The sequence below is a fragment of the Moritella sp. genome (genome assembly GCF_013215705.1).
Taxonomy (GTDB): domain Bacteria; phylum Pseudomonadota; class Gammaproteobacteria; order Enterobacterales; family Moritellaceae; genus Moritella.
Genome location: NZ_JABSQR010000016.1, coordinates 1 through 57,671, shown reverse-complemented (window position 1 = coordinate 57,671; position 57,671 = coordinate 1). Strand labels below are relative to the sequence as shown.

At 40.6% G+C, this 57,671-nt stretch carries 54 protein-coding genes and 2 pseudogenes (1 of these 56 running past the window's edge); 26 read left to right on the top strand and 30 right to left on the bottom strand.

Features of this window, described 5'->3' with window-relative positions:
• From HRT96_RS12150 to HRT96_RS12120, 7 genes are all read right to left on the bottom strand, one after another.
• Window positions 1-473: the 5' portion of a hypothetical protein gene (locus tag HRT96_RS12150; protein WP_293156900.1), read on the bottom strand. The gene continues 355 nt to the left of window position 1, outside the view; only the first 473 of its 828 coding nucleotides appear in the window; the start codon lies at window positions 471-473; its stop codon lies beyond the left edge, outside the window.
• A gap of 2 nt (window positions 474-475) precedes the next feature.
• On the bottom strand, window positions 476-1,099 hold the full coding sequence (locus HRT96_RS12145) for a CpaD family pilus assembly lipoprotein (RefSeq protein ID WP_293156898.1): 624 nt from the start codon (window positions 1,097-1,099) through the stop codon (window positions 476-478).
• Window positions 1,100-1,106: 7 nt separating this feature from the next.
• Complete coding sequence (locus HRT96_RS12140) at window positions 1,107-2,513, bottom strand: type II and III secretion system protein family protein (protein ID WP_293156895.1); 1,407 nt, start codon at window positions 2,511-2,513, stop codon at window positions 1,107-1,109.
• Window positions 2,506-3,372, bottom strand: coding sequence for a Flp pilus assembly protein CpaB (cpaB, locus tag HRT96_RS12135; protein WP_293156892.1), 867 nt, complete (start codon window positions 3,370-3,372; stop codon window positions 2,506-2,508). The genes HRT96_RS12140 and cpaB overlap by 8 nt, the downstream gene beginning before the upstream one ends.
• Before the next feature lie 54 nt (window positions 3,373-3,426).
• Window positions 3,427-3,606, bottom strand: coding sequence for a Flp family type IVb pilin (locus tag HRT96_RS12130; protein WP_293156889.1), 180 nt, complete (start codon window positions 3,604-3,606; stop codon window positions 3,427-3,429).
• An 87-nt stretch (window positions 3,607-3,693) separates the two neighbouring features.
• Window positions 3,694-5,718: a hypothetical protein gene (locus tag HRT96_RS12125; protein ID WP_293156886.1), complete on the bottom strand. Its 2,025-nt coding sequence runs from the start codon at window positions 5,716-5,718 to the stop codon at window positions 3,694-3,696.
• Between the two features lie 57 nt (window positions 5,719-5,775).
• Window positions 5,776-6,879, bottom strand: coding sequence for a hypothetical protein (locus HRT96_RS12120; protein ID WP_293156883.1), 1,104 nt, complete (start codon window positions 6,877-6,879; stop codon window positions 5,776-5,778).
• A 203-nt stretch (window positions 6,880-7,082) separates the two neighbouring features.
• On the opposite strand from HRT96_RS12120, the gene HRT96_RS12115 reads away from it, so the two are divergent.
• On the top strand, window positions 7,083-8,744 hold the full coding sequence (locus tag HRT96_RS12115) for a hypothetical protein (protein WP_293156880.1): 1,662 nt from the start codon (window positions 7,083-7,085) through the stop codon (window positions 8,742-8,744).
• Between the two features lie 68 nt (window positions 8,745-8,812).
• Window positions 8,813-9,145: a hypothetical protein gene (locus HRT96_RS12110; RefSeq protein WP_293156877.1), complete on the top strand. Its 333-nt coding sequence runs from the start codon at window positions 8,813-8,815 to the stop codon at window positions 9,143-9,145.
• 116 nt (window positions 9,146-9,261) lie between these two features.
• On the opposite strand, the gene HRT96_RS12105 is transcribed toward HRT96_RS12110, so the two are convergent.
• The 5 genes from HRT96_RS12105 to HRT96_RS12085 all read right to left on the bottom strand — a co-directional run bounded on the left by HRT96_RS12105 (window position 9,262) and on the right by HRT96_RS12085 (window position 12,576).
• A complete protein-coding gene (locus HRT96_RS12105) occupies window positions 9,262-9,777 on the bottom strand; it encodes a hypothetical protein (protein WP_293157020.1) in 516 nt (171 codons plus the stop codon).
• 101 nt (window positions 9,778-9,878) lie between these two features.
• The gene (locus tag HRT96_RS12100) at window positions 9,879-10,283 is read right to left on the bottom strand and encodes a hypothetical protein (RefSeq protein ID WP_293156874.1); all 405 of its coding nucleotides are present in this window, start codon (window positions 10,281-10,283) and stop codon (window positions 9,879-9,881) included.
• A gap of 139 nt (window positions 10,284-10,422) precedes the next feature.
• Window positions 10,423-10,980: a hypothetical protein gene (locus HRT96_RS12095; RefSeq protein ID WP_293156871.1), complete on the bottom strand. Its 558-nt coding sequence runs from the start codon at window positions 10,978-10,980 to the stop codon at window positions 10,423-10,425.
• Between the two features lie 413 nt (window positions 10,981-11,393).
• Window positions 11,394-11,930, bottom strand: coding sequence for a hypothetical protein (locus tag HRT96_RS12090; protein WP_293156868.1), 537 nt, complete (start codon window positions 11,928-11,930; stop codon window positions 11,394-11,396).
• Window positions 11,931-12,051: 121 nt separating this feature from the next.
• A complete protein-coding gene (locus HRT96_RS12085; RefSeq protein WP_293156865.1) occupies window positions 12,052-12,576 on the bottom strand; it encodes an NADPH-dependent FMN reductase in 525 nt (174 codons plus the stop codon).
• A gap of 325 nt (window positions 12,577-12,901) precedes the next feature.
• On the opposite strand from HRT96_RS12085, the gene norR reads away from it, so the two are divergent.
• Both norR and hcp read left to right on the top strand, forming a co-directional pair.
• Window positions 12,902-14,467 (top strand): nitric oxide reductase transcriptional regulator NorR, encoded by a 1,566-nt coding sequence (norR, locus tag HRT96_RS12080; RefSeq protein WP_293156862.1) that lies wholly within the window; start codon window positions 12,902-12,904, stop codon window positions 14,465-14,467.
• Window positions 14,468-14,692: 225 nt separating this feature from the next.
• Window positions 14,693-16,357, top strand: a complete 1,665-nt coding sequence (gene hcp, locus HRT96_RS12075) for a hydroxylamine reductase (RefSeq protein WP_293156859.1) — start codon at window positions 14,693-14,695, stop codon at window positions 16,355-16,357.
• A gap of 105 nt (window positions 16,358-16,462) precedes the next feature.
• Here hcp and HRT96_RS12070 read toward each other — a convergent pair whose 3' ends face one another.
• Window positions 16,463-16,726, bottom strand: coding sequence for a hypothetical protein (locus HRT96_RS12070; RefSeq protein WP_293156857.1), 264 nt, complete (start codon window positions 16,724-16,726; stop codon window positions 16,463-16,465).
• Between the two features lie 49 nt (window positions 16,727-16,775).
• On the opposite strand from HRT96_RS12070, the gene HRT96_RS12065 reads away from it, so the two are divergent.
• The gene (locus tag HRT96_RS12065) at window positions 16,776-17,846 is read left to right on the top strand and encodes a hybrid-cluster NAD(P)-dependent oxidoreductase (RefSeq protein WP_293156854.1); all 1,071 of its coding nucleotides are present in this window, start codon (window positions 16,776-16,778) and stop codon (window positions 17,844-17,846) included.
• A gap of 96 nt (window positions 17,847-17,942) precedes the next feature.
• Here the strand turns inward: HRT96_RS12065 and HRT96_RS12060 are convergent, their stop codons facing one another.
• The gene (locus HRT96_RS12060; RefSeq protein WP_293156851.1) at window positions 17,943-18,812 is read right to left on the bottom strand and encodes a LysR family transcriptional regulator; all 870 of its coding nucleotides are present in this window, start codon (window positions 18,810-18,812) and stop codon (window positions 17,943-17,945) included.
• A 237-nt stretch (window positions 18,813-19,049) separates the two neighbouring features.
• Between HRT96_RS12060 and HRT96_RS12055 the strand changes: the two genes are divergently transcribed.
• The 3 genes from HRT96_RS12055 (at window position 19,050) to HRT96_RS12045 (ending at window position 20,335) form a co-directional block, all read left to right on the top strand.
• Entirely contained in the window at window positions 19,050-19,496 is a 447-nt protein-coding gene (locus HRT96_RS12055) for a rhodanese-like domain-containing protein (protein WP_293156848.1), read from the top strand.
• A 75-nt stretch (window positions 19,497-19,571) separates the two neighbouring features.
• Window positions 19,572-19,877 carry an NIPSNAP family protein gene (locus HRT96_RS12050; protein WP_293156845.1) on the top strand — a complete coding sequence of 102 codons (306 nt, stop codon included), beginning with the start codon at window positions 19,572-19,574 and terminating at the stop codon, window positions 19,875-19,877.
• Window positions 19,878-19,894: 17 nt separating this feature from the next.
• The gene (locus tag HRT96_RS12045) at window positions 19,895-20,335 is read left to right on the top strand and encodes a GNAT family N-acetyltransferase (protein WP_293156842.1); all 441 of its coding nucleotides are present in this window, start codon (window positions 19,895-19,897) and stop codon (window positions 20,333-20,335) included.
• Here the strand turns inward: HRT96_RS12045 and HRT96_RS21960 are convergent.
• Window positions 20,332-20,535, bottom strand: a complete 204-nt coding sequence (locus tag HRT96_RS21960) for a hypothetical protein (RefSeq protein ID WP_366931180.1) — start codon at window positions 20,533-20,535, stop codon at window positions 20,332-20,334. The genes HRT96_RS12045 and HRT96_RS21960 overlap by 4 nt on opposite strands.
• Before the next feature lie 139 nt (window positions 20,536-20,674).
• Here HRT96_RS21960 and HRT96_RS12040 point away from each other — a divergent pair, with 139 nt between their 5' ends.
• On the top strand, window positions 20,675-21,415 hold the full coding sequence (locus HRT96_RS12040; RefSeq protein WP_293156839.1) for a hypothetical protein: 741 nt from the start codon (window positions 20,675-20,677) through the stop codon (window positions 21,413-21,415).
• Between the two features lie 263 nt (window positions 21,416-21,678).
• Here the strand turns inward: HRT96_RS12040 and HRT96_RS12035 are convergent, their stop codons facing one another.
• Complete coding sequence (locus tag HRT96_RS12035) at window positions 21,679-21,873, bottom strand: hypothetical protein (protein ID WP_293156836.1); 195 nt, start codon at window positions 21,871-21,873, stop codon at window positions 21,679-21,681.
• Between the two features lie 388 nt (window positions 21,874-22,261).
• Here HRT96_RS12035 and HRT96_RS12030 point away from each other — a divergent pair.
• The 9 genes and pseudogenes from HRT96_RS12030 (at window position 22,262) to HRT96_RS11990 (ending at window position 33,121) form a co-directional block, all read left to right on the top strand.
• A pseudogene (locus HRT96_RS12030) lies at window positions 22,262-22,720 on the top strand (tyrosine-type recombinase/integrase).
• A gap of 460 nt (window positions 22,721-23,180) precedes the next feature.
• A complete protein-coding gene (locus HRT96_RS12025; RefSeq protein ID WP_293156833.1) occupies window positions 23,181-24,047 on the top strand; it encodes a hypothetical protein in 867 nt (288 codons plus the stop codon).
• A 362-nt stretch (window positions 24,048-24,409) separates the two neighbouring features.
• Window positions 24,410-25,114: a histidine utilization repressor gene (gene hutC, locus HRT96_RS12020; RefSeq protein WP_293156830.1), complete on the top strand. Its 705-nt coding sequence runs from the start codon at window positions 24,410-24,412 to the stop codon at window positions 25,112-25,114.
• A gap of 205 nt (window positions 25,115-25,319) precedes the next feature.
• Entirely contained in the window at window positions 25,320-26,531 is a 1,212-nt protein-coding gene (gene hutI, locus HRT96_RS12015; RefSeq protein WP_293156827.1) for an imidazolonepropionase, read from the top strand.
• The gene (gene hutG / locus HRT96_RS12010) at window positions 26,524-27,594 is read left to right on the top strand and encodes a formimidoylglutamase (protein ID WP_293156824.1); all 1,071 of its coding nucleotides are present in this window, start codon (window positions 26,524-26,526) and stop codon (window positions 27,592-27,594) included. Before hutI ends, hutG begins: the two co-directional genes overlap by 8 nt.
• Before the next feature lie 60 nt (window positions 27,595-27,654).
• Window positions 27,655-29,325 carry a urocanate hydratase gene (gene hutU, locus HRT96_RS12005; RefSeq protein WP_293156821.1) on the top strand — a complete coding sequence of 557 codons (1,671 nt, stop codon included), beginning with the start codon at window positions 27,655-27,657 and terminating at the stop codon, window positions 29,323-29,325.
• Window positions 29,326-29,339: 14 nt separating this feature from the next.
• Complete coding sequence (gene hutH / locus HRT96_RS12000) at window positions 29,340-30,872, top strand: histidine ammonia-lyase (protein WP_293156755.1); 1,533 nt, start codon at window positions 29,340-29,342, stop codon at window positions 30,870-30,872.
• 40 nt (window positions 30,873-30,912) lie between these two features.
• A complete protein-coding gene (locus tag HRT96_RS11995) occupies window positions 30,913-31,176 on the top strand; it encodes a helix-turn-helix domain-containing protein (RefSeq protein WP_366931179.1) in 264 nt (87 codons plus the stop codon).
• A gap of 352 nt (window positions 31,177-31,528) precedes the next feature.
• Window positions 31,529-33,121 carry a BCCT family transporter gene (locus HRT96_RS11990; protein WP_293156752.1) on the top strand — a complete coding sequence of 531 codons (1,593 nt, stop codon included), beginning with the start codon at window positions 31,529-31,531 and terminating at the stop codon, window positions 33,119-33,121.
• Window positions 33,122-33,219: 98 nt separating this feature from the next.
• Here the strand turns inward: HRT96_RS11990 and HRT96_RS11985 are convergent, their stop codons facing one another.
• The 5 genes from HRT96_RS11985 to HRT96_RS11965 all read right to left on the bottom strand — a co-directional run bounded on the left by HRT96_RS11985 (window position 33,220) and on the right by HRT96_RS11965 (window position 37,025).
• Complete coding sequence (locus HRT96_RS11985; RefSeq protein WP_293156749.1) at window positions 33,220-33,864, bottom strand: DsbA family protein; 645 nt, start codon at window positions 33,862-33,864, stop codon at window positions 33,220-33,222.
• A 12-nt stretch (window positions 33,865-33,876) separates the two neighbouring features.
• Window positions 33,877-34,215: a DUF1971 domain-containing protein gene (locus HRT96_RS11980; RefSeq protein WP_293138127.1), complete on the bottom strand. Its 339-nt coding sequence runs from the start codon at window positions 34,213-34,215 to the stop codon at window positions 33,877-33,879.
• A 110-nt stretch (window positions 34,216-34,325) separates the two neighbouring features.
• Window positions 34,326-35,717 carry a family 1 glycosylhydrolase gene (locus HRT96_RS11975; RefSeq protein ID WP_293156746.1) on the bottom strand — a complete coding sequence of 464 codons (1,392 nt, stop codon included), beginning with the start codon at window positions 35,715-35,717 and terminating at the stop codon, window positions 34,326-34,328.
• Between the two features lie 167 nt (window positions 35,718-35,884).
• The gene (locus HRT96_RS11970; protein WP_293156743.1) at window positions 35,885-36,427 is read right to left on the bottom strand and encodes an FMN-binding negative transcriptional regulator; all 543 of its coding nucleotides are present in this window, start codon (window positions 36,425-36,427) and stop codon (window positions 35,885-35,887) included.
• On the bottom strand, window positions 36,414-37,025 hold the full coding sequence (locus HRT96_RS11965; RefSeq protein WP_293156740.1) for a GNAT family protein: 612 nt from the start codon (window positions 37,023-37,025) through the stop codon (window positions 36,414-36,416). The genes HRT96_RS11970 and HRT96_RS11965 overlap by 14 nt, the downstream gene beginning before the upstream one ends.
• Window positions 37,026-37,192: 167 nt before the next feature.
• Here HRT96_RS11965 and HRT96_RS11960 point away from each other — a divergent pair, with 167 nt between their 5' ends.
• The 3 genes from HRT96_RS11960 to HRT96_RS11950 all read left to right on the top strand — a co-directional run bounded on the left by HRT96_RS11960 (window position 37,193) and on the right by HRT96_RS11950 (window position 39,886).
• Window positions 37,193-38,659 (top strand): PLP-dependent aminotransferase family protein, encoded by a 1,467-nt coding sequence (locus tag HRT96_RS11960; RefSeq protein WP_293157017.1) that lies wholly within the window; start codon window positions 37,193-37,195, stop codon window positions 38,657-38,659.
• A gap of 157 nt (window positions 38,660-38,816) precedes the next feature.
• Window positions 38,817-39,623 (top strand): RecX family transcriptional regulator, encoded by an 807-nt coding sequence (locus tag HRT96_RS11955; protein ID WP_293156737.1) that lies wholly within the window; start codon window positions 38,817-38,819, stop codon window positions 39,621-39,623.
• 98 nt (window positions 39,624-39,721) lie between these two features.
• A complete protein-coding gene (locus HRT96_RS11950; protein ID WP_293156734.1) occupies window positions 39,722-39,886 on the top strand; it encodes an SEC-C metal-binding domain-containing protein in 165 nt (54 codons plus the stop codon).
• Window positions 39,887-40,103: 217 nt separating this feature from the next.
• On the opposite strand, the gene HRT96_RS11945 is transcribed toward HRT96_RS11950, so the two are convergent.
• A complete protein-coding gene (locus HRT96_RS11945) occupies window positions 40,104-40,430 on the bottom strand; it encodes a hypothetical protein (protein WP_293156731.1) in 327 nt (108 codons plus the stop codon).
• Between the two features lie 385 nt (window positions 40,431-40,815).
• Between HRT96_RS11945 and HRT96_RS11940 the strand changes: the two genes are divergently transcribed.
• Both HRT96_RS11940 and HRT96_RS11935 read left to right on the top strand, forming a co-directional pair.
• Window positions 40,816-42,939 (top strand): methyl-accepting chemotaxis protein, encoded by a 2,124-nt coding sequence (locus HRT96_RS11940; RefSeq protein ID WP_293156728.1) that lies wholly within the window; start codon window positions 40,816-40,818, stop codon window positions 42,937-42,939.
• Window positions 42,940-43,239: 300 nt separating this feature from the next.
• Window positions 43,240-43,644 (top strand): hypothetical protein, encoded by a 405-nt coding sequence (locus HRT96_RS11935; RefSeq protein ID WP_293156725.1) that lies wholly within the window; start codon window positions 43,240-43,242, stop codon window positions 43,642-43,644.
• Window positions 43,645-43,728: 84 nt separating this feature from the next.
• On the opposite strand, the gene yghU is transcribed toward HRT96_RS11935, so the two are convergent.
• The 8 genes and pseudogenes from yghU to HRT96_RS11895 form a co-directional block, all read right to left on the bottom strand.
• Entirely contained in the window at window positions 43,729-44,586 is an 858-nt protein-coding gene (gene yghU, locus HRT96_RS11930; RefSeq protein WP_293156722.1) for a glutathione-dependent disulfide-bond oxidoreductase, read from the bottom strand.
• Window positions 44,587-44,857: 271 nt separating this feature from the next.
• A complete protein-coding gene (locus HRT96_RS11925) occupies window positions 44,858-45,394 on the bottom strand; it encodes a GNAT family protein (RefSeq protein ID WP_293156719.1) in 537 nt (178 codons plus the stop codon).
• Between the two features lie 157 nt (window positions 45,395-45,551).
• Window positions 45,552-46,931, bottom strand: a complete 1,380-nt coding sequence (locus HRT96_RS11920; RefSeq protein WP_293156716.1) for a lyase family protein — start codon at window positions 46,929-46,931, stop codon at window positions 45,552-45,554.
• 71 nt (window positions 46,932-47,002) lie between these two features.
• Complete coding sequence (locus tag HRT96_RS11915; protein ID WP_293156713.1) at window positions 47,003-47,398, bottom strand: hypothetical protein; 396 nt, start codon at window positions 47,396-47,398, stop codon at window positions 47,003-47,005.
• Window positions 47,399-47,505: 107 nt separating this feature from the next.
• Window positions 47,506-50,235, bottom strand: a complete 2,730-nt coding sequence (locus HRT96_RS11910; protein WP_293156710.1) for an EAL domain-containing protein — start codon at window positions 50,233-50,235, stop codon at window positions 47,506-47,508.
• A gap of 107 nt (window positions 50,236-50,342) precedes the next feature.
• A pseudogene (locus tag HRT96_RS11905) lies at window positions 50,343-51,009 on the bottom strand (amino acid ABC transporter ATP-binding protein).
• Between the two features lie 22 nt (window positions 51,010-51,031).
• A complete protein-coding gene (locus HRT96_RS11900; RefSeq protein WP_293156707.1) occupies window positions 51,032-51,919 on the bottom strand; it encodes an amino acid ABC transporter permease in 888 nt (295 codons plus the stop codon).
• Window positions 51,920-52,025: 106 nt separating this feature from the next.
• Window positions 52,026-53,963: a transglycosylase SLT domain-containing protein gene (locus HRT96_RS11895; RefSeq protein WP_293156704.1), complete on the bottom strand. Its 1,938-nt coding sequence runs from the start codon at window positions 53,961-53,963 to the stop codon at window positions 52,026-52,028.
• Window positions 53,964-54,367: 404 nt separating this feature from the next.
• Between HRT96_RS11895 and HRT96_RS11890 the strand changes: the two genes are divergently transcribed.
• From HRT96_RS11890 to yidZ, 3 genes are all read left to right on the top strand, one after another.
• Window positions 54,368-54,757, top strand: a complete 390-nt coding sequence (locus HRT96_RS11890) for a nuclear transport factor 2 family protein (protein WP_293156701.1) — start codon at window positions 54,368-54,370, stop codon at window positions 54,755-54,757.
• 485 nt (window positions 54,758-55,242) lie between these two features.
• The gene (locus HRT96_RS11885) at window positions 55,243-56,442 is read left to right on the top strand and encodes an MFS transporter (protein WP_293156698.1); all 1,200 of its coding nucleotides are present in this window, start codon (window positions 55,243-55,245) and stop codon (window positions 56,440-56,442) included.
• Window positions 56,417-57,376, top strand: coding sequence for an HTH-type transcriptional regulator YidZ (gene yidZ / locus HRT96_RS11880; RefSeq protein WP_293156696.1), 960 nt, complete (start codon window positions 56,417-56,419; stop codon window positions 57,374-57,376). Before HRT96_RS11885 ends, yidZ begins: the two co-directional genes overlap by 26 nt.
• Window positions 57,377-57,671: the final 295 nt, after the last annotated feature.

Below are 57,671 nucleotides of genomic sequence, written 5' to 3'. Positions count from 1 at the left end.
CTGCTGTTTAGTGTGTCGAAACCAACTTTATCGCGCAAACAAAACGCCGGCACATCCCATAATAAATATGTCGCTTGCTGCAGGCAGAAGCGAGACACTTTTTGCATACTAGCAACATCAGGCCAGAAGTTTTGTTCAAAGCCAGCTGCATAGGCTGTGAATACATATAAATCATCGTTAACTTTAATGCCGCTACGCTGATAAACCACAGGCTCTAAACGATCTGGAAACTGCAACATTTCTAATAATGCATTGTTCGTGCTCACACTAAATTGTAAATCAAGATCGCCAGTCATAAAATCAAGATCAGCGCAGGCAACCTGCGTCCCCTGCAGCTGTGATAAACCCCAAGCAATATTAGCTAATAACGAGGTTGTGCCTGCACCACCTTTAGCACTAACGACCGTGATTTTACGGCCACGAAGGTTACTATTCTCGATATGCTCATCAGCCATTTGGTTAGACATATTCATGATTATTGACCTCCCAAAGTAGCAGCGATGCTCTTACTTTTATCTTCTTGTTGGTTATTACTCGTAGCAGGCTGATAGTAAGCTTCAACAGTTGCCACCGCTTTACGCCCGTCAGTCGCATCAAGTGTACGTCCCACAATTAAATCTCTTGGTGTTGCTACCATTTGCGCTAAAGCGCTAGCATTTGCACAACCAAAATTAGGACTAGAGTTAAATGCATTCAAGACTTTGTGTCTCTCTTTACCTGCATGGCAATTTGGTACAATACTGCGATATGACTCTACGATCAGTGCAATATCAGCCGTTGATGACGACTCACTAAGTTGACTTGTTACCTGACTTGGATACACACCCGCATTTTTCAACAATGCAATTAATGCTGGCACTGCGTTAGTTCCTTTATCGCTATAACTATCAATGCGGATCCGTAACGCAGATAACTCCCCACGTTGATAAATAAACTCATTCAGTGCAATTTCATCACTTTTTGTCAGTGCTTCAGTATCCAGCTGTAACGCAATTTTATGGGTCACAGCTTCAACTTTGACTTGTGGTTGCCGCTGTACCGAATCGATCGTACAGGCACTTAACAAACCACACATTATTAATATCGAAAATATCCGCATAACTACCTCAGTAATAAAATCCATTATCGCCAAGCAGTCGCGGTTGGCGATTGTCTGTACGACTTTCATTGTCAGTTGCATTTGTAGCTTGCTTTGAAACTGGCCACGCTAATAGACGTTCAACATCACTCATCGGGATCAGCCCATCTGTAGGTAAGGGTAATGTGTCAGCTCTGGTTGGTTGTACCAGATACGCCGTTGCAATAATAATGAGTTCGGTTTCTTCGCGCTGGAATTCATTAGAGCGGAACAATGCTCCGAGTATCGGAATATCACCCAGTAATGGCATCTTTTGTAGTTGCTCAATGTCTTTTGATTGCAATAATCCACCCAAGGCAAAGCTTTGGCCACTGGCTAGTTCAATCGTCGTTGAAGCACGACGCGTCACAAAGGTCGGGAACGAAGAGCTACCTTGTGTGCCACCGATTTGAACATTCGTTTCTGAAGAAACTGTACTCACCTCTGTGGCCACTTTCAGGCTAATTCGATTGGCGCTTAATACCGTGGGTTTAAAATCTAATCGCACACCAAATGTCTTATATTCAACCGTCGCCGTATCGCTGTAAACCAAAGGGATGGGGATCTCACCGCCCACTAGAAACGACGCTTCTTCACCACTCATTGCGGTTAAATTGGGTTCAGCTAATACCGACATCATACCGTTGGTTGCCAATGCATCGACAATCACCGAAAGATCAGCCCAACTGGCCGGATTAATGCCTCCGAGCTTACCGCCATAATTGTCTAAAAAGGCAAACGTGCCTGTACCAAAACCTTGCGAGCCCCACTTAATACCCAACTTGTTAGAAACTTTACGTGATACTTCGGCAATACGAATACGTAAATTAACTTGATTAGGCATAGTTACCTGTAGTTGGTTAATTAGCTCATAGTTATCAACATTACTCGCTGCTGGTTGTGTTGGTTGTGTCGAACTTTGCGCATTACCACTTTGCTGGCTATCACTCGACTCAGTACTCGCTAACGTTGATACGTAACCTTCAGATAAACGAACTATCTTTTCCGCCATGCTCGGGGTCGGCACTTGCCCTTTTAAGAACAACTTACCCGCAGTCGATTCTGCGTTAAATATCGCATCAGGAAACTCTTTATGAATCAGATCATTAAGTTCTGTCACATTATGACTCACCTTAACGGTTGCAGAATAAATAACGTTTTCCTTCGCATCAAGCACATACAAGGATGTACTGCCCGTTTTCTTACCAAACACCATGATTTTGGTATTTGTTAAGGTCTGGTAATCCGCAATACTACTACTGGCAATAAAGATTGATTTCGCTGTTTTCGGTAATTCAATCAAGCGGGCTTTATTTAATACCACGTCTAACGTTTGTGCTTGCAACATGGTACTAAACAGTAATAACGACAATGCACTCACTAATTGTTTAATCATTTTCGTTTCCTGCATTATTCATCACTCGTTTATTCTTAGCTCGAAATTCGACTAAGCCAATGTCCGGTTGAACTTGTTTAATCGCGGGCAAAATATCATCCACGTTAACAGCAGGGATCACAGCACTGTCCGTTTCCTGACTGTTTTTACTGCGTAATACCATAGACAAAGTACCCAATTGGTTTGCCAAGGTAATTTGGTTTGCTTGTAGTGGTGAAACTTCTAATGTCACCGTACTGTTATCTGGAATCACGCCTTTATTATGCTTTTGCTTTTCCATATAACGCGTAAGCTGTAAGGCATCATTAAAGGCCAATACACGGACGTTCTGTGCAATGGTTTTCACATATAAGCTTTGTGTTTCATTGCCACGTGAGCGCAACTCTTGGGATTTTGATGCCAGTAGTAACACATCGACATGATCACCCGGACCGATTAATCCCGAGTTTGCAGTGACTTCATCAACAGGTATTGATACCGCTCGATAATTCGGACGTAACATCACGGATAAGAAACCGCCTTGTTCAGGCTTTAAGAAATCAGACGGACTTAATATTTGTCCCGTGACAAAATCACCCGCAGCCACCGAATTTTCTAAACGAACCGCAGAAAAAGTGGCTTTATCAATAAAATCGATGCGATCGCGAACACTGCTTTCATCTACTGTTTTCCAAGCAAATAACGACGCACTATAAGGGCGACCAATAACGACATCTTGTGTCGTCACTAGGACTTCATATGTTTTTACCGTGTCTTGTTTAGGGGTACTGTTTACTGCGGCTGACAAACTGAAAAACAGCCAAATCAACCCCAATAACGACATACAAACAGACAGGTAAACTAAACGTTTTGCATTCATAATTTTTGCTTCTATTAATACGATTTAAACCGTAATCACTTGAATTAAATAATTTTACTTACCGTCTTGAATCGTTTCAAGCTTCTGAATTACTGACTCATAAGTACCATTAATTGCTTTAGTCAAATCACCATCACTGCCTAAAAACTGCAACATAATAAGTGACATCGCCGCAGCTAAAATTGCATATTCAATTGCCGCAGCACCGCGCTGTTTTTGTTTGTTGTTTTTCATATTTTATCTCTATTATTTTTATAATTTGACGTGAAAATAGGCCATTAGCTGCAACCAACAGCCTATTTATTAACAATTAAAGGTTGATTAATCTGTAGAGATCAAACGGTATACGTATTGACCTGAATAAGAATCGGCTTTATTTACATTCGAGGTTGATTCAGTGCTCATGTTGTAACATTTTTGACGACCATATTGCGCGTCGTCAGCCGTCACATAACACAGTTTCGCACCGTACTTGTCTACATTGTTATGACGGAATACGCCATTATTAACAGGCAAGAGTAGTTCTAATTCAGCTAAACTTGGTACTCGCCAATTACTCTTATTACATAATTTTTCAGTCTTACGTTGCCTAGCCTCAGCTAATACAGTGTCGGCATCCGAACTCGACTGGCCATAATATTTAGCTCTTTTAGCGAGATCTCCATTATCAAATAATTGCCATGTTTTCTTTGTTTCCGGCTGATAAGCACATACAGCATCATCGATATTACTCGTCACTGCACCTGCACTATCAAGCAGTTGATATGACAATGTAATTTCACTTACTAATCGTCCAAGTACAACCTTATCCTCATCACCTTGTTTTGATGCAGAGTCGCTTGATGAAGAATTATTAGCCGTTCGATAATGATAAGTTTTCTGCTCATTAGTGTTACGTTCTTCAGCAGCCCAATACCAAAATTTTGTTTCAGGTAATGAACCAGAAAGCCATCTATTGGTGTCATATTTTGGATTAAGTGCTAGGTGATGCGGAAACACATTGACATCAATGGTGTCGCCGCCATTAACAGTCCCAGTATCAAGTGATGTTAATTGACCCTTGCTTGGTAACACCCAATCACTACGTCCACATAACTGCGTAGTATTCGTCGATTCAACTAAACCACCAGCGCCCATCACACTTGTAATACCAGCAGCTGAAGCATCAAATGCTAAATCATCAGCACCATTTGGTAGCCCATCTTTAAGCAGTGTCCAAATACGCTTATGCAATAGATCTCTGTTATCCATCACACAACGCCAGCCTTGTGCATATGTTGTCGCACTTGGTAAATAGCCACCATTGATGTCTAATTTAGCAAAGTGAGTACCAATGACAGCATCGGCAGCTGCAACGCTATAACCCACACTTAATGCGCGTTTTAATCCTGTAACAGCGTGTTCAGTAAGAGCATCCGCATCTGCAAATGTAGGTAAGTTATTAAACATGATAAGCAACTTATCCAGTGCTGAAATAAGCGCTGTATTCGTTGCTGTTGGTAGCTCATCGGTAGCCGAGTTCAGGTCTGCGGTAATCTTGATGTTCGCATTAATAAAGTCCGTGATTGCAGGCATCGCCGCGAATAAACTCAAACTTTTCGCGTGAATATCGGCACCGTCGGTTGCTGTTAATAATGCGTCTTTGGTGGTATTTGCTGCGGTACTCTCATCCGTCAACTTAATGAGTGCGGTTAACGCTGGCGTCACCTTTAATGCCGAATTAAATGAAGTGTGCAATGCGGTTAAATTAATAAACGCCACTTTCGTCGACGCTATATTGGCATTAATCGTTGCTTTCAATGCATCATCAACGCTTCTATTATTTTCCAACATCGCTGAATAGAGTGTGAATAGGTCGATCTTGGCTTGATATTCAACGAGTGCTAACGTCAATAGATCAAATGTGACTTTCGCTTCACCTTCCGCAGTTGTCACGTCAGATAATAATGGCATCAAAGGTTGATCCACTAACGTTTCAATTTTATTAATGACAGCAATTAAATCTGCCGAGGTCGTTTGCCAATTGCTATTTTGTAATGACACTAATGCCTTGATATCAGCGTCCGTTGATGCACTTTCTGTTACTATTTTTGCTGTATCTGGTAATGCCCAGTTTACGATAACTTTAGTGTCATATGATGCGGTAACTTCCTGACCAGACTTGATAACTTTCAACGTTTCGATATCATTCGCTACTTCTGAAGACCAATGTCTAGATGAATCACTGATTAAATAGCTACTAAACGTTCTTGAGATATAGCTTGAATCAACGAGGGTTTTAGCCATCATCTCTGCCGTACTGAGTAACGACCAATTTGGTATGTCACAGAACGATTTCCCTGACAATTCAGGTACATTATCTGCGCTAGAATTACCCCCAGCATAAGCCCATAATTGTGGATTTTAGCCACTTACATCATATTCTATATAACAACCATCATCGTCAGCCTTAGACCAGTTACCCGTTAAGGTTAATTTTTGTGCTTGATTCCAGGTTTTCATTGGTACAACACGTGTTACAGAGAAATTTGCACTCGCAGCTGTTGCAAACAAGGTTTCGCCAACAGGATTCACCTGATTAGTAATCGCATTTTTCTTAACGCGTACACCGACGTCGGTTTTATCATAAGCTTTAGGACCAACATGTTGGGGGTTATACGTCACCGCCTGCCAAGTTGCTCCGCCATCATTGGTAAACTCATACTGTTCAGGTTGATCGTAAGTATCTTTAGTATTGCTATTCGTGACCCAATCCCAGCCAAAACCATTAGTTTTAACTTCGTTGGACGAGTCCATATTTTTGTTAACAATATCAGGAGATGTTAGCGCAGCAATAACCACTGGAGCCCCGGAAGTAAAGGCTTGCGTGCTGATCAACGCCCTACCCGCTAACGAGCCAGTTGCAAGGTTCGCTTTAACACGCACCAGTACATGTCCAGCATCAATATTAACATCACCAACCAACAGCGGTTTGTTTGCAACAGTTGTCCAATCAACACCGCCAGTCAGTGAGTATTCATACTCGCTAACATCGTTAAAATCAGTAACAAGGTCCCAATCAAAGGTATTTAAATTATCATTTTGGATGGGATTCGTTGGAGATTTTGGTCGCTCAACAACTGAACTCGCGGTATAAGCAGACGTACTAATCAGTGCTTCACTCATCGTTCTATGTTGTGTTGAGTCAGCTTTTACACGCACCTGAATATCACCCGCCGTATAGACAGCATCAATAACTAACTGATGAGGGTTACCATTGACCGTCACCCAGGGTTGGCCTTGTACCTTAATTTCATAAAATTGCTTACCAGTGAAATTGGGGCTCCAAGTCCAGCTAAACTGATCGAGGTTATCATTAGCAATAGGTCCTGTTGGAGCATCAGGTTTGACGACCGATTTAGTTGGATTTGTAGACTTTGGATCCGGACTTGTGTCGTTACAACCCGTCAATAATGTACCTGCAACCACTGTCAACGCGAGCAGTGATTTATTTGCCCCTAACAACATTTTACCTATTCCTTTTATGTAAATATAAATAACTTTATGAAAAATATAGTCAAACATGAAATTTTGCATATAAAAACGATAACAAGATCGATTATCAATTGTATTTGATACATATATTTTTATAATCATCCTTAGTGACGTAAAAATGACTGGATATCAGTAAAAATCCAGTATAAAACTTCAATCAACAAAGTGTTATTTATATGAATGGAAAGTATAAGCTCTCGAGAATTGCGGCAATTTTGGCAGGCTGTAGCCTAGTAATTAGCTGCGGCGGCGAGCAAACCAGTAAGACAACATCTGATACCTACAACTACAGTAAATTATCCATTTGTGTGGATACTGATCGTAACAATGCTTGTGGACCACAAGAGCAAAAAGTATCTAGTTTATGGAGTGTTTTACCCGATAACACAGCCCCCTTCGTCATCGATGATGCGGGACGTTTGCTAACCGCACCTGCAAGTGCAAAGGTGGTGAGTCCGTTTACGACATTAATTCAAAATGAAATATTGTTTAACCCACAGGTATCGGGTAGCGAATTACAGGCGCAAGCGTATTTACAACAGCTATTTGGTGTTCAGTATGACATTGATTTTAAAAAGTTAAATTATGAACATGGCCCAAAAGAAGCGACAAATTTATTACTTGTTTCTTTCAAGCACGCCCTTTCTCTACAGGGTGATTCAAAGGCATTAAAAATTTCAGCCGCTGTAGATAAAATGGTGAGTACTGGCAATTTTGATATTACCAAAACCCTGTTTCAAGCAGATTTAGATAATAGTTATGTTAACTTAAGCAAGCGCTATCTAATCCCTGGCACCTACCCTATAAACACATTATTTTCATCTGACTCAATTACAATGAATGAAAAGACAGGCATGTTGCTTACCATCATCTACGGCGATAAATTATTACAAGTTGATACTGCAACTGGATCTCGTGCTACATTTACACCAAAAAGTAGCAAACCAGAATTACCTATTATGTCAACATTCGATAACTATGATAAGCATCATAAGCATGATAAGCACGATGACCATGATGACCATGATGACCATGATGACCACGATGACCACGATGACCACGATAGTCATGGTGGCGAAATCATCCGACAAGCATCCGCAATGACACGAGCTGTGCAAGGCAAGCACAACCAGAACGCCTATTTAATTTATAGACCCACTATTGATGGTGATATGACCTCTAGTGAAACCTGTAATAACGCAGGTAACAATGGTATATTCTTAACCAAATTAGGCAAAGATAGCCAAGTTGTGCCTTTTTCTGAAGCTCCAAGTATCGATACATTTAGTCGTGCATCTGGTGGAAAAAAACCACCAATAATAGTAATAGAATCTGCATTACCTGACTCGTCAGCCGATTGTAAAAACAATCATATTAACAACTTAATTGTACCTAATAGTAAGAACTGGGTAATAGCTGTGTTTACAAACGGTTACGAACAAGACGCGAAATTACAGCAATTATCAAGCTCAACGTTAAAACCAACAGGTAAATTTTATACGCTTGCTTCAGATCAACCAAGACTCATATTGAGTAAGAGACAAAATTTATTACTGGTGATCCAAGAATCGGGGAGAACAGCTGTTGTTATCGACACTGAAACCTTCGATAGAAATAGCGAAATCAATATAACAAAAGACTACATCGACGATGCTGTATTCGCCAATGATGATAAATATTTGATTGTCAGCAATAAAACCAATACTTTAGATTGGTTTGATATTACTCAACCAACGTCATCAAGTACAAGCTTAGTTCTAGGTGAAAAAATTACCAAACTAGCCTCAGATCCGACGGGTAAGTTTAGCGCAGCGCTAACAGACAAAAAATATATCTAATTGATAATAAATTAAAAACAGTTATCTACTCGCAAGCTTATTCGCAGTCTAATATCTATGGTATGAGCATGTTAAGCAACCGTATTATTATTAGCCGTTCAGGGGCTATTGATTATATTCAGTTTGATAATTTGATTGGTTCGCCGATTAAAGTGGCGAAGAAAATGTTATCAAAAGATTTATTAACACGCTGGTCAACGGCCTCGGGTCGTTCGTTAGTAGGGATGACACTGGAAGAACTATTACGAGATATTGGTGAAGAGGACGACATAAGTCAGCAGTTTAGTGATATTGATCTGCAATGGCGACCAAGCAGTGCCACCACAGTCGCAGATGTAAAAGAAGTTGTCATTACCGGTGATTATCGCGAACAGCCCATCAGCTTATCTAAAACGATATAAGGTTTGTAAACAATCTAGGTTTTATAAACAAGTACAATGAATAAGCCTATCTAACAACCTTGCACCTTGATAGGTTTATTCAGCATTGGTTATAGTGCTTTAATGGTATTAATTAACTAACTTAACATCACAGACAGGCGTTCAATTTTAAGATTGGATAACTGTCGGTAATCAAAATAAGGGCAAACAATTAAACGCTTCGCAGTATCAATAGCAAACTCGTCATCCAGCCAAATTAAGTTAGCCTGTAATTCACCGGATGCTAATAGCTGCTTGCCATAAGTACGTCCACATATAATGTGAATAGTCTGTGCATTAGCATCAAACAGAGGTGGACTAAACAATAATGCTGTTTCACTCCCCGCTTGTAACAAATATTTATCTCGATACATTTGCCAAGTAGGCGCCCGCAGCGCAAAGGCAAAGTCAGTCGGGTTTAATGCATACAACAATTTGGCATAGACGTTAAAGACTTTACGCCAGCCATTGCCACATGCTTGACCTATGGCATTAACTTCTCCAGTCACCAATGAACTAACGCTATTTATACCTTGGTACTCCAACATATTGGGCGTATTTGCCAAGTACACCGCAAAAGTAAATTTAGAACAACCCAGACCTTTGTTTGTCATCACGAACTACGCCTATATTTCTATTATTAAACAGCGCGTATTATACCCAAGTTACTTCAAGAGGCTATATCAGAGATAAGCAACTTAAAACGCGCTTAAGCTTAGCCAAGTACAGAAACACCCGACGCTTTTATTATTGATAAAATTAAACCAACAGAGAACACCGTATTTACAACCAGAAAAATTAAAGATATTGATATCGCTAATCCATTATCACGATATTTACCGACCAAATAATTAAACATTTTCCGAATCATAGCCAGAGCAATAAAAAATAAACTTACGCCAGACACAATGCCGATAACTAATGGTACAACGTCACTGGTTTTATCATATATGACAAACAATAGACTCGTTACGCCTAGCCACCCCAACCATGAAAACCACAAATTAGCATACTTTTTATCGAGCGCTAGTTCACCCAAATCAATCAATATTTGAAAGAAAATAACTGCTATACTCTTATTTCCCGAATTGTTTCCCGTTCTATTTCCAGACCTATCCATAGCGACTCAATCCCAAATTATAAATGATTGTTTATAATGACGTTCTTGTGTCTAATCAGCTGTTGATACGACACACTTATCATCATTACATTACTTAGTTATAAGCACTGATATAAGTAGCTCTACTATTATTAATAACTTATCTTTCAAATAATAATGATTTATTATTTGGCCATAATGCTAGATATATACTTGAAATATCAAAGGGGGTTTGCAATTCTTCTATTGAATTAAATTCATCTCTAATAGCCCGAGGTAACGTTTCAAAATATTGTTCTTTCTCAAGAGTTATACCACCAAAAAAAACAATTTTAATATCGACTATAAGCTCATCAATATAATTAATATTTTCATTTTCATTTATAAAATCAGTAAGAATCAAAAATTCCATCAACCTTACATACTCTTGCTGTGCGCAGGTCTTAACCGCTTTAGAATACATATAACTCAAAGTATCAAAAGTATCAGCCGCACCGAAAGTTTTTTCTAAAACTTTCAATTCTTTAATCACAAAATCAGGAAGTGATGTATTGACCGATTTATTATTGCATTCTATGAATTTACGATTAAATTCGACAAGTTGAACTGAAAGTTTATTGTATCCAAATAGGATTAATTCATGTTCATCGTCACTACTTGCATAAACGTTAGTGGATAAACCTATCACAATCGTCATCAATAAATTTCGTATAAACATGTTGTCCCCTTGCTTTCAGGTTATCGCTATTTTATAAATTCGAGGCTAAAAATCATATTTTTTTAAAGACAAATTGATTACGATATACATAACCACTGCGTTGAAGATAAATGAAGAAAGGCTTTCCCCTAACGATGGTGGTATAAATTCATCAAACAAAGCAGCTAAAATATAAAGAGTTATTACGCAACATCCACTACCAAATATAGAAAAAAATATACTAATCTTGTTTTCTGATAAGTTAATGTAACCAGTTCTAATTACAATCAAAGTAGTGATTACTAGCACTGCAATATTCAATCCAACCGTAGGTGAAAAACCAAGCAGTCTATTTAGATAAATTGAAAAAAAAGTAAATGGTACGTATATAAAAAAAAACATACTTGAAGATTTTATAAAATTCATAATTATCCCTATCTTATACCCTTTCTTCGTTCTAATTCGGCTGAATATTTTTTCGTTTCACTATAGGAAAATTCATGTAATCCCATAATAACTAACGATGTGACTAAAACTGCTATATTTTTTGTCGATTTTCCTTGTTTGATAAGACTCCATACTGATGCACCAATACCATAACCTCCCGGATTTCCACCAACAAGACTTGATAAACGGTTTAATTCATTATGAAAACCCAAAATTTCAGTCAATTCCTCATTTGTCAGAGACCATTCAGCCCATTGTGGATTAACCTTAGAATCTAAACACTTGACTTGAAGTACACTTTTTAATGGACCGTGTGATAGGCCTATAACCTTTTTCATGACAGACATTTGATCAAATCGATCTAAATGCCTGTATAAAATACAACCTATCATTGCCGTTACAATTTCATTCTCATCACCAACTAATTTATGAGGCATTATATTTAAAATAACAGCTAATTTTTTCATCGCATCTATGTTGTTACTGGGTAATGCATAACGCAGGCTAATATTGTCTTGAGTCATGGTTAAATTCCTTATCTAATCATTTATAAAATAAGAATACCATTTTTGATTAACTCTAAAGTGTGGGATTAGAATGATTTATTAGACTTAAATGAAGCAACATTTAATAAATAATTAGATTTCAGTTATTAACGATAGCGACGTAAAAAGCATTGATCGCTGACGTTATCGATTCTGACATGAAATGATCTTCCACTATACCTTCTGCTGTTAAATTGCTACCAAGTAACGGAACAGTGATGCATGCGCTATCGATGATATTTCCAGACATGGTACGAACGATTTCGTACAAAGAGTCCAATGCGTGCGAGGCTCGTGGAGAGGTATTAAAAATAGCGACAGGCATATCAACAAATTCTTCGCCACTCACCAGCCAATCTAGGGCATTTTTTAAAACACCACTAATGCCATGCGCATATTCAGGACTCGAAAAGAAAAGGCCATCAGTTGCTGCAAGGCTGTTTTTAAGGGCTATTACATTTGCGACTGTATTTGGATCTATATCAGGATTGAAAAGTGGTATGAGACCCAATTCATCAAAGAATGTGATTTCGATATGTTCTGGTGCTAGCGCTTTCATTGCCTTAAGTAGCGCTGTGTTATAAGAGTCTTTCCTTAGACTTCCTGATATTGCTAATATCTTCATTTAAGCATCCTTCTATCTATACCCAAACTACTTCAAGATGCTGTATCAGAGACTAGCTGGGATATCTGGACAAACCGAAGTAACTTGGGTATGTAAATAATTGTTCATCATTAAGTATTAAACTTTACGTCCATAATACGGTAACTTGTATTTATAAAACCACCTATAAATCAGCCTTTAAAATAATACTTACTAAAATAATCCCTTATAATATTAATCAAGATCAACAAAGCCTCCGTTATACCCCACGTTTCAGCATATCGCCATTTACAGCCATTGCATCGCGATGTAAAAATCACATCACGTTCAATATTAAGGCCTAAGTATGCAGACTCCCCTCGACCAAGCAATGTTACAAATTGCACTCGATCTCAATTTAAATTTACCGTCAGGTCATCATTACCAGCGTTTGATGCAATCGTTACAGTCGGTTCTACCTTGTGATGCCAGTGCTTTGTTCATTCTTGACGATAAAGGGTTATTGTCAGCAGCTGCCGTCAATGGTTTATCCGATGAAGTATTAGGCCAACGCTTCGACCCGCAACAGCACCCTCGCCTACAAGCTATTCTGGCCAACCGTGAACCAGTACGCTTTCCGGCAAGCTCAACCCTGCCCGACCCCTTTGACGGGTTATTAAAAAATGATCCGAATCGGTCGATAGACGTGCATGACTGCATGGGTTGTAGCTTATATGTTGAAGATCATTTAGTTGGCCTTATCACCCTGGATGCCTTGCAGGTCGGCGCTTTCAAACGTATCGACGATATCACCGTCGCCACGTTTGCCGCATTAGCCGCTGCAACAATCCGTAATGTAAATCAAGTTGAAGCCCTACGTAAAAGCCACCAGCAACAGCAAAATATGAATCAAGTACTCATTCAAGAAGCTCGAAATAAAGGCGGTGAATTGGTAGGTATAAGCCCTGAAATACAGACCCTACGCGATAATATCAACATGGTTGCCTATTCCGATTATGCGGTATTAATCAGTGGTGAGACTGGCACAGGTAAAGAGCTGGTAGCCCATGCTGTCCACTCCAATTCCTCACGTGCGACACAACCGATGATTTACGTTAACTGCGCGGCATTACCCGAAAGCTTGGCAGAAAGTGAGCTATTTGGCCACGTCAAAGGTGCATTTACCGGAGCACACAGCAACCGCGCAGGTAAATTTGAACTGGCCGATGGCGGAACCATATTCTTAGATGAGATCGGTGAATTACCCTTATTAATGCAAGCTAAATTACTGCGAGTTATCCAGCAAGGCGAAGTGCAACGAGTCGGTGCAGATAAGAACTTAATGGTCAATGTCCGCATTATCGCCGCAACTAACCGTAATTTAACCGAAGAAATCGCCGCTGGTCAATTTCGTAGTGATCTGTATCATCGTTTAAATGTGTTCCCAATTAACGTACCCCCACTGCGTGATCGCAAAGGTGATGTCGCGGTATTATCTGGGCATATTCTTGATCGCGTTCGTTCGCAATTTAATGTCGCTAAATTGCAACTGCATCCGCAGGCATTAACAGCACTGAATAATTATAGTTGGCCGGGGAACGTGCGAGAATTAGAACATACCTTAATGCGTGCAGGATTAAGGGCCATTCAAGCACAGCAAAGCCTGATCCTACAACAGCACTTATCAGATGAAGTTAGCCATACTTATTCGTACACCACAGAAACAGAAACGGATGACTTACCGACGACATCATTTGAATTACGCGGCGCAGTCGAAGTATATCAAACTAAATTAATCTCCCATGCCCTGCTGCAATCAAACTTTGTTTGGGCACAAGCGGCTGAATTCTTACAGATGGATCGCGGTAATCTGTATAAAATGGGTAAAAAATTAGGTATTAAACCCAAAGAGTTACGCGCAGCAGCACTTTAGTTAAAGTTGCGCCGTATTTAGCGACGTCTTAAACATATATTGCAGTAACTTGGGTATAAATGATGTACTAATCACATCGAATTTGATGTAGTTAGTACATCAGCAGAACAAACTAAAAAACACAAAAACCATAAATATCAACAAGATATAAGTTGGCACGTTCAGTGCAATATAGATTCTGAGATCATCGTTAAATCGATATCAATAATTATAATGGAGTCTTAAATGTTCTGTATTCAATGTGAGCAAACTGTTCAAACGCCTGTGTCTAAAGGCTGCTCTTATACTCAAGGTATGTGTGGTAAAACGGCTGACGTTTCAGACCTACAAGACGTTTTAGTATTTAATTTACAAGGCGTGTCTTTCTGGGCCGAACTAGCACGTAAATACAACATCATTGATGCTGAAATCGATGCTTGGGCACCTCGTGCATTCTTCTCTACGTTAACCAACGTTAACTTTGTGCCAGAACGTATTACTGAATACACTGCAATTGCAGAGCGTTACAAAATCCAACTACGCACACAAGTAATGGCGGCTGCAGCGGCTGCGGGTGAAGAATTACCTGAATTATCTCCAGCAGCGCAATTCGTATTACCAGCAACCGCTGAAGAAGTCATGAACTTTGCGCCCGAAGCCGCGGTTAACCGTGGTCATGACGAATTACACGAAGACATCATTGGTCTACGTTTATTATGCTTATACGGCCTTAAAGGTGCGGCAGCATACATGGAACACGCCAATGTACTTGGTCAGAGCGACGAAGCAGTAAACGGGGAATATCATCAAATCATGGCATTCTTAGGTACTGAGCCGACAGATGCAAATGCGTTATTAGAAACATCGATGCAAATTGGTTTACTCAACTATCGTATTATGGAAATGTTAGACAAGGGTGAAACAGATACCTTTGGTCACCCACAACCAACGCAAGTAAACGTAAAACCGATTGCCGGTAAATGTATTTTAGTTTCGGGTCATGACTTACACGATTTAGAAAAGATCCTGCAACAAACCGAAGGCAAAGGCATCAATGTTTATACCAACGGTGAAATGTTACCTGCGCACGGTTACCCAGAACTGAATAAATACCCGCACTTAGTTGGTAACTTCGGTAGCGCTTGGCAAAATCAGCAAAAAGAATTTGCTAACTTCCCCGGTGCGATCGTAATGACATCTAACTGTCTAATCAATCCGAATGTGGGTCAATACGCAGATCGTCTATTCACCCGTAGCATTGTTGGCTGGCCTGGCGTTGTCCATATTGAAGGTGATGATTTCTCACAAGTGATCGAATGTGCCTTAGCACAATCGGGTATTGCGCACACCGAAATTGAACACCAGATCACAGTCGGCTTTGGTCGCAATGCATTAATGGAAGCGGCACCTGCGGTTATCAACGAAGTGAAAGCCGGTAACATCAAACACTTCTTCTTAATCGGTGGTTGTGACGGTGATAAGTCAGAACGCAGTTACTTCACTGATTTAGCCGTAAACACCCCGAAAGATTCGATTGTATTAACCTTGGCTTGTGGTAAATACCGTTTCAACAAGAAAGAATTTGGCGATATTAATGGCATCCCACGTCTATTAGATGTTGGCCAATGTAACGATACTTACTCCGCTATCCAACTGGTATTAGCATTAGCAGAAGAGTTTGATTGTGGCATAAATGAATTACCGTTAACAATTGTATTGTCTTGGTTTGAACAGAAAGCCATTGTGGTGCTACTGACGTTATTCGCGTTAGGTATCAAAGGTATTTATACCGGTCCTACAGCGCCAGCATTCTTAACTGATAACTTGATCAAAGCATTACAAGATAACTTTGATATGCGCAGTATCGGTGACGTTGATACTGACTTAGCAACAATGTTGTCTGGTAAATAGTATTAGCTGGTAAATAGTATTAGCTGGTAAATAGCACTCGTTGATCAATGCGGTAATATGCCGCATTGGTTAAAGACGTTCGACACGCCATAAACCATTCAAACCTTAAATTATCACTGCGATAGGTGCAATAATGTCTTCTTCAAATACGCCGTCTTCAACGCTTTCTCCACCAGCACTTTCTTCACCAGTACTTAAGCCCCTGAAACTATCTACACCTAAACCTTTATCACCAAAGCTGTCTACTTCTAAACTATCTCCACCTAAGCTTAGCTTTGCTCTAGGCGGCAGTAGCTCAAAGAACTCAGCAAAACCATCATCAAAGCTTGCAACGCCAAAACTGAATTTCTCACTTAGTGAAAAAATCACTAAGCCCAGCTTAAAACCAGCAGCATGGTCGCCTTCAACAACGCCATTAGTGTTAGTTAAGCGTGAATTAGAAACGCATGACTCGATGAGTTTTACCTTTGCAGCCGCAGACCAAGCACAGTTTGATTTTAAGCCCGGTCAATTCGTTACCTTAGCCGTTAACATTGATGGCAAAACCCATTACCGCGCCTATTCAATTAGCTCTGTACCGCAACAAAAACAGTTACGTTTAACCATTAAACGCGTACCCGATGGCCTAGTCTCTAACTGGCTGGCAGATAACTTAAGTATCGGCGATAGCTTGTCAGCATTAAACATTGCGGGTCAATTCAATAGCAGTGATTGCAAGCACAAATCTAAACTGCTGCTTATCAGCGCAGGTTGTGGTATCACCCCAGTCATGTCGATAGCAAAAACATTATTAGCGCATAATGGCGATGCTGACATTGAATTCTTACATTGTGCCCGAGATAAAGACAACGTTATCTTCCATGATGAAATGCAGACCTTACTTGCTCAGCATAAAAACTTTAACGTGCAATTGCTGTTAGAAAGCAGTGAAGGTTTTGCAAGTTTCAGTGCCGATAAAAATACAAACAACAATGCGGACAGCAATGCAGAAAAAAATGCATTGTCACATCAAACCGGAATGGTAAGTACAGAGGTTATTCAACAGTTATACCCAGATCTAAACCAACGCACTATTTTCCTATGCGGTCCTGTCGGCTTCATGAAAGCGGTTGAAAATATAGCCCAAGAAAGTGACTTTGATATGGCCAACTTCTTCCAAGAAAGCTTTACCCCGGCGGCGGATAATACACAGCAAGAACAGATCTCATCAGGCGCTACAGAAACCAGTGTGATGTTACACGTCCCTGACTTTGCAGTTGAAGCAGAGGTAATTCAAGGTTCATTGTTATTAGATGCATTAGAAAAACATGGCGTTCCCGTTATTGGTGCATGTCGCGCCGGGGTTTGCGGTTCTTGTAAGTGTAAAGTAACCAAAGGCTCGGTGAAGTCAACCAGCACCGAAACACTCACTGCAGATGAAATTGAGCAAGGATTTGTATTAGCCTGTTCAAGTACCGTCGAGGGCGATCTCGCTGTAGCACTCAACTAACTACAACTAGATGAGTGAAATGAAATAATACACCATTATTTACTGGACTAGTAGCATCGAGGTATTGTAGAGTGGCAGGCTTTAGTTCTTAATACTCTACAATTTCAAACGCCACAAGATTCTAATTTCTTGCATTAATGTATTTATTACTGGCTCGTGAGATCTATTTTTAGCAATCACAAAATGTAGGGTAGCTGGAAAGTCGAGAACTGATATTATTTGAACTTTGCCGGTTCTTTCAGCCAAAAGAGCTTCTTCAATTTCTAGTAAACTTAGCCCTAGACCACTTTTTACTAGCTCTAGTCGAGTACCGTCATCACTTGTTTTTAATACCGAAGGGATATCATTTCCAAGTATCCCTTTTAAGAAATCATCAAAAGGACAATAGTCGCCCATCATTATCCACTGGTGGATGCTAAGGTCTGCTTGAGTCACTATTTTACTACAATCAAATGTCACTGGAGCCACTGTCGTGATCTGTTGTTCCATAACCGCGACACCGATAAAGTCATCGGGAATATCACCAAAAATATAACCACCATCTAATTGATGTTCTCTAATCTCATTGATGGTTTTCCCAGTTGATTGTTGGTGAATATCCAAGCTGATACCTGGACAGTTTTCTTGTAAATTTTCGACTAATTCAGGTAGTTTAATTTGTTTGGCCGTTAAGTTAATACCTAAGTGAAATGTCCCTATTATTTCATGTTGGTTATTCGCAGCCAGATTCACAAAATCCAAAGCGCTGTCTAGCGTGGCTTGTGCTTTTTTTAACAGTAACTGGCCTTTATCGGTTAACGACATACCTTTACTGGAGCGGATGAATAAAGGCGTGGAGAGTTCTTCTTCAAGTGTTTTAATGTGAGCACTTATCGCGGGAGGTGTTGTATATAAACGTTTTGCTGCTTGCGTTAAATTACCTGTTTGAGCAACAGCGACGAAAGAACGTAAGTGATAAAATTCCAATGTAAATCCCCTTAATCAGTCCAATTAAATTCTGAGCAGCATTTTTAGTCAGTATAAGGCAAATATAATACCAGCTGCTGGATTCAAGTCATTATTTCACCATTCATTTATCTTGAACACTGACTTCAGAAATCATGAATTTTGCATTTAATTCAATCACGCTAAATTAGCACCATCGAAGTCGAACGATTTGATTCAGTCATGAATAACACATAACACATAACACAAGGAAGATTTATGCCTAACAATACAAACACATTATTTTACCAAGCGGCACCTGCTCAACAAGCTCACGACTTTTTTGCAGCTAAACTTGCTTGCGAAACTGATTGCTCAGATGTGTATGCCGCTATTAAAGGAAACAGTAAAGAAAATAGTAAAGCAAATAATAAAAACTTCATATTATTAGATGTACGCTCTACAGAAGCCTTTGATAAAAGCCATGCAATAACCGCCGTTAGCATGCCTCACAGTGACATCAATAGTGAGTCATTCGCAAAATACGATAAGGACACTTTGTTTGTTGTCTATTGCTGGGGTCCTGGTTGTAATGGCGCGTCCAGAGCGGGCTTAAAAATATCAGCTTTAGGCTTTGCGGTAAAAGAAATGATTGGTGGTATTCATTACTGGGAAGATTTTGAACGATACCCTGTTAATCGTCGAGTGACCGAAGTTCAACAATAAACGCTAAATCCGTTATAGGTGACCATGACTAATCATCGTGGTCGCTATTATCTCACCTGAAATTTAGAGGTTTAAATGGTTACTTGTTTTATTGAATATATTGTCGATGTAAATAAAATTAAAGAGTTCGAAAATTATGCGAAACTCTGGATCCCGTTAGTCAATAAATTTGGCGGCCAACATCAGGGATACTTTTTACCATCGGAGGGGGCTAGCAATGTAGCATTGGCTTTATTTACTTTTCCAAGCTTGGCTAAATATGAACAATACCGGAATGAGTCCCTTAAAGATTTAGAATGCATCGCGGCTTTTGATTATGCCGCACAAACTCAATGCATTAAGAGTTACACACGTAGTTTTTTTCGCCCAGTGTTTAAATAAGTATATTTGGACTTAAGATGGAATATTGTATTCGCGTTGCAACAAATAAGGATCAAAAATCCATATTGTGCTTGATGAAAGAGCATGCTCTGTTTGAAGGCCATGAACTAGCGTTTTCTAATAAACATCAACAATTAAAAAAATTAGAAACGCTGCCCGTAACTATCTTTGTTGTAGAATCAAATAATAAACTACTTGGTTATATGTCGGTGATAACACAGTTTTCAACCTGGGATATGGACTGGTATCTATATCTTGATTGTTTGTACCTGACCAAAGAAACAAGAGGACAGGGAATTGGCCTAAAATTAATGCAAAAGCTTAAACATTTTGCAAAAGAAAACATGATAAATACAATTCAATGGCAAACACCAAAGGACAATTTTACTGCAATAGAATTTTATCAAAAACTCAATGCTGTAAATAAAGAAAAACAACGATTTTTCTGGACTGTTTAGTAACCCGCTTTGTGGCAAGTGGAGGTGTTTTCAAGACAGTTGGTACCGATTAATTCAAAACTCACTTGCGTTATCTGCATACCTGTTTTAATCAGTTCCGCTGCTTTTTTCAAACGTTTCTGCTGTTGAAATGCCAGAGGCGTACAGCCGAACTGTAGTTTGAATTGATTAAAAAAATTGGCTCGGCACATACACGCAATACGACATAGTTGGTCTATATCAAAATTTTTTAAACCAATAAAAATAATACTATTAACTAATAGTTAAGTTTGATAATTTGCACCTAAGCAGTTAAATGTTAACGATTAAAATACATATATCATTCACTTAAGGGAATAAATGATGAAAAATGAATTTCAAATCCAATTAATGTCAATCAACCTTACTGACGATTCTGATAATTGGAGTTCAGGTGATTTAAAATGGGCTGTACATTCTGCTTCGAATGGGCACCCTTTAAATGACCGAGATAATTTAATGCTAACACTGGCAAGCCACATTGCCTTTTTAGAAGTGGACCCATCACATAAAAATGCATATTTGACTCACACCCATAACGTAAACAGTGGTGAAACCATCGATTGCCTTCATAAAAATTTTACAAATACTTTTCAAATCCCAGCTATTCATGAAGTGTCTATCCGATGCAGCATGAAAGATATAGATGGTGGTTTCAATGGTGGTGATGATGACTTTGGTGAAAAAACCCTTACTTTTAAGAGCGCTGACAATTTCGGTATCAAAAATAATGAAACAGAACGAAATCTGTCTGTAATCTTAGATGGTGCAGGTCGTGCAGTATTTAATTTCCAACTTCGTCGAATCATTTCAAATGATACAGCTCGCTTCACAAGTGAAGAACTAACACAGATTAAAGCGTTCTTAGAAAACTACGACTACGATAAAACGGGATTCATTGATCCTGATGATGGTATGGATCTTGAGTATGCCAGAAGCATTTCTGTGTATTGGGAAGAATGTTTTGATGCATTTATGATGGAAAATGCTGATACAAACAAAGATGGTAAATTTCATATTGATGAAGTGATGGCGTATTTCGCTGCTTTAGAAGACTTTTAGACATTATTAGTTCGTTAAAAGAATAAGTGGTGGGCTCCCGAGGCCTCACCATTTGTCATAACTAGATCAACACTTATTTCTGGTACCACACTCCGCTTGTGAACTTAACCTTTGATTTTATCTATAAATGATTTGTTCACATTAATTGGCCATATATTTATCGATACGACAATAGGTAAAAATTTACTCTCTGTTGGTGAATATTTATTAATATTAGAAACAAAAACGCCAGCAAATGCTGGCGTTTTAAAAATCAATGTCAATTATCGCATCATGCCGATATCACGTAGGATATGCGGTGATAACCCTCTTAATTGAATATCTAATGATGTTTCTTTTTTATGACTAAATAAAATGTCTTTAGTGTGTCTAATCAGTCCTTTGATAGAAACAGCATAAGCTTTTTTATCTAAAGCCAAATCTTGTGGAATCATATTGAAGTGCGCTGCGTGTGCCATATTAGCCTCTACCTGAATTTAATAATTTATGTTTTAACTGGGTGATGTTTATATGCTTATCTGGTGAATATAGTAGCGCATGAAATAACTATGTAACAATGACAAAAAATACTATTAAGCATTAGTTTTACTAATGCATGTGACTATGTGTGACACCGCCAGTAGCTTAATCAATAATCATTCACTTTAATTGCATTTAAATTGGGATGTTGATTCCAAAGATAGTTAAAACAATCACTTGCAACATACGCGAAACAATTAAAAGTTATTAAAAGTTATTAAAATAAGATTAATATAGCAATAACAAATAATACTTAGTCTTTAATATTCAACATAGATGAATTTAATTTATTATATCCTGCAATGCGAATCTAGCTTGTTGAGTTTAATCTCTAACCCATGTTGTCCATTTCCAAGCTCCGTACATGGTGCTAAGAAGCCATTTAGACTAGAAGACATTTGGGGCATTCGAACCAGACTCCAAATTAATGATAACCCAATGCAACTAGCCCTCTTAAACTTGGCTATAGATAGTAAACTACGTTCAATTTTAAATAACACTTAGAAGTCAACAAAGCATCAGTAGGTGGATCTTTTCGGCAAACCGATTAGTTATTCTTACTACTCAAAGATTATCAAGTCGTGGGCGCTAAGCTTAGGGCTGGATGACAACTTATATGGCACGCATTCGATGAGACGAACCAAAGCTACGTTGATATATGCCCGCACTAAAAATATACGTGCAGTGCAACTGCTTTTAGGCCATACAAAAGTAGATAACACAATTCGATACTTAGGCATTGAGATTGAAGATGCCCTGAAGTTATCTGAGGAAACGGATAGTTAAATTTAGTTCTGGTCTTCAACAACTATAGTTGAAGACCAAACATGCCCCTAAGTGGCTTAGAGTAACTGCTCATCCACAATATATTCATACCGGTTTACCATATTTTTATCATGCAAAATTCACCAACTAAGTTAATCCTACTTATGTGTAATAAAAAAGACTAGATAGGATGATTTTATACAGTGTTATTGGCATTTTGGTGAAAGCGGTCTTGAATTTCCAAAAAACAATCACGTTTATCTTGCCAGTGAAAATTAATACCAATATAATCAGTTATATAGCTAGTTTTGTTTATAACTTACAAGACTCACAAAATGATTTACAGGACTGCTCATTTACCCAGAAGTAATTAATAATACTATTTTCAATTGCAAAATTTTATTTTCGATGGTGAATGGATTAGGGGCAAATGAGACGTACTACTATACAAATTATGTTTTAAGAGATGGTTTACGTATAAATGAGCATTCAGATATTAACTAGACTAAAAGAGCTTTCGAAAAAGCGCGGAGATATGGGTGTTTTTTCGAATCATGATGACTTTCTACTGTGGTCCGATAGCGTTATTCCATTATTAGAGTTTGATGAAAAACTTCATAATAAATTTTTATTTTGGTCAGATCATGTTAAATCTTCGTACAATATGAGACGAGCTACACACCATGAAGCTTTAGGGGAGTGTATAGGTATAGTTAATCAAGCAATTATTAAGCTTCAAATGCAAAGCGAGCAAGAACCTAAAAAAGAGACATTAAAAGTAAAAGAAATCGAACACCCCGAGAAGATCACTTTAAAATGGCTCTACCAACATGTTGGTTGGCAATTCTGGGTTGGGGTTGTTAGTGTTAGCGGTGTTATATTTACTCTAGGGGTTCATTCAACCAAATTAACACTTGTACAGCAAATTTATGGTTTAGACGAAGTTACATCGAAAATATCGACTAATATTCCATCTAATAAAGCAGATGCTTTAGAAAAAAAATCAACTGGAAATACAACTATTGCCAAAGATGATAGGAAGGAAAAAGGAGCAATAAATGTAAGATTTCTGGATGGGTTTTCTTTTGTAAATCTAAGTTATGATACAGTTTTATCTGCTCAGGATGCGCCTAAAATAGTAGCAGTTTATGGTACTAGAGAAAAAGCGGAAGAATCTTTAAGTAAAAATGTAGTAAGTGAAGTCCATAGTCAAATGGAACGTCTTTCAATAGCAGATGCAAGGAAGAATAGAAATGCTTTAGAAAAAAGCATAGTTGAAGCCACCAAAAGTAGCCAATTGAAAACCTTTATTAAAATAGCAAGCTTCGAAATATTGGCTATTGATTAAATATCAGAATGTTAAAGTTGTCGATTTTGGCGTAGTTAAAACATAATAAGTTTAAAAGGACAAAAAAAGTTGGCTGTTTTCGTCCCTCAATATTTTAGCCAACAATTTTTTGCCTCTTAACGAGGTGTTAATCTCAACTTCGCATAATGTCCTCTTTGAAGCATAAGCTCTAAGCCTGTGAACACCTTGTGCTGAACCGCTTAGCCAAATTTAAAATCCAGCTCCCACCATACAAAATACCACTAACACATAATAACTTGCATTTTATTACTAACTAATAGATCATTTGTATAGTCAATTAAGTTTAATTGATTACGCCATTATACAGCTATTAAAATTAGACGTTATTAAGGTTAGACGCTATGAACAGTTCGCCACGCTATATTCAAATCCAAGACTTCATCCATGAGAAAATCAATTCTCACATTTGGCTGCCTGGTAGTAAGATCCCTACAGAACTCGAATTAACCAAACAATTTAATGTCAGCCGGATGACGGTCAATAAAGCCATTCGCGATCTCGTCAACCAAGGTCTATTGAAAAGAACCCCACGCTTGGGTACATTTGTATGTGAGAAAAAGGTTGAATCATCACTGAGTGATATTCGTAATATTGCTGATGAGATCCGTCAACGAGGTAAAATATACAGCAATAAAATACTGCGTCAGGTGACAATACAGGCGAATGATGAAATAGCGATGAGACTAGGCGTAAAACTTGACACAGCCATTTTCTTTAGTGAAATCATACACTATGAGGACGATACTGCATTACAACTGGAACTACGTTGGGTCAATCCTCAGTTTGCACCAGAGTACATAACACAGGATTTCAGCCTCGCGACACCTAATGAATACCTCACCAAAAATTGTCCATTAAGTTCAATTGAGCATACTGTTGAAGCGGTCATGCCAACCCAGTCTATCCAGCAGCACTTAAGCCTAACAGCGCTGCAACCTTGTTTATTACTCAATCGTCGTACCTGGAGCAAGCAGTCTCTGATTAGTGTTGCCTTGCTTTATCATCCAGCAGATAGATACAAACTCAGCCTTAAAGCTGAAATATAGCACTGCTTATTGTCCGCTAATTCAAATTATTACGCCAAACTATTATGCTAAACAGTGTGTCGGTTTAATATCGACATACATCATAAAAACAGTCTCGAAAAATTAACAAAACCACAACCAGATCACAACAATCCGATTTAAAACTTGCTCTTCCTGCTTAAATTGTCTATTTAATTGTATATACATTTAAAAGCGTGAGAGCCTGATGAGTCTATTGCTAACCAATACAACGATTGTATCTATGGATCAAAGTGATTCAGATTACCAAACACAACCTAATTGCTACATTGCAATTGAAAACGCTAAGATAGTTAAAATTGGTCCTATGCAGCAATGCCCTACAGCTGCTTTCACGCGAGTTATCGATTGCCAAGATCGCCTTATCACACCGGGCCTTATCGACTGTCACACCCATCTGGTTTTTGCTGGTAACCGCGCTAAAGAATTTGAACAACGCTTAACGGGCGTACCGTATGAAACAATTGCTAAACAAGGGGGCGGCATCCTTTCGACTGTTAACGCCACTCGCGCCGCAAGCGAAAGCCAACTTGTTGAACTCGCCCTACAACGTCTGTCTGCACTGACCGCAGATGGCGTCACCACGATTGAAATCAAATCGGGTTATGGCTTAACCCTAGAAGATGAATTAAAAATGCTACGTGCAGCTAAACAGTTAGAACTGCACGCCAGTATTAGGGTATCCACAACACTACTGGCTGCGCACGCAGTACCTCCCGAATATAAAGGCAATGCCGATAGCTATATCCGTTATGTGTGTGACGACATAATACCAGCCGCCGTGGCAGCTAAGCTCGTGGACTCTGTCGATGTATTCTGCGAAGGCATTGGCTTTAACTTGGCGCAAACCAAAGCCGTATTCGAAGCTGCTTTATCTCACGGCTTAGGCATTAAAGGTCACACCGAGCAATTAAGTAACCTCGGCGGCAGTGAACTAGCCGCCAAAATGGGCGCCACCTCGGTTGATCATATCGAATTCCTTGACGAACAAGGCGTAAAAGCACTTGCTAAACATGGCACTGTCGCCACCCTGCTGCCTGGCGCATTCTACTTTTTAAGAGAAACCCAATTACCGCCAATTGATTTACTGCGTCAACATAACGTGCCAATGGCATTAGCAACCGATTTTAACCCAGGTACCTCCCCTATCGCATCGTTAACTATGATGATGAATATGGGCTGTACTTTATTTCGATTAACACCTGAAGAAGCATTACGAGGCGTAACTTGCCATGCAGCGAAAGCGTTAGGGTTGCAAGATTCACGCGGCCAGATTCGAGTTGGCTATGATGCTGATTTGGCAATCTGGAATATCGACCATCCTGCCCAGCTCGCTTATGAAGTGGGCACACCAAGACTGCACTCTCGCATCGTTAACGGAGAGCTTTGTCATGACTAAAACAACTTATCCCGCAGCAAGTAATTACGCTGCTACCGATGCCGATATTTGGCAGGGTCGTATTGACGCCGAAGACGGTGAAGCAGGTATGCGTTTTCATCAAAAGGTTACTGTACTCGCAAAAGACGAGCAGTTAACAAACCAAGCAGGTGTTGTCCTGCTCGGCTTCGCCTGTGACGAAGGTGTGAAACGTAATAAAGGCCGTGTTGGCGCAGTACAAGCACCGGATCTTATCCGCAAAGCGCTGGCTAATACCGCATGGCATCATGACAACGCCGTTGCTATAGATACAGGTACTAACACATCAACCCTTGTTGATGCAGGAAATATCTATTGCAGCGATGCTGATTTAGCTGCCAGCCAAAAAGAACTGGCTAACCATGTCGAAACAGCCCTCAGCCAACAAAACAAAGTGATGGTATTAGGCGGTGGACACGAAATCGCTTGGGGCACATTCCAAGGTTTAGCGCAGCACTTTCAAAGCAGCGACATTAACAAACCTAAGATCGGTATTATCAATTTTGATGCCCATTTTGACTTACGCACCTATTCAACAGATGGACAAGCATTCCCGACTAGCTCAGGCACGCCATTTAATCAGATAGCGAAACACTGCCAACAACTCGGCTGGGCGTTTAATTATGCGTGTCTTGGTGTCAGTCGCGCCAGTAATACCCAAGCGTTGTTCACCCTTGCCGATCAACTCGGGGTGCATTATCGCGAAGACCACCAGCTGGCTTCTTATCATCTTGCCGAGCGTATCGAAGAGTTAATCGCATTTATTGATAACGTGGATCACCTCTATCTAACAATAGATATCGATGTGTTCTCTGCGTCCACAGCGCCCGGTGTTAGCGCACCAGCAGCGCGTGGGGTGAATTATGAAAGTGTAGAAGCCTTACTCCAACCGATCTTTAACGCAAGAAATGCAGCAAGCCAAGCAAAATTGTTAGTGGCTGACTTAGCTGAATACAATCCCAATTTTGATATAGACAATCAAACTGCGCGACTTGCAGCACGATTAACGTGGGATATCACCCGCGCTATGTTCAAGTCGAAATAAAAGCCGAAGCCGAAGCCGAATTTAATCAAAATAAGTATGCAAAGTGAAAAGGAAATCAACATGACTGATAAACGTTTAGATACGTCTCGTACTATCATTGCCCCTCACGGCACCCAGCTCAACGCGAAATCATGGCAAACCGAAGCGCCATTAAGAATGTTGATGAACAACCTACACCCAGACGTTGCCGAGCATCCGCATGCATTGGTTGTTTATGGCGGCATTGGTCGAGCGGCGCGTGATTGGGAATGTTACGACAAAATAGTCGAAGTACTAAAACGTTTAGAAGATGACGAAACACTCCTTGTCCAATCAGGTAAACCGGTTGGCGTATTCAAAACTCACAGCAATGCGCCGCGTGTACTGATTGCCAACTCAAACCTAGTACCACATTGGGCAAACTGGGAACACTTCAACAAGCTCGATAAAGCAGGCTTGATGATGTACGGACAGATGACCGCTGGTTCTTGGATCTATATCGGTTCGCAAGGCATTGTGCAAGGTACGTACGAAACATTCGTTGCTATGGCAAAACAACATTTTGACGGCCAAGCACAAGGTCGCTGGGTGCTTACTGGTGGTTTAGGTGGCATGGGTGGCGCGCAACCACTGGCAGCAACAATGGCAGGCTTTTCTATGATTGCTGTTGAATGTGATGAATCACGTATCGATTACCGCCTGCGTACCGGTTATGTCGATAAAAAAGCCACAACCCTTGATGAAGCATTAGCGCTACTTGATGAAGCAATCAAAAGCAAGCAGCCAACTTCGATTGGCCTACTTGGTAATGCAGCCGACATTTTCCCTGAATTAGTGAAACGTGGTGTCATTCCAGATTGTACTACCGACCAAACATCAGCTCACGATCCACTTAATGGTTATCTGCCACAAGGCTGGACTATGGCGCACGCTGCATCTATGCGTAAAGAAGATGAAGCCGCCGTAGTTAAAGCAGCTAAACAATCAATGGCAGTACAAGTACAAGCCATGTTAGAACTGCAAAAAGCAGGTTCTGCCACCGTCGATTATGGTAACAACATTCGCCAAATGGCATTGGAAGAAGGCGTTGAAAATGCGTTTGATTTCCCCGGTTTTGTACCCGCCTATATTCGACCACTGTTCTGTGAAGGCATAGGTCCTTTCCGTTGGGTTGCATTGTCTGGTGATCCAGAAGATATTTACAAAACAGATCAAAAAGTAAAAGAGCTGATCCCAGATAATCCACAGCTACACAACTGGTTAGACATGGCTCGCGAACGTATTCAATTTCAAGGTCTGCCGGCACGTATTTGTTGGGTGGGCTTAAAAGACCGTCAGCGTCTTGGTTTAGCCTTTAACGAAATGGTTAAAAATGGCGAGCTTAAAGCGCCGATTGTAATTGGTCGTGACCACCTTGATTCTGGTTCAGTTGCCAGCCCTAATCGCGAAACCGAAGGCATGATGGATGGTTCTGATGCAGTATCAGATTGGCCACTATTAAACGCGCTGCTCAATACAGCAAGTGGTGCTACTTGGGTATCACTGCATCATGGCGGCGGCGTTGGCATGGGCTTCTCTCAACATTCAGGCATGGTGGTACTTTGTGACGGTACCGATGATGCCCATGAACGTGTTAGTCGTGTATTACATAATGATCCAGCCACAGGCGTTATGCGCCATGCAGATGCTGGTTATGAAATTGCTAAAACCTGCGCCAAAGAACAACACTTAGACCTACCGATGCTTAAATAATCTTGGAGGAAAACATGTACCAACTAACAATTAAGCCTGGACAACTTACCCTGGCACAGCTTCGTCAAATCAGTCGAGCCCCTGTACAGGTGTCGCTCGACCCTAGCTGCTTTGATGACATCCATGCCAGCACCGAAATTGTCAATAATGTCATTGCAGAAGGCCGGATTGCTTATGGCATTAATACTGGCTTTGGTTTGCTTGCTAACACCCGTATCGCGCCTGAAGATCTCGAAACGCTGCAACGTAGTATCGTATTATCTCATGCGGCAGGTATCGGCGAGTTCATGAACGATGAAACTGTGCGGTTGATGATGGTGCTTAAAATTAACAGCCTAGCGCGTGGTTTTTCAGGTATCCGTTTATCGGTTATTGAAGCGTTAATGCAATTGGTGAATGCCGAAGTTTACCCATGTGTACCGAAAAAAGGCTCAGTAGGTGCATCAGGCGATCTCGCCCCACTTGCTCACATGAGCACAGTTTTACTGGGTGAAGGTGAAGCGCGTTATCAAGGTAACGTGATTACAGGTGAAGAAGCATTGGCGATTGCTGGCATGCAGAAGATCACCTTAGCACCAAAAGAAGGCTTAGCCTTGTTAAACGGCACGCAAGCATCGACTGCGTTTGGCCTTGAAGGTTTGTTTGCTGCCGAAGATCTGTTTGCTTCAGCAACCTTATGTGGCGCAATGACAGTGGAAGCAGCGCTTGGTAGCCGTCGTCCGTTTGATCCACGCGTCCACCGTGTGCGTGGTCATCGCTCACAAATGGATTCTGCGACTATGTATCGTCACATACTTGAATTTAGCAGTGAAATTGGTGATTCTCACACCGCATGTGAAAAAGTCCAAGACCCTTATTCATTGCGTTGTCAGCCACAAGTGATGGGCGCCTGTTTACAACAGATCCGTAATTCAGCTGAGATATATGAAGTCGAAGCCAACTCAGTATCAGATAACCCGTTGGTGTTTTCCGATGATGGCGATATTATCTCAGCGGGTAACTTCCACGCTGAACCGATTGCCATGGCCAGTGATAACCTGGCGCTAGCGATTGCAGAGATAGGCAGTTTATCAGAACGTCGCATGGCGCTATTGATCGACAGTAGCTTAAGCAAATTACCACCATTCCTCGTAGATAATGGCGGTGTTAACTCTGGCTTTATGATCGCACAGGTAACCGCAGCGGCGTTAGCCAGTGAGAACAAGTCATTAGCCCATCCAGCATCGGTCGATAGTTTACCAACGTCTGCCAACCAAGAAGACCATGTATCTATGGCGACCTTTGCTGGGCGTCGATTGAAAGACATGGCTGAAAATACCCGTGGTATCTTAGCGGTTGAGTTGTTATCTGCGGCACAAGGGCTTGATTTCAGAGCACCGCTAAAATCATCGCCGTTAATTGAACAGGCGAAATCAGAATTGCGTGAACGCGTCGATTTCTACGACAAAGATCGTTATTTTGCCCCTGATATTGCGAAAGCCAATCAACTGCTGATAGAAGCGGCCCACAACAAGCTTGTTGCAAGAGACATGCTGCCGAGTTTTTAAGCATCATTGTTCGCAGATTTATTAAGTTTAAAAGTTAAATATTATCTGCGAACTTATAGCGGCACATAAGCCAAGGCTGCAAGGTGAACAACCAAAGATAAATATGTCACAACGACAAATTAGCCGTATTACCGGTATTGCTCGGCAGCGTGTCAATGAGGCGATCAAACAATTAGAAAAAGAGGGCCTTGTGCATTTAGGACAAGGATGTATCTATTTAAATGATATAACAGCCCTCGCTCATAAGCTTGATGATCTCGATTTGAGTATTCGAGACCCAAGAACATTTTTAATTCAAATATAAAATTAAAGACAAGACTTAAAGCTTAACGATCAATACTGCTTAATTGTTACAATCCAAGTGATAATAACCCCACCTAGAGCTGATTTTTACGTGCCTATCAGCGATCAACCAATACTGGTCAATAATCGTACAGCAATAAAAAATGTCGAGAACATAAGCGTGATTAATATCACATCATTACTTGAGAGGTAATTAGTCATATAACTTACTGATTATGAAGAAAGTTTAAATAGTATTAAAATACAAGGATATAACGCAACAAACCAGACTGCCCGTTCCAGCAGGTAGATAAAACTGGAAAATCACGCCAATGTCGGTATTATCTCGCCCCTCACCCCTTAGTGAGAATTTTATGCAAGTAAATGCATGCCAGATTGGCGAAGAAGTACCCGTAATATCGAATACCTCAACGCGTCGCAAAAGCGACAAATTGGTTCCAGCACTAACAATTGGCTTCATTAGCTTGTTCTTATTGGCTGCAATCATTGACCTCCCTCGTTTCACAACATTAATTCAAGACTTATTTTCAGCAACCGCTGGACAATTTGGCTACTTTTGGCAATGGCTAATGGTCGCAAACTTTGCGGTTGCGTTATGCATCGCAGCAAGCCGTTACGGTAAAACTCGTATGGGCATGAAAACTAAACCTGAAATAGGCACGTTCCGCTGGTTAGCAATGATCATGTGTACTCTATTGGCAGGTGGTGGTGTTTTCTGGTCTGCAGCAGAACCGATTTATCATTTTATTACGCCATCAGCAAGCTATCCCGATATTACAGGGTCGACTGCTGAGGCGATAGTTCCTGCACTAAGCCAAAGCTTCTTGCATTGGGGCTTCCTTGCGTGGTCTGTACTTGGCACACTCGCAACGATTGTATTGATGTATGCTCATCACCATCATGGCATTAAGCTACGTCCACGTGCGTTGCTTTTCCCTATTGTTGGTAATCGCCTCGAAAACCATTGGTTTGGCGCAGTCATTGACGCATGTTCAATTATTGCCGTCGCAGCTGGTACAATTGGTCCAATTGGTTTCTTAGCATCGCAAATGGGCTATAGCCTAGAAGTCCTAATCGGACTTAAAAATGACATGAACTCTCAGTTAATGATATTAGCTGTGGTAGTGTCAATTTGTGCGCTATCGGCCGCATCAGGCATGGACAAAGGTTTACAGTGGCTTAGCCGCTTAAACGTTATCGGTGCATTTGCATTACTGCTCGCCATTCTGCTCTTAGGTCCAACGCAATTCATTTTTGAACAGTTTGGTCGTGCATTTGCAACCTACTTGCAAGACCTGCCAACCATGAGTGTCACTAACGACAATCCAGGTTGGAATGTTTGGTGGACTTGGTTCTTCTGGGGCTGGTTCATTGGTTTTGCACCTATGATGGCGATTTTTATTGCGCGTATTTCAGAAGGTCGTAGTATTCGTGAGTTAGTATTGGCTGTTGCCATTGGAGCTCCGATTGCTACAAACTTCTGGTTCTCGGTATTAGGTGGTACAGGCATCTTCTTTGAGCTACAAACGCCTGGTATTATTTCGGGTCCATTAGCTGACGCTGGTTTACCTGCGGTATTATTAGCAATATTACAGCAATTACCATTAAGCGAGATTTTGCTACCTGCATTCTTGATACTCACGACAACGTTTGTGGTTACCACGGGTGACTCGATGGCTTATTCGATTGCGATGGTTGTATCTGGCGATAATGAACCCGACCGTAAGCAGCGCATATTCTGGGCTGTTATCATGGGTTGTGTTGCTGCAGTGTTATTACTCGCGGGTGACGGTGGTTTAAATGCACTGCAATCATTCATTGTGATCACCGCAGTGCCGGTGTCATTCTTAATAGCAATCACTCTGGTAACAGGGCCGATAGCTGCAATCAAGATGACTCACGCACAAGAAGCGCTTGCTGCAGAAAAAGAACGAGCACAAGCGTAATAGGCGATTAGGCTTACAAAACAGCCTGACTTTATAAGCGATACTTGCTTAATATTGTCAGGCTGACTTATTTCTAACTATTGAAATAGTGCAAATATTTAAATCGTTAAAATCACGCTTCTTATCAATTCAATCGTCAACTCAGCATCTTTGTAATCAATCGGTATTTGTACCTGCTTATCCTTCTTATCCTTCTTATCCTCTTTAACTATAAACAGAGAAGGAAAATTAGTACCGCCTATTGAACGCGAAAAAACAATTTCGGTTAATAAAGCTTGATGTGTTTGCTCAGATAAAAACGCAGTTTCAAATTGATTCATGTCTAAACCAATTTTTGAAGCCAATTTAATCAAGACGGTATTATCACTCGGGTTCTGCGCATCAAGATAATAAGCCTCTTGTATCGCATTGAGCATCTCCAATTCTGCACCTTGCGCTCGCGCGGCAATAATAGCGCGACAAGCAGGATAAGTAGCACGTCGAGGGGTATTCTCAGTCCAAAATTCATAGTTGAATTTAGTGCCGAGGAAGTTCTCAATCTTCTTCCAATAAGAAGCGATTTGCGCCTGCATCATTTCTGGCATAGGCTCGTCTGTATCAGATGCCAAACCGCCCAATATATAAATAATCTCGACATCATCAGCAACCGCTTTTTTTATTTTATCCCACGTAGGTTTATAACCCCAACACCACGAGCACATGGGATCATAGACGTGATACAGTTTTGGTTTTGTCGCAGCCATTGATACTTTCCTTTAATCATTACGTTCTGATCGATTTTCGGCAACGATATCTGAGTCTCTCTGGGCGTAAAAGTCGACTCTAAAGCTGGTATCATCCGTCATAAATTCGACTTTATGCCAATATTCAGGCGGGGAAATAGCCGTTTCGTCTTGTGCGATAACGATCTCTTGTTCTATCTCGCCTCGCCTTTCGGTAAAACCATAAAATTTTAACGAACCAGCAATAACAATAATTTTGCCGTAAACACCCGCGCGGGTATTATGTAAGTGTAGGAACATTTTAGGGATATTATTAGGCGTAAAGACAGGCGTTGATTTGTAGTTCACAAAATCAGTTGGGATTGTCGGCATAAGCACACTCACTTGTAGAAAACATAATGATTAATAGGTATAAAATATACGCCCATTCTCCATGAGCGCAAGTAATGTGTGGCAACGGTTAGGTCTTACAACCGTAGATGTTAACCGGTAAGCGAGGCGCCACGTGTTTGGATCACATCTCGATACCAGAAAAAACTTTCTTTACGGGTTCGATCTAAAGTACCACTACCATCGTCACGACGGTCAACATAAATAAAGCCATAGCGTTTATCCATTTCAGCCGTTGAGTTAGCCACTAAATCAATCGGACCCCAACTGGTGAAGCCCATAAGTTCAACACCATCTAAAATCGCCTCCCTTGCCTGTACTAGGTGATCGTTCAAATATTGAATACGATAATCATCAATGATCTCGCCATCCGCAGTAATTTCATCACGTGCCCCTAAGCCATTCTCAACAATAAATAACGGTTTTTGATATCTGTCATATAAGAAATTCAATAATATACGCAAGCCTTTCGGATCAATTAACCAGCCCCACTGACTTTTCTCTAAATAAGGGTTAGGTACACTATCGATAATGTTGCCGACTTCTTTTTGCTTGGGATCAGCACTAGCACAACCACTGGCATAATAGCTAAATGAGATAAAATCGACACTGGCTTGTGCAAGCGTCTCTAAATCCCCCTCTTCCATTCTTACTTCGATATTATTATCTCTGAAATAACGCAATATATAACCAGGGTATCTACCACGGGTCTGCACATCACCAAAAAATAACCACTTGTGATTCTCACGTACTGCAGCCATGACATCATCGGGATTACAAGTATAAGGATAATTAAGCGCGCCCAATAGCATATTACCAATTTTAGCATCTGGGATTATTTGTTTACACAGGGTAACAGCTTTGGCACTGGCAAGGAGTTGATGATGAATTGCTTGATAGATAGCTTGTTCATCAGCTGTTTCGGGTAAACCAACACCGGTATACGGTGCATGCAATGACATGTTGATTTCATTAAACGTCAGCCATAATTTGACTTTATGCTGGTAACGTTCGAACACCGTCGTTGCATAACTTTCAAAAAATACAATCAGTTTTCTATCTGCCCAGCCACCGTAGTTTTCAACTAAACCTACAGGCATTTCATAATGCGACAAGGTGACAAATGGTTTAATGTCATGCTTGGCTAACTCATCAAAAATACCGTCATAATAAGCCAGTCCAGCTTCATTGGGTTGGCTTTCATCACCATGAGGGAAGATACGCGTCCAAGCAATCGATAGCCTTAAGCAAGTAAAGCCCATCTCTTTGAAGAGCTGAATATCTTCTGGATAGCGATTATAAAAGTCGATAGCGAGATCTTTTATACCTGGTTTTTTGTCGGTACTTTCTTGATGTTGACTTAAGATACCATGCGGTAATAAGTCCGCTGTAGATAAGCCTTTACCGTCTTGCTGAAATGCACCTTCGGTCTGATTAGCAGCTATCGCGCCGCCCCATAGGAAATCCCGTGGAAATAAATTCATTTGTTCCTCAACTCATAAAACAATCCATGTTAATACGATGATAAACTATAATAAATAATGACTAGTTGAACAGGTTCACATTTTTTAATATTGAGTTTACAATTAATATAATTGCCATAATTAGTATTATGGCATATAATTTATAAGATTATTACGGCTTAATCTAACTAAGCCTTAATCTCTTTTAGCTCAGTAATCAATACTTTAAATACCGTAATCGCATTCAGCATATGTGATACGGCGGTTCTAGACACTTTATCCATCGTCCAAGGTGTCGTTTGATTCTGTTCAAAATAAGCACTGGTTAATACCATTTGCTGGTATTTATCTGTTCTATCAACGATTTCAACAGCCACACCTGTTACATGGGTATTAGAATAGTGCCATGTGGGCACTGTTTGAGGTTTTCGGTCACACGGCGCCACATCATTCGGCGACATATAACAACTTTCACCATGAAATACCAAGTTAAGATTTACCTCTCCTTTATCACCAGATATTGCTTTAAACTTCTTGGCGAGTGGATGATTATTACTAACATGACCAATTAAATAACGCTCATCAGCACTTAAATGAAAAGGAATATGGCTAATATACGGGTTATTATGAGCGTCGATAAATACCAGCGTCGCTAATGGATGCTGTTTAATGATCGTAAGCGAACAAGTCATCTCTTTTGCTGCATCATTATCATGCTTAATTTGAGACATAAGAAAACACCTCTTTACACTGACCTGTTTTTAATAAGTTCGCTTTTACTTGCGGCCACTCGTCGTTAATAATGCTAAACAAGGCAGTGTTTCTATAACTACCGTCTTCTGCACGACGATTCTTTCTTAAAATACCTTCAAACTTACCACCGATACGCGCAATCGCATGACGTGATTGTAAGTTTTTCTCATGAGTACAAATTTCAACACGAGTGAAATCTAATGTTTCAAAAACATATTCAAGCAGTAGATATTTAGCATGGGAGTTAACATGACTACGTTGAAACGCAGGAGAGATAAAGGTGTGCCCGATTTCCAAAGCGCGATCGACGCTATTAACACGAAACAAACGCGTTGAACCCACTATTTTATTGTTCTGCTTGTTAATGATGACAAACGCAACTTGTGATCCAGTGGCCATCTCATTAACCGCGAGACTAATCCAAGCTCGCGCAACATCTTCATTTTGACAATGGTTTGGCTGCATATACCGCCAAACTTCAGCAAAGTTTCCCGCTTTACAAAAATCAGATAAGTGAGCCATTGTTAGCGGTTCTAATTTGATCAATTCACTTTCGAGGCTAATTGGTTGTAGCATAAGTTAGATTTCCTATTCTTATTTTGAATACAGAGTGTTGAATGTTTTCTAATTATGCGTTTATTTGGTATAACTACTACAACCAGAATTAATAAAAATGGTAGACCAGTTTGAAATTACTTAGCCTAACACTTGCCATCAATGCACACATAACTGCACAAACCAATATCGACACTGAACAGAAGATCACGGAACAAAAAAGCAAACGCCGCGCAAAATACTTACTCATCGCCGATGCGTTAAAACAAGCAATTAAGCAGGGACAGGTCGTTCCAAATGAGGCGCTTCCCTCAGCTCGTACATTAGCCACGCAATTAAACGTTAACCGCCATACCATAATGGCCGCAGTCGCAGAGCTGGTTGCCCAAGGCTGGGTTGAGACCAAAGAACGTTCGGGTTATCGGGTCGTTGAGAAGTTACCGATTCAAACGAGCCAGGCGGTCAGTAACACCACTGCCAAGCATCCCGTTTTTGAATGGCAATTTCGGCATAAAAATACCACGGCCCTTGTTCCAACTAAGGGTGCTAGTGCATATAAATACAACTTTTCAGGGGGGCAGCCTGATAACCGTTTATTCCCGTTTAATGAATTCAAACACTATTTTTCACAGCTTTGCCAGCACCCACAATTTACCCATTTAGGCTATGATAATAATGTCGGTGAAACGGATTTAATCACTCAAGTTTCAACATATTTACGTCGTGTCAGGTCGATAACAGATAAAGAAATCATGATTTGTAATGGTTCTCAAGAAGGCCTGTACATGGTGTCTAAACTGCTATTACAAGCCGGAGATAAAGTGGCAGTGGAACAGTTCGGTTATCCACCAGCATGGGCCGCCTTTAAAAGTTCTGGCGCTGAGCTGGTAGTGATAGAACAAGACAATAAAGGCATCGTCCCGAAGCATTTAGCCGCGCAGCTTGCACAGGGCAATATTAAACTCATTTATCTAACCCCGTTACACCAATACCCTACTACCGTCACATTGGATGCCAGTAGAAGAATGCAGATATATCAACTAGCCGCACAATACGGCGTTGCCATTATTGAAGATGATTATGACCACGAGTTTCATTACGACTCTCAACCCATTGCCCCGATGGCGGCTGATGATCCTCTCGGTTTAGTGATCTACATTTCCACCTTCTCAAAGTTAATGTTCGGTGGTGCGCGGATTGGTTACGTGGTGGCAAATAATGCATTAATCACGGCGTTAACCGCATACAAAACGTTAATGAACCATAAGAGTAATGTGCTAATGCAACAAGCGGTCGCTAAGTGGATGCAACAAGGTGGTTTTGAGAGTCATTTAAGACGCATGACCCGCTGCTACCATAAACGCCGAGACTTTTTAGTTAACCTATTACGGGATTATCAACAACAAGGTCTGCCAATCACTTTTGATTGCCCCGCTGGCGGTATGGCATTGTGGGTGGATATGGGCGTATCGATTGTCGGTCTAAAACAAACCTTACTAACCAAAGATGTGTATTTACAGACCGAGGTTGAATTTAATTTGATAACCGGACAAGACAAATCGCAATATCGATTTATTCGGGTGGGTTTTGCTTCTATGAGCGAAGTCGAAATAACGCAGGGAATGAAGATTATCGTGCAAGAATTATATGGTTAACTTAGGTTATGTCATCGAGGACTCTAAGAAAGATAAAGATGACGGTATTCAGGTTCACGATGTGAATATTACCCTTAACAATTTCCCACCTTATGCCTTATCAATGTTAAAATCAGCGCCTAACAACCGATGGTTTAATTAAATAGAAGGGCTTTTTATGCTGCAAAAAGAACTCAGACAAGCAAAGTCAATTGACAATGTTTATAACTCGGCATACTGGCATTTAGCCCAACAGGATTACACGATTGCAGAAATACGCACCAAGCTTGAGCGTAAAACAGAAAATCAAGAATGGGTAGAAACGGTGTTAGCCGACCTGATTGGCAAAAACTATATCAAAAGCGATTTTGACTTCGCAGTGCGCTTTGCAGAATCCGCGTTTAGTAATGAACATGGCAAGTCTGCTATCGCACGTAAATTACGCGCCAGAGGCGTAGCAGTAAAAGACGCGGCAGAAGCCATCGAGCAAGTCATGTATGATGAAGAGATCGATCAATTCGAACTCGCAGCATCGCGATTAAGCAGTTCATTTCAAACCTTTCACTCCACAACCAAAGAGAAAGTATATTCGCAATTCACCACCAAAGGCTTTTCACGCGCCGAAATTGATCACGCATTGTCACTGCACCCCGAAAAAGACACCTTAAGAACTAAACTCGAAGTTAATGCTGAAAAAGCTGACCTTAATAAAGAAATAATGAAGTTGTACCGTAAAGGTAAAGGCAAGCGTTTAATATTAAATGAATTACGCACCAAACTGATTGATGTTGAAAACTTTGAAAATGAAATTTATCAACTTGAAGAAGCCGGTGATATCGACTTTTATCAAAGCTGCCTAGATGTATTAAATAAGAAACGTTACGACATTAATAACAGAACTGAAAAATCGAAAGCTTACGCTTATCTATCCCGTAAAGGTTTCGACTCAGACCAAATAAAAGAAGCACTTAATCCGTCTGATTAATATAGCACCAACTACAATAACTTTAGCCAAAGTACATAAAATTTGTTATACACTTGCGTCACAGTTGCAAAGTACAAAATATAATTAAGGAATTAACAATGACAAACCAACACGCACACAGCGAAGAAGGTCACGTACACGGTCCAGGCTGTAGTCATCATCACGCACAAGCTCCAATCGTAAGAGAAAGCGCTAAAGTAGGTCGTAACGATCCTTGCACATGTGGTAGCGGTAAGAAATTTAAGAAGTGTTGTGGTAAATAATCACACACTTTATTAAATGTACTTTTGGCTAACATAGTAGACGTACTAAATTAGTTTAAAGTAGTACTGTTAATAGCACGACCATATTAATCGTACTAAAAAGCCTCCACAACTATGACTATAGCTGTGGAGGCTTTTTGCTAACTGACTGTAAAAGAGATAACCGTATAGCAGAGTAATAATCAAGTGAAGACACGCTGGACGCTCAATACCGCGCTCACTTTAACTTAACGACATCACCAGATACTGTAGTCTGATAACCATTCAATACCCATGCCCAAAACCAATCTTCTTGGACTTCGACATTAATCAGTGCGTCACCGCCTTGCGTGGCAATTGCTGCATTTTGGGCGCGAACAAAACGGTCATTCTGTTGGATTGGGATGAAGTTAAATAACATGATACCCGTGGCAGTAGCAGAACCGGGTCCAATGACAGTGTATTCACTCTCGTCTAGATTTTGCGTTTTCATCGATGTTCCCGAACAACCGACTAAAATTACCGACGACAACAAAATAGTACTTAATACTTTGACCACTTTCATTAACAAACCCTCACATTGTAGTTAAAGACTATAAATAGACTCAGTCGTTCTAATTCTAGTCACGGCTAAATAAAACGCCCATCAGTAATTATGCCGACCCTTTTATTTACTGACATTCTGTGATTAGCTCGTGTTTTCCAACAAGATTATCGCAGTAAGTTCACCCTTCTATTACTAACAATACACAAAAAAATAATGGTGATCTAAATGGCACTTTAGCCTTAGATGCAACCTACGACTCCAAACAATACCCTTTTAATTTTCTTGTAACACTTTATTATTTCGCATTAACTTGATATAAACATATTTAAAACATTAGTCTGATGTTTGTGTGACATATAAATCTAACATCAGTAACTATATTAGGGTATTAAAGGGAATTATAATGGGTTCGTTATCAGTTCAATGGAAGATAACTTTGCTTTCTGGATGTTGCATTTTGCTTGTCGCAATATCATTAATCAGTTTTACACTTTCATCATCAACTTCCAATCAAGACATCATTCAGATCCAAACCAGCAATTCTGTTGGTGAAAAGTCCGAACAATTACTCATGAGCGAAGCCAATACACAAGCTTCTATCGTGCAAAAATATTTAGATGAAGCAACATACCGTGCAGAAATGCTCGCCGAGAGTATCGCCTTCTTGCAGTATAATGCTGAAGAAAACTTTACCAGTAGTGACCAACTGCGTAATTCAGTCTCTGAATTGTTAAAACGTTCAGTACAAAACTTCGATAATATGCACGCCGCATTTACTACCTTTCTGCCTGATATGCTCGATGGTGAAGACGGTAATTACGCTAACGCCGATTATGTCAGTTCCAATGATAAAGGCCGTTTTTCTGCGTATTGGTATAAAAACAGTCAAAATGAACCGACGCTCACGATTAAAAATGAACGGCAGATCAACAACACATCGCTGGCAGTCAGTGGACAAGCAAACAACTTCTGGTATAGCTGTAGCACTGTCAATAACCGCACGTGTGTCATCGAACCTTACTTATACAATGAAAACGGTGCTTCTCAGTTAATCAGCACCATTACAGTACCACTGCGTAAAGACGGTGAAATAATTGGTGTTACGGGGATTGACCTAAAAATCAACGTACTACAACAATATGCATTGCGCGCTGACCAAGCCTTGTTCTCTGGTGCAGGTACAGTGCAGATTATCAGTAATAACGGTCAGTTGATTGCAACCGATGGTAATGATTCAGCGATTGGGTCACAAATTACCGATCCACAATTAAAACAATGGCTAGTTGATGGCGTAACGCAATCACAATGGAGCAAGGATCAGCAGTCTTTAACTGTGTTCATGCCGATTAAACTAAATGCCGTCAACTGGGGCGTTGTCATTACGATGCCAAGAAAAAACGTGATGGCTGATGCCCTCGCGTTAAATCAACTCATGGAAGTTCAAGCAGCTGAAAGCCTCAAGGTTCAAATCATCACTGGCGTTATTGTCACCCTATTCGGCTTAGTTATTATCTGGTTTGCAGCAGTCCAATTAGTTGCGCCAATTAAAGCTGTCGCCAGCCGTTTACAAGATATCGCAACAGGTGAAGGTGATTTAACCCAACGCCTAGATGTGCGAACCGCTGATGAGATTGGCGAACTCGCGATTTGGTTCAACCGCTTTTTAGATAAGATCCAAGGCACAATAAAAGATGTAATTGAAACCTCTGATGTCATGAGTAAAACGTCGAAACAAGCTGAAAAAATTGCACTACAATCACGTCAAAGTAGCGAATCACAATTTAGAGAAGTTGACATGGTTGCTACCGCTTCTGAAGAGATGACACAAACATCAGCGTTAGTATTAGCCAATGCAGACAGAGCCGCTGAAATGGCCAGTCAAGCAGAGCAATCAGCGCAAAGTGGTCAAGCAATCGTACAACAATCGGCAGATACCATGCAAGAGTTGGTCGAAAGAATGGCGATGGCGGTGCCAATTGCTAACGAGCTAGAAAAAAATGGCGGTAACATTAGTGCCATATTGTCAGTGATTGAAGGGATTTCGGAACAAACTAACCTGCTGGCACTGAATGCGGCCATTGAAGCAGCAAGAGCTGGTGAACAAGGTCGAGGTTTTGCAGTAGTTGCCGATGAAGTGAGACAACTTGCAAGTCGTACTCATGACTCTGTCGATCAAATTCGCGTGGTCATCGAAGATCTACAAAACGGCACGCGCAGTGTGACAACCGCGATATCAGAAGGTAACCACCTTGCTCTTGAAACCGCCACACAAGTTAAAAAAGCAGTGAGCAGCTTAGCGGATATCTCATCGTTTGTGGCTGATATTCAGATGATGAATAGTGAAATAGTGAACGCCGCTAGTGAGCAGAAGACTGTATCAACAGAAGTGAATGTGAATGTCGCTAATATCCGCGACTTAAGCCAATCAATTTTAGATCAGTCTACCGAGGCTGAAAAAGTCGGTCAGACGATTGCCAAATTATCATCACAACAACAAGTATTGGTTGGTCAGTTTAAGGTTGATTAGTATCGGTTCTAACGAATAGAAATAATAGTGACTATCACCAGCTCCATTGTTTGGCTGGTGATTGTCATCACCATGTAACAACTCAACCTTAAGTTATAGCGACATAGTGAGCTGCAAGCTGCTTATTTAGCATGCCTAGTTGACACTTGATTTTATGCTAAAACGATTACTGCCATCACATTGATTTAGTTATTTTTTCATACTTTCACATCATTCTTATCGCGTATCATTAGGGTTTAATAACGCTAGAGGAAACGGCGTTGACCTAGTTAAAAACCTTAAGATAGGAGCTGTATGCTCATGATGCTATCACAAGATACTCTGGATATTTATATCGATATCTTTCTTTACTCAATGCTCGCATTTCCGCCCTGGCTAGTGGTTTTAATGATATTGACATGGATATGCCCAAAAAGCCTGAACGAACGTTACTTTAAATCACCGCACTTTTCAGTTGGGGAGCAAGCTTTTTATGCCAATTTCCCTTTGACCCATTTTAAAATGTTAATCTATGTTTACGCATTAGCAGGGCCAAAGCGATATTATAAAAGAGAGATGACTGCAATTCGTGACTATGTGCCAAAATGGTACTTTTGCGCCGCGATGGTCTGGCTAGCAGGGTTAATTTCAATAATAGTATGTGGTGTTGGTTTAATGATCTTACTACTAATATACATTGAATATTTTCATAATGGCGGGGCTTAACCCTCCCCCTATTTTTACGAGCCTTGCCTAATCAAATCATTTACTTTAAATGCCATATTTTGTATGGCATTTAAAGTATAACCACTAAGGTTTAAGCTTCAACACATTATCAATATCAGCAGCACTATGGCGCTCACTTAACGCTTCCCATGCTTCACCTGATGTACGATTGACAATGCGGCCACGCTGCACAGCAGGACGCTCAGCGATATCCTGAGCCCAACGCAGTAGGTGCTTATAACTTGCAGCATCTAAAAATTCCGCAGCATCATATACCTTACCAAGCACCAAATTGCCATACCAAGACCAAATCGCAATATCGGCAATACTATATTCATCACCGGCTATAAACTTATTAGCGGCAAGTTGCTTGTCTAACAAGTCGAGTTGACGCTTAACTTCCATCGTGAAACGGTTAATTGGATATTCAAATTTTGCTGGTGCGTAAGCATAGAAATGACCGAAGCCACCACCTAAATAAGGTGCTGAACCTTGTAACCAAAATAGCCAATTCAATACTGTTGTGCGTTTGGCGATATCTTTCGGTAATAAATGGCCGAACTTATCCGCAAGGTAAAGCAAGATAGCACCCGATTCAAATACTTCGATTGGCGTATTACCAGAGTGGTCCACTAATGCAGGAATTTTTGAATTGGGATTAATACCAACAAAGCCGGATGAAAACTGTTCGCCCTCACCAATGTTAATAACATGAGCATCATATTCCGCTTCAGTCACGCCCAAGGCTAATAGCTCTTCCAGCATGATGGTTACTTTTTGGCCATTGGGCGTTGCCAATGAATAAAGCTGTAAGGGATGAGTTCCGATAGGTAATGCTTTGTCGTGAGTTGCGCCTGACACAGGACGATTTATTGATGCCCAAGCACCGCCACTGTCTTCATCGTTAGTCCAAACTGTTGGTGGACTGTATTCGCTTTCCATAATTTTTCCCCAATGCTATCTATTTGAGTCAGTCACTCGATACTCGCTTATTTGTCATTTTATACTATCTCGATAAACTATAGAGCTCAAGAACATAAACTAAAACTAACGCCCCCCCCTTACTGCTCAAGCTTAATACGAACAACATCTTCACCATCAATGGCAGCAGGATCCGCACAACACAGTAACTACCCTCATTATCGTTATTTCCCTAAAACATCACGGTGTTTCATTGACTTGTTAATTGCTGAATTCGAGAGTTAAACAACAATCAAATACCTTGCCAGTCGGGTGCAAGTATTGCCATCATGATTTTGTCGATAAACTCACCATTGCGGAAACCCGCTTGTTTCTTCAACCCTTCATGCATATAACCGGCATTCTCATACGCGCGGATGGCCCCGGGGTTATTAGCATAAGCAGTTAATTCAATGCGATGTAGACCTAGCGTATTAAAACCATAATCGGTGATCACCTTGGTTACTTCAGTACCAATACCGTCACCCCAATACGCTTTATTACCAATGAGGATAAAATATTCACCTGAGCGATTGAGCGAACTGATTGACGCGATGCCTGCATAACCAATCAGTTTATCCGTTTCAACACTGCAAATACCAAATGACACGCATGTTTTATTTGCGTTAATACCTGACAACCAGGTTGAAATATCAGCTTTAGACTGGGGATATGCATACGCAGATAGACTAAACTGAGTAACTTCACGATCGCATGACCACGCATAAAATTCCGCACTATCATTAATATCAAGCGATCTTAACTGGGTCTTATTTGTATCTAAAAACATCCTTTATACCTTTCATATTTAACGCTAATTTCAAACTGTACAACTTAAATCAACATAATTAATGATAGTATAAAGCGGCGATTTGGATAAATTAATCACTCAAGATAATAAGCATAGAGCACATCCCTCCAGCGCTAACATGGGGGGTGATCGAAAGTTATATTCCGCCCTGAGTCAGTTTCAGCGGATTGAGTAACTCACTCAATTTTTCACGTGATAATTCAGTGTGTTCTAGCGCCACATCAATAATCGCACGTTGCTCTTTGTAGGCTATCTTGGCAATTTTAGCCGCTAATTGATAACCAATAATCGGATTAAGTGCAGTCACCAAAATTGGATTTTTATCCAAGGCTTGCTCAATGTTTTGTTGCTGTACTTCAAAGGTCGCAATCGCTTTATCAGCTAATAGCACCACGTTGTTGCTTAGTAAATTTAGGCTATTAAGCAAATTGTTAGCAATCATAGGTAACATGACATTAAGCTCGAAGTTACCTGACTGTCCACCAATCGTGATCGCAGTATCGTTACCGATAACCTGTGCACAAACCATCGCCATCGCTTCTGGGATCACCGGATTTACTTTACCCGGCATAATTGAAGACCCAGGTTGCAAGGCTTCAAGCGCGATCTCGCCAAGACCCGACAGTGGACCAGAGTTCATCCAGCGTAAATCATTCGCAATTTTCATCAATGACACCGCGGTCGTTTTTAACGCCCCTGACAATGCCACCGCAGTATCTTGAGAGCCAATTAATGCAAATAGATTGTCCGCTGGGGTAAATTTAAGACCTGTTGCGGCACTCAATTGTTGATTGAATACACGGCTAAATTCGGCGTGAGCATTAATGCCAGTGCCAACCGCGGTACCACCTTGGGCTAGGCGCTGAATAACAGGTTGTAATGCGGTTAGATTGTCAATATTTTGTTTTATTTGTGCACTCCAGCTATGCAGACTTTGGCTCATTTTAATTGGCATCGCATCCATTAAATGGGTACGCCCTGTTTTAACAAAATGATCGACGCTTTGTGCTTTTTTTTCTATCAGTTTAACTAAATGATTAAGTGCTGGTAGCAACTGATTGGCCAGTGCGAGTGCCGCACTTACATGGATGGTACTTGGAATAACATCATTACTACTTTGACCATAGTTAACATGATCGTTAGCACTTACTGATTCGCCAGCTATCTTAGTCGCAAGATAAGCAATAACTTCATTCGCGTTCATGTTCGAGCTAGTGCCAGAACCAGTTTGAAACACATCAACCGGAAAATGCTGCATCATGTCATCCATTTCAGACAAGTCTTTACAGGCCGAAATGATCGCATCTGCGATAGTTGGCGATACTAATTCAAGCTGTTTATTCGCCGCTGCGGCACTGGCTTTAATTTGAATTAAGGCGCGAATAAAACCGACGGGTAATTGTTGACCACTGATGGGAAAGTTATTTACTGCTCGCTGGGTTTGAGCCCCATATAGAGCCGATGATGGCACTTCAAGTTCGCCCATACTGTCTGTTTCTATTCTAAAATTTGTCATTTTCGTCTCCGTAATTATCAGGTGAATAGCACTAATTCAATAACGTCGAATTAGCGTACGATTAACGTAATTTAAAAAGGATGTAGGTTGAATACCTGGGTTACATGTTCATTTATTTGTATATAGTAAGCATTTAGTTGGCGTTTTTTGTCTGTCGTAGTCGCTAATCGTTGCAGTGAGAGTAACGGCTTATTTAGCACTTCATAACATGCTCGGCGCCAATGGCTCGGAAGCTGATTATTCTTTATTGAACGTAAGAGGAGTCCGAGCTGTGCTAAATAAAGAGTCCAGCGCTGTTCGGCATCGAGAGGTGCCGCGATCTGATCACTTAATAGGAAATAAGACAAAAATATGTCGTGACGTTGTGGTAAATCAGCATGCTCAATAGCACTGCCAAGTTGCTCATAATATTCAAGCTCGCAGTCGTCACCTAAGCTGGTTTTAACATTTAATGTCGACAAGTTCATAATATATCCAATCAAACTGCTTATGATAATGATTCTTATTATCATAAACAGTTTGATTGGATATTCAAGAGGATTTTAAATTGAGAATGAATCTTTTGCGGCGAAAATTAATTGGATGAGTCCGTTGAAGCACTTTGCAGATTACAGTCAAGCACTCGCGTATCACTTTCAAGCTGTCGACTCAATTCAACTTCCGGCAACGGGCGAGAAAACAGATAACCTTGAGCGAATCGACAACCCCCCTCCTGCAAAAGTTTTCGCTGCGCTTCAGTCTCCACACCTTCTGCGACCACTTGTAAATTGAGTAAACGTGCCATAGTAACGATCACTTCAACCATTACCTGCTTACTGCTGTCTTGCTCTAAACCATCAACAAACGAACGATCAATTTTAATACCATCAATCGGAAACTGAACCAAGCGCTTTAATGAGCTGTAACCAGTACCAAAATCATCAATGTATATTTTAAAACCCATCGTTCTTAATGCTGACAAACGCTCTGTCACCACTTGCTCATTCATATCCAAGGCACTTTCTGTTAGTTCGAAACGGATACTCTCTGGTACAACGTTGGCGTCGGTTAACAGTCTAGGTAAGGCTTGTAATAATTGATCATCCTGTAATTGACGCGGTGACAAATTAATATTCAGATAAAGCCCTGCATCGGGCTGTAACAAAGATAAACGCCGAAAACCAGCTAATGCCTGAGTAATCACCCAGAGACCTAAGGGTTGAATCAACAAAGATTTCTCTGCGAGAGGAATAAACCGATCTGGGGAAACCTGACCCAATTTAGGATTATACCAACGTAACAAGGCCTCAAAACCTTGAGTTCGGGCATCCTTCAAACAGACGACAGGCTGAAAACATAAACTAAATTCATCGTTGTCCAATGCGCTATGTAGTAGGTCATCAAATTCAATCTGGCGCTGAACTTGTTCATGCAAGGCTAAACTAAATACCTGATAGTTCGCCTTACCGTTCTTTTTCACTTCGTACATGGCCAGCTCCGCGTCTCGTAAAATATCCCTAGCATGCTGATAGTGAGGGCCTAAGAAGGCGAAGCCAATGCTGGCGGAAACCTGCAAGGCTATAGACGAGCCATCTAATAAAACCGGCCGAGTGACTTCATGCTGTAAACGTTCAGCCAGCTGTTTGATGGTCTGTTGAGACATTTCTCCCTCAAAATAAATGACAAACTCATCACCGCCGATGCGAGCAATTCGATCTTTTTTACGTAAAATCTGATTTAATCGGTCCGCTGTTTCTTGCAGAAATAAGTCGCCAACGCCATGACCATAGCCATCATTAATCTTTTTAAAACCATCAAGATCAATAAACAGCACCACGCCCCACTGTTTATTCTGTAGGAACTCTTCTAAAAAGTTCTGACAGGCAGTTCGATTTAACAAGCCCGTTAAGGCATCGTGATTAGCTTGATAGTTCAGCTGCTGTTCATTAAATTTACGTTCGGTAATCACATCCAAGGTGCCTTGATACACGACACAACCATCATCGGCGGTATTTAAATATGCATTTTCTGACAACCAGATAGTATTCCCGTGCCGATCCTCGCCTTCCCATTCATAGTTAAATACTTCTTTATTCTCTAGTAACGTCTGTAAAAATACCTGATACGATTGATGCTCTCGGTGTAACTGCCGACCAATATGCTCAACCGCTTGTTGCATCTGCCGTGGTTCTTCATAACCAAAAGCACGAGCTAATGCCGGGTTAACCTTTAAAAACTGTCCTTCAAGGGTTGCGCTATAAACACCTTCCACCACTTTTTCAAATAAGTTGTGATATTCATTTTGTACTAATTCTAACGAACGTGTTTTCTCTCTAGCGAGTGCTTCAGCACGTATACGGCGATATAATGTATGACGCAACAACAAGACAAACAATAAAATGATTAAGCCAATACCGGTGACAATTAGCGTGGGGCGAGAGAGGTACCACCAAGGCATAGGGGGACTTAAATCAACAAACTGATATCGTAACTGCCAATTTGCATAATTTTGTGTAAAATCAATCCGATATCTAGATTCAGAAGTTTGTTGGCGTAACGAGCTAAATAACAACTCGGTATCTTGCAAGACTTCACGGTAAATTTCCAAACCAAGATTCTGCTTCTGGCTTAGTACTGGCCCTAACAGAATTTGCATCGCAGCATCGAAGTGCGTCATCGCACTCACATACCCCCTCAATTCAGGACCCACCTCACCTTGATCATTCAAAACAAAAACAGGTAACAACAACCGGACTTCAGGCGTTGTCGATTCATCAACGCCCATATTCTCACTGATCACTAACTGCAGGCTGTTATCTTTGGCCGCTAACATCATCCCCTCACGAATACTATCGATATCCGCTAGATTAATCCCCAGCGATAAGCCATTCATTTGCGCTGAAGCGGAATAATAAATAGGGTAAAATACCTCATCTGACCCAACCCGACTGAAACGAAAATCAAAAATACCAGTATTAACGGCTTCCCGAATTAAAGCTGGGGCTTGCTGGTGGCTGGTTTTAGGGATCCATTCGTACACAACAATATCGTAGCCACTTAGCGATGATTGGGCATTAAACTGATCAAATTGTTGGCGAGAGAGTTCAGGTTGATAGGTCATCATACTGCGCAATGCCACTAGGTGTTCCTGCAAGACATCGAGGTTACGCTCAGCAGTATTAAACCCTAGGCTGGCATGTTGATTCAGCTGTTCATAAGCCAGTTGTTGTTCACTCTGCTGTAAGGCCACATACAAAAAGTACAAAGGAAACAACAGAATACTGATTGTAATAAACAACCATAAACGGATATTTTGTGCCAACACTACAGATTACCTACTGGTTTAATGCTCAAATCAGGCAGGTATCATATTGATAATCGTTCTCATTATCAATAATAATTCTTAACTGAGCGTCTTATGACAACCCAAATCTACAAAATACTCGATAAGAACTTCTGCAACCTTGGGTGTGAAGGGTTTTCAAAAAAGTTCTCAGGCACATCATCGACAAGCAGCTGGCCATCTTCCATAAACAAAACTCTGTCAGCAACTTCGTTAGCAAAGCCCATTTCGTGAGTCACCACTACCATGGTCATGCCTTCTTCTGCCAGTGATTTCATCACCTCAAGTACCTCCCCTACCATTTCAGGGTCTAAAGCCGATGTGGGTTCATCAAATAACATCAAGTCTGGTTTCATGGCTAATGCTCTCGCAATCGCGACTCTTTGCTGTTGACCACCGGATAATTGACTTGGGTACACGTCCACTTTTTCTGCTAATCCGACTCGGGTAAGCAAGCTTACAGCGTCTTTTTCAACTTGTTCTTTATCCAAATTAGATACTTTTAATGGCGCCAGCATCACGTTTTTTTTAACTGATAAATGGGGGAAAAGGTTAAACGACTGAAACACCATACCGACGTTTTCACGTAATGCGTTAATGTTGGTAGCAGAGTCATACATATTGATGCCATCAATTACCCGAACCTGATGGTCCAATAATGACCACCACTTCACCACGCTTAACAGTAACGGATACTTTTTTAAGTGCGTGACACTTGTTGGGGTATATTTTATCTACATCGACGGCGATCACCATATCTTCGCCTTTATAATTTGCTCTAGTCACTAGTTGCTAACCTCTTTTCTATGCGCTGAACGCCGAAAGACAACGTTGAAGTAAGTACAAGGTAAAGCGCAGCGACCGCAAACCACACTTCAAATGTAGCGAAACTGCCCGCAACCACTTCCCTGCCAGCTTTCGTTAAGTCTGTGATTGAGATGACTGATACCAAAGAAGAGTCTTTGACCAAGTTAATTAACTGACCTGCCATTGGCGGTAAAGTACGCTTAAATGCCTGAGGTAAAATGACGTAAGTCATCGCTTTTGGATAACTCATGCCTAACGAGCGTGCGGCTTCCATTTGACCAGGTGGAATAGACTGAATACCGGAACGTATAATCTCAGCTATGTAAGCGCCGGTGAAAACAGATAAGGCCGCAATACCCGCGGTAAATCGATCTAAGTCGAAAATCGTCCCTAAGAAAAAATAGACAATAAATATCTGCACAAGTAACGGGGTGCCACGGATTATCTCGACGTATAAAAAAGCAAAATTCCGACTTAAAGGATTCGTAGATATACGCATTAATGCCGCGACTAAGCCAATGATAATCGCAAAAAACAGCGAAATAAGCGACAGTTTAATGGTCATCAACAACCCTTGTAACAGTACCCCCATACTCCGTTGATTGACGCTGGATATTACATCGCCTGAAAAAACAAAATCGCCGTCACTGACAAAGACATCATCCGCGTTGTCGATAATTAAAGCGGGATCACCGTTGTCAAACTCGACTGTAATTATACCGCTGTCATTAATGCTGACGGTACCATCATATTCCGCAAAGGTTTCCCTTGGTGAATCATCTATTATGTAGGGGACAACGCGATTCCATTGCCAAGTATAATCAATTTTTTGCGATGCAGAATAGACTGAATAACCCATAGCTGCCAAAGCGATGACAAACAGTAAATGCCACATCCAATTGTTTTTTTTATAATGCACAAAGCATAATAAAAAAGCGCTTATTTTATTGAATATTTAAAAGACATTAAAAACGTGCGCGGATCTCTTTAGGCTTAAGAAACTCAAGCGGTTTATCTAAAATATGCTGATAAATAACGTTATAGACTAAAACATTTTTGACATAACGTCGGGTTTCTTTATAGGGAATGGCTTCAATCCAACTATCCATCGTTAAGCCTTGCTCTGCCCTGCCGTCTTTGTTGCCTTGCCAGCGATCGACTCGATTCGGGCCCGCATTATATGCAGCAGTGGCCAGTACCCTATTCCCTTTATAACGCTTAAGTAAGCTATCAAAATAGGCCGAGCCTAACTGTACATTGATATCGCCATCGGTTAATTGCGCTCTCCTCTTATAATTTTTCAACCCAATTTTTCGTGCGGTTTCTTTTGCCGTTTGTGGCATCAGTTGCATATAACCACGAGCACCTACCGGAGAGTTAGCAAATTCATCAAACGAGCTTTCCTGACGGGTAATGGCGTAAATATAGCTTGAATCGAGTTTATATCGCTCGGCATTAGCATAAAACAACTGGGGGTTAGCTGCGGGGAAACGAATATTCAAAGCACTCCAACTTTTAGACAGAATACTGGCAACGACCGAAAGATGAGCCCAGCCTTTTTGAAAGGCAAATAGGCCTAACTGCCTTTGCAAATTGATACTTTGATTGCTAATTAAGGCCCGCCACTCACGTTTAAGTAAATACCTATGTTGATGGAAATACAGTTCACCAATATGTGTAAGCTGTGTTTGCAGATGATCCAACTCTTGCTGCTGGCCGCTGACGATATTGGCATTGAATTGGTAATCCAAACCTAATTTCTGCGCGGCCAAAAAACCGTAATAATTACGCTCAGTCGCGATTTGTTGATACAGTTTATCGGCCTGACTTTGTTGCTGTTTATTTTCCAATACCCGTGCTTGCCAATACAACCATTTACTATCGAGTTGCTTAGTCTCGCTCAGCTGCGCCAGCCAGTATTCAATATCGGGCCAATTATTAAATTTAATCGCATAACGGATCCGACGCTCCGTTAATGGTGCATTCCCTAAAGCCGAAAGCGCTTTATCTAACCACGGTAACAACTTGGTTTCATTACGGATCAAAATTCGCGATATAAGATATTTTTTTAAATTGACTTGCTCTGTCGATGTAAAAGACATTTTACGCTCATAAGCGAGATATGCATTTAATCCTAATTCAATATCTTTTTTAGCAAGACGTTTAATGCTGGCGGCTAAAAAACCGTAGCCAGCCTGCGCCTTGTTGTTAAATGAGAGGTCCTTAAATAAAGGACTGTTTAATACCTTTGTCGGTGTTTTATGTAAGGCATATAACTGCTTCGCTAACCGTTTATTATTCTTGTCCATTAAGGTGATTAAATAGGACATAAGGGATGTTTTATTCTTCACATAAGCTAAATGAAAGCGCTGCAAAATTAATGCCTGAGATATTTTCTTACTATCAAGATAATACTGCAAAACGCTATCACAAGCCTTTGGTAAGGAAGATCCCGTTAACCAGGTTTTTTGCACATCTGCCCAAATTTCATCGGCTTGATCACCCGCTAATCGCGCCTGAAAATGATAGCATTTCAAGTCGACTGAATTGGGGAGTCGCGGATAAAAAGACAGATACTCACGCCAATATTGGTTTTTTGCTAAGTAATATAAATAACTTCGCTGCAGATCATAACTCACGCGACGATCAAGGTTATCCTGTATAAAAGCTTGCACTGCCGACAAACTGTTACGACTAAAGTGTGCTTCAAGCTGTTGGTATTCAAGCAGGTAGGTTAATGGGTATGTAGGGATAAGCTTTGTTTTTTGTAACGCTTTGACCCACATGTTTTGAGATTGTAAGTCTACAGCTTGCGTATACAAGCCTCTTTGCTGACTCCACGTAAGCGAGGTCGCAAAATTTGAAAATGAGAATAAAAACAAAGATATAAAAAATATTTTCATCGATTCGTCCGTGAAATACTCTGCTTTAGCGCAGAGAGAGAGATAGCTGTTAAAGCATTATACGTAAAGCCTAGTTAACTATACACCTATACACCGATACTGTATGCAACCAGCTCTGATCCCGTTTAGTATTGGTGTTATTCAAGAGCGTCATTAAGCCAGATTTTATTTTCGCAAGACGCTGGCAACTTAGGTGACGGTAACTGGCATCACATAGTGATGACGTTAAATGGCAACATCTTGGGACTGAATGTTGATGGTACAGATCATGGTATTATGACGGTTATATTACCTGCCAGCAGTAGGTGGTTTTGCAATTTGTTTATTGTACTTCAGCATTTCTACGTCTATTTACTGTAATTAGTACTATATTATTACTAATCAATCCTTTGGAGGAAAAATAGATGAAACTCAATACTATCGATACTTGGCACCAACTACTGCAAACTCGTAATACAGATGCTCTGGATCTGTTACTTTCTGACAAGGTTGTTTTCCACTCACCAGTAACTCATGCACCACAAGCAGGTAAAATAATAACCACTGTATATCTGACTGCCGCACTGGCCGTTTTCGTCAACGAATCATTTCACTATGTCCGCCAGATCATCAGTGATAACGATGCTGCACTGGAATTCGAGGTCGAGATAGATGGCATCTTGGTGAATGGTGTGGATATGATCAAATGGGATGATGAAGGTAAGATCACCGAATTCAAAGTGATTATCCGCCCGCTCAAAGCCATTAACTTAATTCATCAGAAGATGGGGGAATTACTACAGGCAGCAGGATGACCGACTTAGTGGCCTATCGCTTTAAAAATTAATGTTTTTCGCTTTGGTTAACACATAAGTTTCAGTATTCTATAATGGATGGCATTGGAATATCCGCGGTTGCCAAATGTAATCATCCATTAAAAATTCAACCTTAGGTTCCGTGTCATTGATCAAAGCCAGTAACGACACAGCCCTCGATGTCACTCTCACATATTTGTGCCGGCGTTCTACCGATGCAAACAGCAATCAAGAAATGGTCAGCTGTTTTAAATCCACCATCGAGAAGCTAACGCCGCTCCTGAACGTGCCAATTAGACAGCTTCTTGCGTGATGGGCGAAATTCCCTTGCAATTGAAATTGGGGCATAACGACTTAGCGTTATTGCACTCAACCAACGTTTATTTTAGTGTTTGTCGCCAATGGAAATACCTGATGTCATAAACCTCACTCGCCAGTTAATGCTTACAGCACTATCATACTCATAATTAATTTGTGAGGTTTTTATGTTCCGATATCTTCTTTGTAGTTTTACGCTTGTACTACTTTATCCCACTGCCATCGATCTTTATCTTGTTGGTTTGCCACAAATTGCAGCTGACCTAAAAGCAACAGAATCCCAGCTGCATTTTGCTTTTTCTATCTATTTGATAGGCATGGCAACGACAATGCTTATTGCTGGAAAAGTGGCCGACTCACTAGGCCGTAAACCTGTTGCTATTACTGGTGCCGCAATCTTTGCAGTATCATCTATATTGGGTGGCATGGCTGAACATAGTACGCCGTTTCTTATTGCTAGATTCATTCAGGGGATTGGCGCTGGTAACTGTTACGTGGTTGCCTTTGCAATTATTCGGGATACTTTGGATGATATACAACGCGCTAAAGTACTTTCTATGCTCAACGGTATCACCTGTGTTATCCCTGTTATTGCGCCCGTGATTGGTTACCTTATAATGCTTAAATTTCCATGGTCAAGTCTGTTTATTATGATGGCTGTTATGGGGGGTGTGGTCTGTCTATTATCTTTACTGGTACTCAAAGAGACTAAGCCAAACAAGTTAATTGTAATTAATGACATTCATTCAGACCGTCACGCTGCGCAAGAATCATTCTTCGAGCGTTTTTTTATCAGCCGTCTGATTATTACTTCGCTTGGGGTGATGACCATTTTAACTTATGTCAACGTGTCTCCTTTATTAATAATGGGAGAGATGGGTTTTGATAGAAGCGAGTATTCTACCATTGTAGCTGGCACTGCTTTAGTCAGTATGATCACCTCGTTCTCCGCACCTTTTGCTTTATCTATATTTAAAGAACGCACCCTACTACTGGCATCACAAATATTGTTTGCACTATCTGCTGTGGTTATAACATTCACACTTATCTCTAATTTTGATAATCAATTGTATTTAATCAGTTTTGTCCTGACATGTGCGGGTTTTGCCATTGGCTTTGGTGTATCCATGAGTCAAGCTCTTAGCCCATATTCTGCGCGCGCAGGAATGGCGAGTTCGTTGCTTGGTATTACCCAAGTGTCTTGCTCTGCATTGTACATCTGGTTAATGGGAGCTCTTGGCGTAAATTCACTGAATATGCTACTTACAACCTTGATTATAGGTAGCGTAATTAGCCTTGCTCTAATACTATTGATACCCAAACATTCTCACGGTCAGAAATATGAAAAAATCACTAGCCCAGCTTGATTTTAACTTGCTGTATACACTACAACTTTTATCTAAAGAACATAGCGTGTCGAGAACTGCAAAAAAGTTGAATGTCACGCCATCTACCGTGAGCAAGTCGTTGAGAAAATTACGTGATTGGTTTGATGATCCTTTGTTTGTTAAAACCCCGAAGGGGTTAGCACCAACCCCTTTCACACAGAGCATGGAACAAGATCTTTCAGATTGGCTACAGATAAGTCGCCAACTTCTGGATAAACATAGCGGTGATTCGCCAAAAGGCATTCAATTTGATTTAGCTATTGAATCTCCGCTTCTGCTAACCATGCTAAATGAACTAGTCCAAAAAATTCAGCAACATTATACAGACGCAAAAATAAAAACGCATAACTGGGATTACGACTCTTTAGAATCAATTATCCGTGGCGAAACGGATATTGGGCTAACAGGAAGAGAAAGCCATCCACGATCTAAAGAGTCACTACACCTACTTCCTTACTTCATTGACTTTGAAATTCTTTTTTCTGATCTTCCTGTTGTATATTTGCGTAAAGATCATCCTGCCTTACAAGAAGAATGGAACCTCGATACCTTCCTCAAATACCCACATATCAATATCGTTTGGGAGAAGTGTGAAGCTTGGGCGTTAGATGAAGTACTCAGTGAACAGGGACTGAAGCGAGATATCTCGCTTACTATGGCTAGCTTTGAGCAATCATTATTCATGTCGGCTCAACCAAACCAAAATATGATCACGACTGCACCGGCATATTGTCAACATTATACCAAGCAGCAACATCCAGATTTGTTGTGTTTACCCATCCCGGTAGACAAGGTTTATCATGATAAACTGCTAATTCCCTTCACGTTGATTTGGCATAAACGTAACGCTCACAATCCGAAGTTGCTGTGGCTGAAGGAAACTATTAAATCACTGTATTGCATTCACCAATAAAAATTGCGAGTACACAAAGAATTGCGAGTACGCTCTATCTAACACACTTCGGGGCCGTTTCGGCTTAGAGCTTGGGCTTTAAAGGGGATTGTTCGCATTAGATAAAGTACAATGAAATTGAGATTAACGCCCCCATAAGCGGTGAGCAATGCTGGCACAATTTGTTGCGCCTTTTCTTTTGCAACCAATGTGACAGCGTTGCGAATCTGACTTTATGGGCTTGTTGAACGAAGCCGCTGCGCGGCAGAGTCTTTGCCCTACCAGTCATACTAACCAATAGCATCACCATTATGGT

Coding starts and splice junctions, on each gene's coding strand:
- HRT96_RS12145 (WP_293156898.1), bottom strand. CDS start 1,099: ATGCGGATATTTTCGATATTAATAATGTGTGGTTTGTTAAGTGCCTGT.
- HRT96_RS12140 (WP_293156895.1), bottom strand. CDS start 2,513: ATGATTAAACAATTAGTGAGTGCATTGTCGTTATTACTGTTTAGTACC.
- cpaB (WP_293156892.1), bottom strand. CDS start 3,372: ATGAATGCAAAACGTTTAGTTTACCTGTCTGTTTGTATGTCGTTATTG.
- HRT96_RS12130 (WP_293156889.1), bottom strand. CDS start 3,606: ATGAAAAACAACAAACAAAAACAGCGCGGTGCTGCGGCAATTGAATAT.
- HRT96_RS12120 (WP_293156883.1), bottom strand. CDS start 6,879: ATGTTGTTAGGGGCAAATAAATCACTGCTCGCGTTGACAGTGGTTGCA.
- HRT96_RS12115 (WP_293156880.1), top strand. CDS start 7,083: ATGAATGGAAAGTATAAGCTCTCGAGAATTGCGGCAATTTTGGCAGGC.
- HRT96_RS12110 (WP_293156877.1), top strand. CDS start 8,813: ATGTTAAGCAACCGTATTATTATTAGCCGTTCAGGGGCTATTGATTAT.
- HRT96_RS12105 (WP_293157020.1), bottom strand. CDS start 9,777: ATGACAAACAAAGGTCTGGGTTGTTCTAAATTTACTTTTGCGGTGTAC.
- HRT96_RS12100 (WP_293156874.1), bottom strand. CDS start 10,283: ATGGATAGGTCTGGAAATAGAACGGGAAACAATTCGGGAAATAAGAGT.
- HRT96_RS12095 (WP_293156871.1), bottom strand. CDS start 10,980: ATGTTTATACGAAATTTATTGATGACGATTGTGATAGGTTTATCCACT.
- HRT96_RS12090 (WP_293156868.1), bottom strand. CDS start 11,930: ATGACTCAAGACAATATTAGCCTGCGTTATGCATTACCCAGTAACAAC.
- HRT96_RS12085 (WP_293156865.1), bottom strand. CDS start 12,576: ATGAAGATATTAGCAATATCAGGAAGTCTAAGGAAAGACTCTTATAAC.
- norR (WP_293156862.1), top strand. CDS start 12,902: ATGCAGACTCCCCTCGACCAAGCAATGTTACAAATTGCACTCGATCTC.
- hcp (WP_293156859.1), top strand. CDS start 14,693: ATGTTCTGTATTCAATGTGAGCAAACTGTTCAAACGCCTGTGTCTAAA.
- HRT96_RS12055 (WP_293156848.1), top strand. CDS start 19,050: ATGCCTAACAATACAAACACATTATTTTACCAAGCGGCACCTGCTCAA.
- HRT96_RS12050 (WP_293156845.1), top strand. CDS start 19,572: ATGGTTACTTGTTTTATTGAATATATTGTCGATGTAAATAAAATTAAA.
- HRT96_RS12045 (WP_293156842.1), top strand. CDS start 19,895: ATGGAATATTGTATTCGCGTTGCAACAAATAAGGATCAAAAATCCATA.
- HRT96_RS12040 (WP_293156839.1), top strand. CDS start 20,675: ATGATGAAAAATGAATTTCAAATCCAATTAATGTCAATCAACCTTACT.
- HRT96_RS12035 (WP_293156836.1), bottom strand. CDS start 21,873: ATGGCACACGCAGCGCACTTCAATATGATTCCACAAGATTTGGCTTTA.
- HRT96_RS12025 (WP_293156833.1), top strand. CDS start 23,181: ATGAGCATTCAGATATTAACTAGACTAAAAGAGCTTTCGAAAAAGCGC.
- hutC (WP_293156830.1), top strand. CDS start 24,410: ATGAACAGTTCGCCACGCTATATTCAAATCCAAGACTTCATCCATGAG.
- hutI (WP_293156827.1), top strand. CDS start 25,320: ATGAGTCTATTGCTAACCAATACAACGATTGTATCTATGGATCAAAGT.
- hutG (WP_293156824.1), top strand. CDS start 26,524: ATGACTAAAACAACTTATCCCGCAGCAAGTAATTACGCTGCTACCGAT.
- hutU (WP_293156821.1), top strand. CDS start 27,655: ATGACTGATAAACGTTTAGATACGTCTCGTACTATCATTGCCCCTCAC.
- hutH (WP_293156755.1), top strand. CDS start 29,340: ATGTACCAACTAACAATTAAGCCTGGACAACTTACCCTGGCACAGCTT.
- HRT96_RS11990 (WP_293156752.1), top strand. CDS start 31,529: ATGCAAGTAAATGCATGCCAGATTGGCGAAGAAGTACCCGTAATATCG.
- HRT96_RS11985 (WP_293156749.1), bottom strand. CDS start 33,864: ATGGCTGCGACAAAACCAAAACTGTATCACGTCTATGATCCCATGTGC.
- HRT96_RS11980 (WP_293138127.1), bottom strand. CDS start 34,215: ATGCCGACAATCCCAACTGATTTTGTGAACTACAAATCAACGCCTGTC.
- HRT96_RS11975 (WP_293156746.1), bottom strand. CDS start 35,717: ATGAATTTATTTCCACGGGATTTCCTATGGGGCGGCGCGATAGCTGCT.
- HRT96_RS11970 (WP_293156743.1), bottom strand. CDS start 36,427: ATGTCTCAAATTAAGCATGATAATGATGCAGCAAAAGAGATGACTTGT.
- HRT96_RS11965 (WP_293156740.1), bottom strand. CDS start 37,025: ATGCTACAACCAATTAGCCTCGAAAGTGAATTGATCAAATTAGAACCG.
- HRT96_RS11955 (WP_293156737.1), top strand. CDS start 38,817: ATGCTGCAAAAAGAACTCAGACAAGCAAAGTCAATTGACAATGTTTAT.
- HRT96_RS11950 (WP_293156734.1), top strand. CDS start 39,722: ATGACAAACCAACACGCACACAGCGAAGAAGGTCACGTACACGGTCCA.
- HRT96_RS11945 (WP_293156731.1), bottom strand. CDS start 40,430: ATGAAAGTGGTCAAAGTATTAAGTACTATTTTGTTGTCGTCGGTAATT.
- HRT96_RS11940 (WP_293156728.1), top strand. CDS start 40,816: ATGGGTTCGTTATCAGTTCAATGGAAGATAACTTTGCTTTCTGGATGT.
- HRT96_RS11935 (WP_293156725.1), top strand. CDS start 43,240: ATGATGCTATCACAAGATACTCTGGATATTTATATCGATATCTTTCTT.
- yghU (WP_293156722.1), bottom strand. CDS start 44,586: ATGGAAAGCGAATACAGTCCACCAACAGTTTGGACTAACGATGAAGAC.
- HRT96_RS11925 (WP_293156719.1), bottom strand. CDS start 45,394: ATGTTTTTAGATACAAATAAGACCCAGTTAAGATCGCTTGATATTAAT.
- HRT96_RS11920 (WP_293156716.1), bottom strand. CDS start 46,931: ATGACAAATTTTAGAATAGAAACAGACAGTATGGGCGAACTTGAAGTG.
- HRT96_RS11915 (WP_293156713.1), bottom strand. CDS start 47,398: ATGAACTTGTCGACATTAAATGTTAAAACCAGCTTAGGTGACGACTGC.
- HRT96_RS11900 (WP_293156707.1), bottom strand. CDS start 51,919: ATGGGTTATTCAGTCTATTCTGCATCGCAAAAAATTGATTATACTTGG.
- HRT96_RS11895 (WP_293156704.1), bottom strand. CDS start 53,963: ATGAAAATATTTTTTATATCTTTGTTTTTATTCTCATTTTCAAATTTT.
- HRT96_RS11890 (WP_293156701.1), top strand. CDS start 54,368: ATGAAACTCAATACTATCGATACTTGGCACCAACTACTGCAAACTCGT.
- HRT96_RS11885 (WP_293156698.1), top strand. CDS start 55,243: ATGTTCCGATATCTTCTTTGTAGTTTTACGCTTGTACTACTTTATCCC.
- yidZ (WP_293156696.1), top strand. CDS start 56,417: ATGAAAAAATCACTAGCCCAGCTTGATTTTAACTTGCTGTATACACTA.